This window comes from Hymenobacter miniatus, from assembly GCF_016427455.1.
GTDB classification, from domain to species: Bacteria; Bacteroidota; Bacteroidia; order Cytophagales; family Hymenobacteraceae; genus Hymenobacter; species Hymenobacter armeniacus.
The window spans coordinates 113,568-171,238 of sequence record NZ_JAELXR010000005.1 but is presented as its reverse complement, the minus strand read 5'-3'; the positions used below and the strand labels follow the sequence as shown (position 1 = coordinate 171,238).

The window sequence follows — 57,671 nt, the reverse complement described above, 5'->3', positions numbered from 1 at the left end:
CCTACGGTTGGGGCAGACCTTTGTTGCGCGAAAAGCGTTTCTTTCACCACCCCCTCACGTTTTTCGCCTTTTCTTATGCAAACCTCCATTTCGATAACCCGCGGCGAAGTCCTTCAGCAGATGGAAGGCTACCTCAAGGAAAACATGAGCACCTTCCTCAAAAGCGTGGAAGACAGCTGGCAGCCCGCCGACTACCTGCCCGACTCGCGCCGCGACACGTTTTTTGACGAGGTGAAGGAGCTGCGCGAAAAAGCCAGCGGCCTGAGCTACGACCTGCTGGCCGTGCTCATCGGCGACACCATCACCGAAGAAGCCCTGCCCAACTACGAGGCCTGGTTCCACGAGCTCGACAACATCAACCGCGACCGCAACAACGGCTGGGCCGAGTGGATTCGGGGCTGGACGGCCGAGGAAAACCGCCACGGCGACCTGCTGAACCGCTACCTCTACCTCTCGGGCCGCGTCAACATGCGCGAGTTTGAGGTGAGCACCCAGTACCTCATCAACGACGCCTTCGACCTGGGCACGGCCAACGACCCCTACCGCGCCTTCGTGTACACGAGCTATCAGGAGCAGGCCACCAACATCTCGCACCGCCGCGTGGGCCAGTTGGCCCGCAAGGCCGGCGACGACCAGCTTTCCAAAATCTGCGGCATGATTGCCGGCGACGAAACCCGTCACGCCCGCGTGTACAAGGCTTTCGTGAGCAAGATTTTCGAATTGGACCCCTCCGAAATGATGCTGGCCTTCGAAGACATGATGCGCAAGAAAATTGTGATGCCGGCCCACTACATGCGTGAAATGGGCGTGGAAATGGGCAAAACCTTCGGCCACTTCACCGACGCCGCCCAGCGCCTGGGCGTGTACACCAGCGCCGATTATACCGACATTCTCGACTCGCTCATCATGGATTGGAAGATTGAGCACATCGGCGGCCTGACCGGCGAGGCCGAAAAGGCCCGCGACTACATCATGGCCCTGCCCAACCGCCTGCGTCGTGTGGCCGACCGCATGCCGGTGCCCAAGCTGGAGTATAAGTTCAAGTGGATTGATTAGGGTAGGCTTTGCCTCGCGCCCTGCCCGCGCCCCATCCGGCTCTGCCGGATGGGGCGTTTTGCTTCTGTAGGCGTGGTTGTGCAGCCGCTTTGCCACGAGGCGGGTGTGTCGCGCAAAACCTGCATTCGCATAACTACCAGGGAGTCGCTAACGAAATGATGTAGCTTCTTCATTCGCAGCGTCGCCACGTTGGGCTCACGCTCTTCAACGCTCAACCACAGATTGAACACAACGGTCGCGCTAAGCCTAAATCCGAATGCGCCCGCCCGCCCGTAACTTGCCCCTATGTATGTGTGGCGGTTATTCGTTGTACTGTGGGGGTTGTTGCTGCCGCTGATGGGCCGGGCCCAGGCGGCCCCCACCAACGGCTGGCAGCCCGACGAAGCCCTTCGAAGGCTCATGCTCCGCACGCTGGCGCCCACGCCGGATGGGCTGCTCTGGGTGGGCACCGACGACGGCGCGTACCGCTACGATGGCAGCCGCCTCGTTTCCATCAATGCCCTGCGCCGGGGCGGCCCCGCCCTGCCCGCCGTGGCCTGCGACCATGTGTTGCCCTTGCCCAACGGCCAATTGTGGCTCGGCACCGAGGCCGGCCTCTACCGCTTCGGGCCCTCGGGCGTGCTGCAGGCGCTGCCGCTGCCGGTGTCGGGCAGCAGCAGTGGCCGCATCGGGTCGTTGACGATGGCGTCCGACGGCCAGCACGTCCTAGTAGTGCAAACTCACGTGGCTTTGCAAGTCTACAACCTCGCCGGTCAGCGCGTGGGGCCGCTGTTTCGGAACGATAAAATTGCCGAGGCCTGGCCCGCCCCCGACGGCAGCCTGTGGCTGAGCGGCGACGGCAGCACGCAGCACGTGAGCGCAGCTGGCCAGGTGCTGGGCGAGTGGAAAACCGGCCCTGCCAATAGCCTGCGCCCCGTGTTCGACCCCCAGGGCCGGCCATGGCTGTTGAGCAGCGCGGCTGCTTTCCGCCCGGGGCCCGGCGGCCGGCTCGCCGAGCAATACCGGTGGGCAGCCGAAGAACGGGAGGGTAAAGTAGAAGTGTTGCCCAGCCCACCGGGCCCCACCTTGCTGCTGCCCCGCCAGCTGCAACAATTGCAATGGACTGCCGGGCCCGACCCGCGCCTGCGCCTGCAATTCGAGCTGCCGCTGCCGGCCTGGCCCACCGCCGTGTGGCGAGGCCAGCTTCGGGCAGATGCCTTGGGCCAATGGTGGCTGTTCGATTCGGGCACCCGGAGCTGCTGGCGGCGGGCGGCGGCGCCGGCCTTCATTCACGCCTTGGCCGGGCCGGACGGCAGCCCCTACAGCGTGCGCGCCAGCATTCGCCTGCCCGATGGCCGCCTGCTGGTGAGCACTTACGAGGCCGGCGTCCTCACCCAGGCGGCCGACTCACCTCTGGCTCCGCTGCGGCGCTGGCCCGGCGCCACCTTGCCTGCCGGCAACGCTCCTGTGCTGATGGGGCTGGTGCCAGCCCCGCTGGGGCCGGGCGGCAGCTGGCTGGCGGCCGGGGCGTTTCCGCTGCTCCAATTCAATCCCCGCACCGGGCAGTTCGGCCGGCTGCCCATAGAGGGGCTGGAACCGGCGGAGCCGGGCGTGCGTGCCCTGACGCGCGACGAGGCCCCGGGCGGGCGGGTGTGGGCCGGCACCCAACAGGGCCTTTTCTATTACGACACCGCAACTCACGCTTACCGCCCGTACCGGGTGCCGGGCCAGGCAGCCACCTCGCGGCCGCCACTGGCCGGGCGCGTCATCGAAGACGTGTGCCCTGACGGGCGGGGCCGCCTCTGGCTGGCCACCCCCGAGGGCGTGGAGCGCCTAACCCTGGCCACCGGCCGCCGCGAGGTGTTCGGCCCCGGGGCGCCTGTGCCGCGCCGGGTGGCCGTCGATGGGGCCCGCTGCCTGTTCCTCGCGCCCGATAGCCGCCTCTGGGTGGGCACGCGCGACCACGGCCTGGCCGTGATAGACGCGGCTGGCCGCGCCCGCACCGCGCTGTCGCTGGGCCAGGGCTTGCCCAATGCCTCGGTGGCCACCATCACGCCCAGTGCCGGCGGCTACCTGTGGCTGGGTACCTACCAAGGCTTGGTGCGCTACCTGCCCGCGCGGGAGCAACTCGCCGTGTTCACGACCGCGCAGGGGTTGGCTTCGGACGAGTGCAATGCCCGGGCGGCCTACGCCGACCCTCTTGACGGTTCTCTACTGGTGGGGGGCGTGGCCGGGCTGCACCGCGTGTACCCCGACCAAGTGCCGGGCCCCAGCCGCCTGTTGCCGCGCCTGCTGCTCACCGGCTTCACCGCCCTCGGCACCACGGCGGAGGCCAGCCGCACGCACCAGCTCCTGGCCAGCGACGGCCTGCCCGCGCTGCACCTGGCGCCCAACACGCCGCTGGTGGACTTACACCTGGCCCTTACCAACAGCCCCGACCCCGGCCGCGCGCGCTACGCCTACCGGGTGCGCGGCTGGCTGGCCGACCGCTGGCTGGGCCTGGGCACTACCCCGCAGCTGCGCCTGCAAGGCCTCCCGCCGGGCCATTATACTGTCGAAATCCGGGCCGAAAGCAGCCAGGGCGTGCCCGCCGCCAACACCCTGCGCCTGCCCCTGACCGTGACGGCCGAGTGGTGGAACCGCCCCCTCACCTGGGTGCTGGCCGCCTTGGCCGCCAGCGCCGCTGTGTACGGTTGGCAGCGCGCCCGTCTGCGCCAGCTGCGCCGCGAAAATGCCCTCCGCGCCCGCCTGGCGGCCGATTTGCATGACGAGGTGGGCTCGCTGCTCACCCGCGTGACCATGCAGGCCGAACTGCTGCACGCTCTGGAACAGGGCCCGCCGGCCCGCCTTGCCACGCTGGTGGAAGACAGCCGCGCGGCGGCCAGCACCGTGCGCGACATCATCTGGAGCGTGGACGCCGGGGTGGACACCCTGGCGGCGCTGGTCGACCGCATGCGCGACCACCTCGACGCGACGGCCCGCGCCACCGGCCGCGAGCTGCTGCTGGAGGAGGATTTGCCGGCCATTGAGGAGCAGCCGCTGCCGCCTACGGTGCGGCAGCACACCTACCTCATTTTCAAGGAAGCGGTGAACAATGCCCTGAAATATTCGGCGCCGGGCACGCCCATTCGCGTGGGGCTGGGCTACACGCCGCTGCTGGAGCTGAGCATCCGCAGCACGGGCGGTGAAACAGGTGCGGTGGGCCGGGCCGGGCAGGGCCTGCGCAGCATGCGGCACCGCGCCGCCCTGCTACGCGCCGAGCTAAGCGCGGGCCCCGTGCCCGGCGGCTGGCTGGTGCGGCTGCGGCAGCTGCCGTAGGGGCTGGGGTTGAGCCGCGAGTGTAAAACCCGTCGGTCATGCGGAGCGCAGCGAAGCATCTCGCGTGCCGCCACTAATCAAAAACGATTGAGTTACTACCCCACGCGAGATGCTTCGCTGCGCTCTGCATGACGTTCTTTTCATTTTAAACAAAACCAACGCTACAAATCCCCCTTGGCGGCGCGGCTGAGCAGCTCGCCGCGCGATTTCACGCGCAGCTTTTCGTAGAGGCGCTTCACGTAGGTGTGCACGGTGTCGGGCGAGAGGGCGAGGCGGGCGGCGACTTGCTTTTCGCTAAGTCCTTCGGTCAGGCCTTGCAGCACTTCCTGTTCGCGGGCGGAAAGCAGGGCAGGCTGCTGGCTGGGGGCGGGCTGGAAGTGCTGCAGGGCCTTGCGGGCCACGGAAGGGGAGAGGGCGGCCCCGCCACTCAGCACGTCGAGGATGGCTTGCTTGTACTGGGGCAGGCTGGTGGCGTTTTTGATGACGTAGCCGGTGGCGCCGGCCCGCAGCGCCTGGAAGATGCGCTCGGGGTCGTCGTGCATGGTTTGCAGCACGATGTCGGTAGCGGGCAGGCGCTTTTTGAGCGCGGGCAGGGCCTGGATGCCGGTTTGGCCGGGCAGGCTCACGTCGAGCAGGATGACGCGGGGCGGCAGGCTCAGGTCCAGCTCTTCCCACAGCGCCTCAACGGAATCGACCACGATGGGACAGCGGAACTCGGGCTGGTAGCAGAGGTACTCGCGGAGCAGCTCGCGCACCCGGGCATCGTCCTCCACGATGGCCACGCTGATGGGAAAGGCAAGGGTTGTCATAACTACCGCAAAGGTGCGGGCGAATGGGGCTCCGGCCGGCAGCGGCCCTGTACCCTGTTTAGGGTACACGGGAAATGGGGCCACTGGCTGGGGCGCGGCGGAGTTTTGCCGCCGCAACCTTACTGCCTTTTTCATGCAACACTCTGTACCCTTCGCTTCTGTTCATCGGCACCCGGCGCGGCTGCTGGCGCTAGTCGTGGCCCTGCTGCTCCTGCTGATGGCGCCGGCGGCCTACGCTCAGACTGCCATCAGCGGCTTCTCGCCCAGCAGTGGGGCCATGGGCACCACCGTCGTCATCACGGGCAGCGGCTTTACGGGCGCGACCAGCGTGCGCTTTGGGGAAATTTCGGCCCGGTTCACCGTCAATTCCAGCAGCCAGATTACGGCCACGGTGCCGCGCGTGGCCTCTACCCAGCCGATAACCGTCATAAACGGCTTGGAATTCGACGTTAGCAGCACCGCCTTCACCGTGACGCGCGCCAGCAGCACCGCTTCGTACGGGCTGGTGACCAACAACTTTGCTGGGGTGAGCGGCAGCGCCAACGCCGCCCCGGCCGTGGCCGACCTCGACAACGACCAGCTGCTGGACCTGCTGGTGGGCCGCGCCGACGGCACCGTGGTGCGCTACGAGCAAACGACCATCAACGGCACCGCGTTCAACAACCTGGGCCCCCTCAAGAATGCCGCCAACGCCAGCATCAGCGCGGGCACTGAGGCCACGGTGGCCATCGTGGACGCGGACGGCAACGGCAAGTTCGACCTGCTGCTGGGGCGCGGCAACGGCACCGTGGACCTGTACGAGCAGACTGGCGTGGGGGCGGCCACCTTCGCGCTGACGCAGACCGGCGTGGGCGGCATCTCGACGCCCGCCAACACCGTGCCCGCCATGACCAACCTGGACGGCAACGCCACCCTGGAAATCATCGTGGGCAAGGGCGACGGCATCGTCAGCCATTTTGAGCAGTTCTTTCCGGCTAGCACCAGCTTTGGCCGCATTTCCAGCAATTTCAACAACCTGCAGCTGCAGGGAAACGACGCGCCGTTCTGCACGGACCTGGACGGCAACGGATTGATTGATATTCTGATAGGAGTGAGCACGGGTGCCATTTACCGGTACGAGCAGACGGCGCCCGGTAGCTACAGCGTGGCCCAGGTATCAAGCAGCTTCAACAACATTTCGGCCGGCACCAACGCCAAGCCCTGCGTGACGGACCTCGACGGCGACGGCCTGCTCGACCTGCTGGTGGGCCGGGGCGATGGCACCATCGACCGCTACGAACAGGGCGCCGGCGTCAACTCGGCCCCCACCGACCTCAGCCTGTTCCCGGCTCGCGTGGCCGAAAACTCGGCGATAGGCACCGGCATCGGCATCTTCAACACCACCGACCCCAACGCGAACAACACCTTCACCTACACCTTCGCTGCGGGCGGGGCCGACAACGCCGCGTTCAGCATCGTCGGCAGCTCGCTCTTCACGAATGCGGCAGTCGACTACGAAACCCAAAGCAGCTATAGCATCAAAGTCCGCACCACCGACCAGGGCGGGCTGTTTCATGAGGAAACGTTCAGCATCGTCGTGGACGACCGGAATGAAACGCCTACCATCACCAGCTTCAGCCCCACCAGCGGGTCGGTGGGCACCAGCGTGGTCATCACGGGCACCCATTTCAACGACGCGGGCGCGCCCACGGTGAAGTTTAACGGCACCACGGCCACGGCCGTGACGGTGAACAGCAACACCCAGATAACGGCCGCGGTGCCGGCGGGCGCCACCACGGGCACCATCTCGGTGGCCAATGCTGACGGCGTCGGCACCAGCACCGGCACCTTCACCATAAACGCGACGGCCGACCTCTCGGTGACGCTGAGCGCGTCGCCCAACCCCGTGAATGAAGACGCCGTCCTGACGTACACCCTCACGGTGAGCAACGCCGGCCCCAGCAGCGCCAGCGGCGTCACGGCCACGCTGGCGCTGCCGGCCGGGGCGGTATTCTATTTTGCCGGGGGCACCGGCTGGGCGGCCTCGCAGGCGGGCGGTACCGTGACGGCCACCCGCAGCACGCTGGCCATCGGGGCGGCGCCCGCCCTCATCGTGCAGGTTCAGGCGCCCGGCCAGGGCGGCACCATCACGGCCTCGGCCTCGGTGAGCAGCACGACTACTGACCCGAATTCGGCCAACAACTCCGTAAGCACCAACACCACCGTGAACGGCGTGAACGATGCCCCGGTACCCACGGTGCCCGCCACCCAAACCACCGCCGAAGACACGCCCAAAACCTTCAGCACGTCCAACAACAACTTGCTGAGCGTAGCCGACGTGGACGCGGGCTCGGGCAACCTCGAAATCACCCTGACGGCCGCCAACGGCACCTTTTCGCTCAGCCGCACCACGGGCCTGACGTTTACGACGGGCGACGGCACAGCCGACGCTGCGATGACGTTTCGGGGCAATCTGACCACTATCAACGCGGCCCTCAACGGGCTGGTGTTCACGCCCACGCTCAATTTCAACGGCACGGCCTCGCTGACGCTGGCCGCCAACGACCTGGGCAACACCGGCAGCGGCGGCGCCCTGTCCGATTCCGACCTCGTGAACATCACCGTGGGCTCGACGAACGATGCCCCGGTGGTCGTCGCCACCGGCGGCAACGCCACCTGGACCCAGGGCGCGGGCCCCGTGGCCGTGGACGCCGGCCTGACCGTGACCGACACCGACAACACCACCCTGGCTTCGGCCTCGGTGCGCCTGACCACCAACTTCCAAAGCACCCAGGACGTGCTGGCGTTCACGAATGCCAGCAGCACAACCTTCGGCAACATAACTGCCAGCTACGCCGCCGGCACGGGCATGCTCACGCTAACTTCGGCCGGGGCCACGGCTACTAAGGCCCAGTGGCAGGCCGCGCTGCGCGCCATTACCTACCACAACACGGCTGGCACGCCCAATACCAGCACCCGCACGGTGAGCTTTGTGGCCAACGACGGCAGCGCGGCCAGCGCCGTCGCCGCCAAAAACGTTGCCCTCACCCCCCGCACCGCCACGCCGCAGGTGGATACCCCCGACGAGAACAGCAGCATCAACGACAACACGCCCGCCTACACCGGCACCGCCCCCAACGGCAGCACCGTCACGGTGTACGTGGACGGCGTGAGCATCGGCACCGTGACGGCCAACAACAGCAACGGCAGCTGGAGCAAGACCCAGGCCACGGCCCTGAGCGAGGGCTCGCACGCGGTGTACGCCACGGCCCAGACCAGCGGCCAGCCCGTGAGCAACAACAGCGCCACCAACACCTTCACGGTGGATACCGTGGCGCCCACGGTGGTCATCAGCAGCTCGGCCGGGGCGTCGGGCAGCGGCACCAGCACCAGTCCCGTGCCGTTCACTATCACGTTTTCGGAAGGCGTGGCGAATTTTACCATTGCCGACGTGACGGTAACGGGCGGCACCAAAAGCGCTTTGACCATAGTCAACGCCGGCCAGTACACCTTCACCGTGACGCCGAGCGGCGTGCCGTCTACCATCACGGTCAACGTGGGGGCGGCTAAAGCCCAGGACACGGCCGGCAACGACAACACCGCCGCCGCGCCATTCACCATCACCTACGCGCTGCCGCCCACCATCACGGCCCTGAGCGTGAGCGCCGAGTTGCCGGGCATGCCCGTCACCATCACGGGGACGCGCTTTATTAATGGCAGCACCGTCACGTTTGGCGGGGTGGTGGCCAGCAGCGTGGTGTTCAATTCCGCTACCTCGCTCACGGCCACGGTGCCGGCGGGCGCGGCCGTAGGGAGCAGCGCCGTGGTGGTGACTTCCAATGGCGTGAGCAGCAGCAGCAGCCCGGCCTTCGCCGTGCTCAAGGTGTACGATGCCGTGGCCAGCTGCCTGAGCACCGTGCCCTACACCACTGTGGGCGACGGCAAATGGCACTACCTGCTGGCCAGCAACGGCCAGGTAATAGCCGCTCTGCAAGACACCCGCGACGAGCTGGGCGCCGTGAGCGTGCAGTTCCTCATTGCCGGCACAGCCAGCGCGGTGCGCCAGGACGGCCGCGCCCACAAGTACCTCGACCGCAACTGGCGCCTGACCGCCACCAACCCCACCTTCACCGGCAGCAGCGTCAACGTCCGCTTCTACGGGCTGGCTGCCGAGTTTGCCCGCCTGCAAGGCGCTGACCCTTCGGTAGCGACCTACGCCAGCCTGAAAAGCACCCAGTACAGCGGCCCCAACGAAGATTGCAGCCTGAGCAACAACGCCGCCACCGGCCAGTCGCGCACCCTGGCCCTGAGCGCCAGCACCCCCGGCAACGGCGTGGCCTGGTTTGTGGCCCAAGCTGCCGTGCCCGACCACTTCTCGGAGTTCTACCTCACCGGCAGCAGCGTCCCGCTGCCCGTCGAGCTCACCGCCTTCACCGCCGAAGCCGATGGCCCCGCCGCCAAACTGATTTGGCGCACCGCCACCGAGAAAAACAGCGCCCGCTTCGAAATCGAGCGCAGCCTGGACGGCAAAGCCTTCGCCCGTATCGGGGAAGTGGCGGCCCAGGGCGACAAAACCAGCCCGACGGAATACGCTTTCCGCGACAGCCAGACGCCCAGGTCTCAGGGGCTGGTTTACTACCGCCTGCGCCAGGTGGACCAGGATGGCACGTTCAGCTATTCGCCGGTGCGCGCCGTGACGGTGGGCGGCCCGGGCTCGCTCACGCTGTACCCCAACCCCGCCCGTTCGGCCGTGGCCGTGGGTGGCCTGGCTGCCGGCGCCGGGGTTGAAGTGCTGGATGCGCTGGGCCGCGCCGTGGCCCAGGCCACGGCTGAAGCCGATGGCACCGCCCGCCTTGCGCTGCCCACCGGGCTGGCGGCCGGCGTGTACGTGGTGCGCAGCGGCGCCCACACCCGCCGCCTGGTGGTGGAGTAAAGCGGGGCCGCTCATAGGTGCCCTGGCCAGCGGGGCTGTACCCTGTTTAGGGTACAGCCCCGCTAGGGCTTCCGCCGATGCGGCCGTGGAATTTTGCAGCTGTTGTTCAACCCCTCACTTTCCTTTCTCAACCCAATTCACGCAATGAAGCTTCATTTACCCGTACTGGCTGCCGTGGCGGCCGCTCTTCCGCTGGCCGCCCAGGCCCAAAACGTGGGCATCGGCACGCCCACGCCCAATGCCAAAGCCGCGCTCGAAATTTCGGCGGCTGACAAAGGCCTGCTGATTCCGCGCCTGACGGCCGCCCAGCGCACGGCCATCACCAGCCCGCCGCAGGGCCTGATGGTGTACCAAACCGACGGCACCGCTTCGGGCGGCACCCAAACGGGCTTCTGGTACTACGCCGGCAACCCCGCCGCCTGGGTGTACCTGAACCCGAGCGCCGGGCCCAGCGGCGCGGCCGGCGGCGACCTCACCGGCACCTATCCCAACCCCACGGTGGCCACCGGAGTCATCGGGACTGCCAAGCTGGCCGACGACGCGGTGACCATCCCAAAGCTGGCCGCCACCGGCACGCCCAGCGCCAGCACCTACCTGCGGGGCGACAACACCTGGGCCACCGTTGCGGCCAGCACGCCCGGCTGGAGCCTGACCGGCAACACACTGGACGGCAACCAATTCTTAGGCAGCAACAACAACGAAGACCTGATTTTCAAGCGCAACGGCGCGGAGGCCTTCCGGGTATACAGCAACGGGCGGGTGACGTTGGGTAATAATTCACCTAGCTCCTTGTCGGTGATGCTAGGCTTCAACGCCGGTACCGCCGTGACTACTGGCCAGAACAATACCCTTGTGGGGGCCAGGGCGGGGCAGGACTTCAACGCCGGCAACGCCACCTTCATCGGCGCCGCGGCGGGGCAGAGCACAACCGGCAGCGACAATACCCTGCTGGGCTCCTTCGCCGGCAACCGGCTGACCACCGGTACCAACAACGTATTCATCGGCACCCAGGCGGCCTATAATAGCGGCACGACCATTACCGGTAGTAGCAACGTCGTGGTGGGGGGCAGCGCTGGGAACGGGCTGACCACCAACACCAACAACATCCTGCTAGGCAGCAGCGCCAATGCCAGCGCCGGCCTCTACGATGCCTACGCCATCGGCAGCAGCGCCGGCGTCACGCAGAGCTATTCCCTGGTGCTGGGGGCCGCACCTGGCAACAACGACGCCATCCGGGTAGGGGTCGGCGTGTCGGCGCCCCACAGCAGCCTGCAGGTAAACGGCACCTTTGCCGTGGGCGTGCAAACGGGCTACGGCGGCGGCGCCAGCCCCGGCAGCGGCGCTAACAGTTTGGACCAGGGCGCGCCCAACCTGACGGACCTGGGCGCCGGCTACTACGGCCTGGCCCCCACCGGCACCAACAACCAGCACTACCTGCTGCCGGGTGCCGGCACCTGCAGGGGGCGCATCTACTACCTGCGCAACGGCGGCACCACCGTGGCCAAGCTCTCCAGCAACAGCTCCATCTTCGACGGCACGAACACCATCAGCAGCGGCAATACTTTCGACATGAACACCACCGGCTCGTCCAAGGTCGTCACAGCCATCTCCGACGGCACAAACTGGATTATCATCCGCACCGGTATTTAAGCGTTGACCTTTTTCATACCGCTCATGCGAAAATTACTAACCCTTCTGGCCGGCGGCCTGCTGCCCGCGCTGCCGGCCGCCGCGCAGGACCTGACTAATAACGGCGCGACCATTACGCTCACCGGCGGGGCCATCCTCGCCACCGGCGGCACGCTCAACAACAGCAGCGGCACGCTCGACCTGAGCAGCGGTGCCAACCAGCTCTACGTGGGCGGCAACCTGGTGAACGCCAGCGGGGCCGCCCTCGCGCCGGGCACCACCAGCACCGTCACCCTAAACGGTGCCGCGGCCCAGCAGCTCAACCTCAACGGTGCCTCGCTGGCCAACCTCACGGTGAACAATATCAGCGGCGGCGTGGCCTTGCCGGCCGGTAGCAACGCCGACGTGGCCGGGGCCCTCGCGCTCACGAGCGGCATGGTGACCACCAATGCTTCGTCGACCCTGCGGCTGCTAAACGGGGCCACCCTCACCGGCGAAACCAGCACCCGCTACGTGGCCGGCAACCTGGCCGCCGTGAAAGCCAACGTGCCGGCCGGAGCCGCCACCACGTTCCCCAACGGCCTCACCGTCACCCCGGCCACCCCGCTCACCAACCTGACCGTGACCCGCACGGCCGGCCTCAACACCGCCCAGCTCAGCTACGGCACCAACGTCAGCGGCAGCAACCAGGGCATCGACCAAATCTGGCGCACCTCGGCCCCGCTGACCGACGCCGCGGTGCAGCTCATCTGGCTGGCGGCTAATGATAATGGCCTCAGCAATTTGAACAACAGCCAGGTGTGGGCGCGTGCGGCTGCGCCGGTGGCGGGTTCGGGCTGGACCCGCATCAGCGCTTCGCAGAATGCGAACGGCACCCGGACCGTCACGGGTACGGTGCCGGCCACGGCCAGCTTTTCCTTCTTCACGGTAAGCATTGCGGCGGAACCCCTGCCCGTGACCTTGGTTGATTTCACCGCGCAAGCCGAAGGCCCGGCCGGGGTGCGCCTGCGCTGGGCTACCGCCTCCGAGCTGAACAACGCCGGCTTCACCGTGGAGCGCAGCCTTGATGGCCACGCGTTTGCCGCCATTGGCACGGTAGCGGGCGCGGGCAGCAGCACCGTCCGCCACGAGTATTCGCTGCTGGATGGCACGCTGCCCGCCGGTGCTGCGCTACTCTACTACCGCCTCCGCCAAACCGATGCCGACGGCACTGCCAGCTACTCAGCCGTTCGCACAGTGGGCTTGGCCGGGCCAAATCAGGCCGGCTTCGTGCTTTACCCCAACCCGGCCCGGCGCTCCGCCGCAGCCATTGGCCTCCCAGCCAATGCCCTCGTCGAAGTGCTGGACGCCACCGGTCGCCGCGTGGCCCGGGCCACGACGGATGCCACCGGCACCGCCCGCCTCGCCCTGCCCGACTACCTGCCCGCCGGCGTGTACGTGGTGCGCACCCGCACCGAGGCGCGCCGGCTGCTGGTGGAGTAGCGTGTGAAGCTGTCGCGTGCAGAAAAGGCCGCTTTCCAATGTCTGGAAAGCGGCCTTTTGGCGAGCAGTGCAAATGTTCGCGGCGTTAAGCCGCTTCCGGAGTGAACGATACCGCCGCTTCCACGCCGGTGCGGGCCGCTTCCCAGCCCAGCATCACGGCTTTGCGGTGCGCGCCCCAGCGGTATTGGCCAAACTCGCCCGTGCCGCGAATCACGCGGTGGCAGGGGATGAGGTAACCCACTGGGTTGGCCCCGATGGCGGTGCCGGCGGCGCGCACGGCCGCCCCGTTTTCAGCCGCGGCCGCCAGCTGCGAGTAGGTGCGCAATTCTCCTTCCGGAATGCGCAGCAGCGATTCCCAGATTTTGAGCTGAAACGGCGTGCCCTTGAGGTGCAGGTGCAGCCGCTCGGAGGGAGGGAAGTCGCGGGCAAAAAAACGCGCAACCCTTGCGTGACTGCCGGAGGTGGCCGCCGCCAGCACGGCGTTCGGCCATTCCTGCCGAAGCTCGGCCACCGCTGCGGGCGCGCCATCGGTGAATACCAATTTGCAGATGCCTTTGGGCGTGGAAGCCACCAGGTAGGTGCCAAACGGACTTTCGCCGAAGCTGTACTGAATGACCAAGGCAGCCCCGCCGTGGCGGTATTCGCCGGGCGTCATGGCCTCCAGGGTCACGAACAAATCGTGCAGGCGACCGGTGCTCGACAGGCCGGTTTCGTGGGCGGCTTCGGCCACGGAGGCCTGCTCGCGCAGCAGGCGCTTGGCGTGGTCGAGGCTGAGATATTGCAGAAATTTCTTGGGCGACACGCCGGCCCACTCCTGAAACTTGCGCTGGAAATGGAACGGGCTCCAATGAGCCCGCTCCGCTACTTCTTCCAGACTGGGTTGGGTTTGAAAATTGGCGCGCAAGTGGGCCAGCGCGGCGGCGATGCGTTGATAGTCAGTCATAAGTTGAATGGCGCTGATTGACTACAAAATTCACGTTTCCAGCCCAGGCCCGAAACCCGGTTCTTGCGCACTTTGGGCGTACTTACTTTTCGATTTTGACCCCTTTCCAGAATGCCACGCGGCCTTTGATTTCCTTGGCAGCGTCTTTGGGCTCGGGGTAGTACCAGGCCGCGTCCTTGTTTTTTTCGCCGTTCACGTTGAGGGAATAGTAGCTGGCGCGGCCTTTCCAGGGGCAGGTGGTTTGGGCAATGCTGTCCTCAAAAAACTCTTTTTTGATGGCGTCGGCGGGGAAATAGTGGTTGTTTTCAACCACGACGGTGTCGTCGCTTTCGGCCACGACTGTGTTGTTCCAGATGGCTTTCATGGGTGGGGTAGGCCCGCCTGGGGCCCGCAATGGGGGTGAGGGTGTAAAATAGAACAAGTGCCCGGCCGTAGCTTGGCCGTAGGAAATGAACATTGGCCGCGCCGTCGTTGTTTTCTGAGCCTATCCTGAAAGAAGAATATTATGGCCGTTGGCTTCCGCTTCCGCGATTTTGTGCCCGAAGACCAGCCCGAAAAGGGCTTCGAGTCGTTGTTTAAGCTGTTCATGCAGCTCGTTACCATCACCTCCGGCGACGTGGGCGAAGCCCTGTCCTGGCTCAACGAGCTCGACAAGCAGTACGGCCTCACCGACGACAATTACGGCATGGGCAATTTCATTGATGACCTGAAGAAAAAGGGGTACATCGATGAGAATGAGCAGGAAAAAGGCGAATTCAAGATTACGCCCAAAACCGAGCAGGGCATCCGCAAGAGTGCGTTGGAGGAGATTTTCGGCAAGCTGAAAAAGAGCAGCACCGGCAACCACCGCACGCCCCACACCGGCCAGGGCGATGAGCAGAGCACCGACCTGCGCGAATTCCGCTTCGGCGACTCGCTGGAGCAGATTCAGATGTCCGAGTCCATCCGCAACGCCCAGCTCAACCACGGCATGGACGGCGACGAGTTCATGCTGACCGAGGGCGACCTGGAAGTGCGCGAAAACGAGCACAAGTCCCAGACCAGCACCGTGCTGATGATTGACATCTCGCACTCGATGATACTCTACGGCGAGGACCGCATCACGCCGGCCAAGAAAGTGGCCATGGCCCTGGCCGAGCTGGTGAAGCAGAAGTACCCCAAGGATTTCCTCGACGTCATCGTGTTCGGCAACGACGCGTGGCAGATTGAAATCAAGGACTTGCCTTACCTGCAAGTGGGGCCGTACCACACCAACACGGTGGCCGGCCTGGAGCTGGCCATGGACCTGCTGCGCAAGCGCAAGACGCCCAACAAGCAGATTTTCATGATTACCGACGGCAAGCCCACCTGCCTGAAAGAAGGCAACGGCTACTACAAAAACGCCTTCGGCCTCGACCGCAAAGTGGTGAACAAGACCTTGAACCTGGCCGCCGCCGCCCGCCGCGTCAAGATTCCCATTACCACGTTCATGATTACCTCCGACCCGTATCTGCAGAAATTCGTGGAGGAATTTACGGAGGTGAACCAAGGCAAGGCGTACTACTCGGGCCTGAAAGGGCTGGGGCACCTGGTGTTCGAAGACTACAAGAAGAACCGGCGCAAGACGCTGTAAACATGATATTTTGCTGATACAAAAGCGCCGCCGTAGCAACAAGGCTATGGCGGCGCTTTCGCGTTTAAGCAGACTAGCAAACAGCGCTTCTATTTGCTGCTACGGCTATTGGCGCCGGCAGTAACAGCCGGAACGGGCACGGCGCTGGCCAGCCTCACGGCCTCATACAAATTGACAATTCCGCCCGTGCGCGAAAGCGTGGCAAAATCGACCAACTGCTTGGTGCCGGGCTTGACGACTTGCGTGTGAACCGGCGCGGCCGAAGCCAGAATAATGCGCTTGAGGTCGGCAGGAGTGAGGTTGGGGAAATTGACTTTGAGCACCGCGGCCACGCCGGCCACCACCGGACACGCCATGCTGGTGCCGCTGCCGGGGTGGTATTGGTTGTTGGGGTAAGTCGAGACGACATCGACGCCGGGCGCAAACACATCCACCAGCTGCTGGCTGTAGTTGGAGAAGGAGGCCACGAGGTGTTCGTCGTTGGTGCGGGCGCTAGCGCCTACGGTAATCAGGTTCGGAATGGTCTGGCCGTTGAGGAAGCGGCCCGCGGGGTATTGGGTGGTGGACTCAACGTTGAGGTGGTCGTTGCCGGCGGCGTGCACCAGCAGCACGCCCTTGGCATTGGCGTAGCGCATGGCTTCGTCCACCACGGCTTTTTCGGGCGAGAAGTACTTCCCGAAGCTCATACTGATGATGGTGGCGCCGTTGTCGACGGCATAGCGAATGGCGTTGGCCACGTCTTTGTCGCGCTCGTCGCCGTTGGGGATGGCCCGCACGCTCAGGATTCGCACCTGTTCGGCAATGCCGCGCACGCCGAGGTTGTTGGCGCAGTCGGCCGCGATGATGCCGGCGCAGTGCGTGCCGTGCTCCACGCCGTGGTCGCGCAGGTCGGTTTCCACGTTGGGGTTGCCGTAATGGCGCTCAGCGAGGTCGGCGGGATGGTCGCCCACCAGGGGCTGTGGGTTGTAGCTGAGGTTGTAGTCGCAGTCCAGGGCCCGTTTCAGCTTGGCGTGGTAGCGGCCGTACTGGTTGGTGAGGGAGTCGAGGTTGGCGAATTTGTTGCGCACGGCTTGGTAATAGTGAGCGGCCAAGCGCGGCAGCGCCGTGTCGGGCGCGGTGGGCGGCTGTCGCAACCGGCCGGAATCGACCACGGCCACGCCGTAGGCCTGGCGGAGGGTGGCCACGTTGGCCAGGTCTTTGGCTAGCTCCCGCGCATCGTCCTGGTAATCGGCTTCGGCGGCGGCCCGTTTGGTGGCATAGGCTTTCTTCGCCTGCTCGTAGAGGCGAAACTCGGCCTGCTTGGCCGGGGGCACCGTGGCCAGGGTTTTGTGCTCGTAGAGCGGTTTCAGGCGGGCGTAGATTCGGGTTTCCTCTTTCTGGTTGTCGAAGACGTTGCGGCCGTCGGCCCCGCCGGTGAAATTCCAGCCGTACACGTCGTCGGCGTAGCCGTTGTGGTCGTCGTCGCGGCCGTTGGCGGCAATTTCCTTGGGGTTGTGCCACAGCACCCGGCGCAGGTCGACGTGGGCCGTGTCGAAGCCGCCATCAATCACGGCCACAATGATGGGCCGGGGAGCGGGCTTGTTCGGCAACGTGCGCAGTAGCTCGTAGGCCCGGTCGGTGCTGATGCCCATGGCCTTGTCGGCCGAGGGGTCGAGGTGGTGCCACTGGGCGAGAGATTCCTGGGCGTGGCTGGCAAAGGACAGCAGGCAAAGACCGAAAATGGAACGTAACGTGCGAGCCATGAAGAGATGAGTTGGGTCCTGATTTCATCTGCAAAGCACGGCGGCCGACGTTTGCAACGGTTTCGCAGATGTTGCAATCAGTTGCTGATTTATAGCCAACGACTGCTTTATTGCCCAAGCTGATGTGAAAAAGCGAGTTTACGACCTTTCAAAGCCCAAGGCCGCACAGCTTTTCGTAATCCCCACCAGCCCCAGCGCCTACATCTGCCACGGCCTGAACCTCAGCCCGCCTTTCACGGTTAAAGAGCTTGGGAAGCCAGTTTCCCGTCAACGCCCTTTATGAAGCACGAAACCATCCGCACCCTGGGCCAGCTCCGCACCAGTGGTTACCAGCCCCGCAGCGTGAAAGCCGAGCTCCGGGACAACCTGATTCAAAAACTCAAAAACAAAGAAGAAGTATTCCCCGGCATTTTCGGCTACGACGAAACCGTGATTCCGGAGTTGCAGCGCGCCATTCTGGCCGGGCACCACATCAACCTGCTGGGCCTGCGCGGGCAGGCCAAAACCCGCATCGCGCGCCTGCTCATCAACCTGCTGGACGAGTACATGCCCGTGGTGGCCGGTTCCGAGCTCAACGATGACCCGCTGCAGCCGCTGTCGGTGTTCGCCAAAAACCTGATTGCGGAGAAAGGCGACGACACGCCCGTGACCTGGCTGCACCGCAACGAGCGATACACCGAGAAGCTGGCCACGCCCGACGTGTCGGTGGCCGACCTCATCGGCGATGCCGACCCCATCAAAGCCGCCACGCTGAAACTGCCGTACTCCGACGAGCGGGTGATTCACTTTGGCCTGATTCCGCGGGCGCACCGGGGCATTTTCGTGATTAACGAATTGCCCGATTTGCAGGCGCGCATCCAAGTGTCGCTGTTCAACATTCTGCAGGAAGGCGACATTCAGATTCGGGGTTTCAAGGTGCGGCTGCCGCTCGATATTCAGTTCGTCTTCACCGCCAACCCGGAGGATTACACCAACCGCGGCAGCATCGTGACGCCGCTCAAGGACCGGATTGACGCCCAGATTATCACGCACTACCCGAAATCCATCGAAATCGGCAAGCGCATCACCAAGCAGGAAGCTCGCATCAAAGACGAGCAGAAGGGCATGGTGACGAGCAACGAAGTCATTCACGACCTGGTGGAGCAGGTGGCCGTGGAGGCCCGCGGCTCCGAGTTCGTGGACGCCAAGTCGGGCGTATCGGCCCGCCTCACCATCTCGGCCTACGAGCAGGTGATTGCGGGCGCCGAGCGCCGGGCGCTGGTGAACGGCGAAAAGAACACCTACGTGCGCCTGGGCGACTTTATTTCGGCCGTGCCCGCCGTGACGGGCAAGGTGGAGCTGGTATACGAGGGCGAGCAGGAGGGCGCCGGCATCGTGGCCGAGAAGCTGATGGGCAAGGCCATCCGCACGCTGTTCCTGAACTACTTCCCCGACCCCGACAAGAGCAAGAAGCTCAAAAACCGCCCCTCGCCCTACAAAACGGTGCAGGAGTGGTTCGGCAACGGCCACACGCTGGATTTGCTGCACGACGCCAGCACGGAGGACTATAAGAAGGCCCTCGACCAGGTGCCCGGCCTGCGCGACATCGTGGCCGAGCTGCACCCCAACGAAACGCCCGAGCACACCTACTTCCTGATGGAATTCCTGCTGCACGGCCTGAGTGAGCACAGCCTGATTTCGCGCAACCGCCTCACCTCGGGCGCGCAGTTCAAGGACCTGCTGTCGTCGATGTTCACCATGCCGAGCTTCGGGGACGACGAGGACGAGGACGAAGAAGAGGAAAAGCCGCGTCGGCGGCGCTAGCCGCGGTGGCGGGGTACCGTCAGGCAATTCCGCTTCCTAAAAGCTGGCCCGCACAGAACCCAAAGGCCCGCGCTCCCATAAGGGGCGTGGGCCTTTTTGCGTGTTGATGCCGGGACTTTACTGGCCGGCCGCTCCTTCCTCGGCCACTCGTTCGTGGTAGGCTGCGAACAGAAACTCCAGTCGCTCTTGCTCCGTGGCAAAGGGCTCGGGGCGGAAGCACCGCTCCACGGCCGCATCGAGGTGGGCCACGGCGGCCGCCAGCTCCGGCGTAAGGTCGTCGTGCCAATACCCATGCACGGGGATTTGGGCGGCGTGCGACTTGGGCGCCGCGAGCACGGCGGCCACGGCGGCTTCCACGGCGGCTACCTGCGCGGAGGTGGGGGCCACGGGAAAGGGGAAGTGGTAGTAGGTAAGTGCGCCGTCGTTGCGGTAGCCATACTTCCAGGTATCGCACAGCTGGCGCACCCAGGCACCAAACATGGCCGAGATAATCAGCCCGAACAGATAGGGCGTGGCCGGAGCAATGTATGCTACTCCGCTCGCCACCATCGTGCCCGATGGCAGTAAGGCGGCCGCCAAATGCTCTACCTCGGGGCGAATGCCCGGCGCCAGGGCAATGAAACCGGTGGCCACTGGCGCTTCGTTTTCCGACCAGTCGTGAGTCGATGCATCGGCCGTTCCGAAAGAAAAAGCGCTGTTCTGCCGGTACGCAAGCACGGCATCGCGCATCTTACGCAGCCGCGGCAGCTCCGGCAAAGCGTGGGCGGGCACTTCGGCCAGCCGCACGCACCAGAGCCGCATGGGGTGGCGGTAAAAGATGGACGACAGAAACGGGTGGACGTAGGGCGCCGCGGCCGGCTCCCGGGCCAACAGCGCGTGCCGTTGCTCTTCCGACAGCATCGTGTGCCCGCCATCAAATGGCGAGTGGCCTTCGGCAAGCCGCGGCACCGGCGCCAAGGGCTCGGGCCGGGGGCCGAACCAGGCATCGGGAGCAGCCAGCAGGTAGTGATTGATGTGGGGCACCAACTGCAGGCGGGGTTCGCTCAGCGGAGTGTCGTAGGCAAACAACTGCCGGGGCTGGCCGGTGGCCTTGCCCAGGCCCACCACTACGTTGCTGCCGTGGCCGTGCCCGCCGGGCAACACTTTCCAGGCGAACGAGCGGTGCGCAAACAGGATGCTGAGGTTGTAGTCCTGCTGTAGCTCCCGCCACTCCGCGGCGCGGTAGGGGCCCTGCAGGTCTTTTTTGGCCAGCACAAAGGCCGCGCGCACGTGGGGCGCGTGCTGCAGGTAGCGGGCCAGTTGCTGGAAATTGGTGCCGCCCACATAGCGCGGTTCCGCCGAGGTGGGGCGGTCGGGGTGCCAGTATTTCGGGCTGACATCGCCACTGTGCAGCAAGTTGCTCAAGATGTAATCAAGGCCCGGAAACGTCGTTTCCCACCCCGCCGTGAGCTCAAAGTGGCACAGGATGTGCGCGGACTCTGCCAACGGCCGGCGCACGGGCGGCTGCCCCAGCGCGGCTGCAAACTGCCGGTTCAATAAGTGGTCGGCCATCCAAAGGGCCAGCGCGGCCACCCGGGACGGGAAGGTTTCAAGCGCCAGGCCGGCGCATTGGCTCAGTGTCACCCGCGGCACCACTTCCGGGCGCGACTGTTTCTCCCCGGGCGCTTTACCGAAGCGTGCCTGCAGCACGGCCAACTCCAGCAGGCGCAGCTCGCGGTAAGCCACCACCAGCACGTTGCCGCCGCTGCAGGCGGGGTCGAACAGCTTGATGGTACTAAGGCGCTGATGCAGGGCATCCAGGCGGGCCGCGTCGTGGCCGGCCCGGGCCAGTTCTTGGTGCAACTCGTCAAGAAACAACGGCCCAATGAGCTTGAAAATGTGCACGTCGGGCGTGTAGCGCGCATCGAGCCATTGCCGCTTGTTGGGGTCATCCACGGTCAGAAACAGGGAGCCAAAAACGGTGGGGGAAATGCGTTCCCAGGCGCAGCGCGTGCAGGCCAGCAGCCGCTCGCGCAGCTCGGCCGTGAAAGCTGGCAGCGGCAGCGCTTCGCCAAACAGCGCTTCGCCCAGGCAGGGCAGCGTGGCCAGCCAGGGCGGCAGTTGGGCCGGGCGCTGAGCCACCGGAAGGCTCAGCACCTGGAATAGCTCATGCAGCAGCGCGGCGGTGTCGGCGCCGTCGGGGCGGGTGTGCGCTTCCAGCAGGTGCCGAAACTGGTTGTTCTCGAAAAGGCCGTTGTCTTCGGCAAAACAGCAGAAGGCCACGCGCACCAGCAACTCTTCGAAGGCCCGTTCCTGGGCGGGCAACTCGCCGAAACCCGTGGCGCGCAGGCCATCGTGCAGCTGCCCGAGTCGCTCGGCTGCTTCAAAGCTGGCGGGGTCGTCGGGCAGGTAGGGTGGAGCCGGGAAAGGGAGGGGCATGGCGATGAAGGTAGGCAAAACGGGCGGAGGTTGCTCAAGTCCCTGGGCTGCCTTGTTCATGGGCTAAGTCCTGCTCGGCTGTTTCCGGCTGCTGCTTCCCCGACCATTGTGGCCGCAGTTGCGTACCATGCCCAAAACCCCACGCTCATGCTTCCCCGCCCGCAACCCGCTACCCCCGCCACCTTCGACGCCGATGAGCGCCTGCGCTGGGTAGAGCGCATTGCCCGGCTCATGGACAGCCAGTTTGCGCTGCCCGGCACCCGCTTCCGCTTCGGCCTCGACCCGCTGCTGGGCCTGCTGCCCGTGGTGGGCGACCTGTCCACCACCGTGGTATCGGTGGCCTTGCTCATGACCATGTTCCGGCACGGCGCCAGCGGGGCCGTGGTGGTGCGCATGGCCTTCAATATCCTGCTCGACACGGTGGTGGGCGGCATTCCCATCCTCGGTAACTTGTTCGATTTCGCCTACAAAAGCAACGAGCGCAACGTGGCCCTGCTGCGCCGCCACTACGCCGAAGGCCGGCACACCGGCAGCGGCAAGGGCCTGGTGCTGCTCCTGCTGCTTTTCCTCGCCGCAGTGGTGGCGCTGGTCGGGTGGGGCAGCTACGAGCTGCTGCGCTGGGGCTGGCATTTCTTCAACCAGTAGCCACCTGAATCTTATGATGTCCTACGAAAAGCAAAAAAGGCTGACCCGGAAGGTCAGCCTTTTTTGTTGTCAAAAGAGCGAAAGCTTCTTGCCGCTACTGCCAGGTATCGTTGCGCACTTGGCTGGTGCCGGTGGGGGTGAACACGCGGTTTGAGCCGCCTTCGTAAAGCACGTTGCCGGCCGCGTCCTTGCGGATGTATTTAAACTGCACGCTCGTGCCGCTGGTCAGGTTGATGGTGCCGCTCCACTTGGGGTAGGCCGCGCCGCTGAGCTTGATGGCGTTGGCCGTGTTCCAGGCGCCGAGCTGCGCGCTGTTGCCCAGCACGTACACGTCCTGGCCGGTCACGGTGTTGCTGTAGGTCACGTTGAACTGCACGGCCGTGGTGCCGGTAGCAGGCGGCGTGGTGGTGCCGCCGGGCACCCACACGGCGTAGGAGCGGGCCCCCACCGGGAACACGGCGTAGCCGCTGGCGTTGGTGGTGATGCTGCCGGCGTTGTTGCCGGTGGCGTCGGTGAGGGTGGCGTTGGCGAAGGGCGTGGTGATGCCCTTGCTGGCGGCCGTGCTGCCGTCGTTCAGCAGCAGGAGCAGGCCTTTGTGGGTGGCGTCGCCGGCGCGGGAGTAGGCATACACGTTGGCGTCGTTCACGCTGGTGTATTCGTTGGCCGCGCCGTAGGCGTTGGCTTTGCGAATGGCGATGAGCTTCTTAATCTGCGCGCCCAGGCCGTATTCGTAAAAGTCGCGGTAGAACACGCAGGGGTAGCCTTTTTCACGGGTCAGGATGTAGGCGTAGGCCAGCATCTTCAGGTTCACCACCGGCGAGTAGAGCGCGCCGCCCTGCTGGTCGGTGTCGTGGTTGTCGACGAACGAAACCGACAGCGGCCCGTTGGCCTCGGTGAAGCCCGCAAACTGCAGGCCGCGCATGTCCCAGGCGCCGTTGCCGTTGCTCATGTCCTGAAAGGTGTAGTGCAGCGGCACGTCGAACAGGCTGGTGCGGCCCCCGGTGGCGGCGGCGTAGTTGTTCAGGTCCGTGAGGTTGCGGAACCAGGCTTCGCTCACGGCAAAGCGGCCGCTGGTGCCCTTCACCGCGTCCAGCCACTGGTTCAGGAAAGGCGTGTAGATGTGCTTGGTGGCGTCGAGGCGGTAGCCGTCCAGCCCAAGCTTGGTCGTAATCCAGTTGCCCCAGCTGATGGTTTCGTTCACGTTGGCCGTGTTGCCGTTGTATTGGATTTCCGAGCCGAGCAGGTTGTCGTAGGCGTCGCCGTTGGCGTAGGGCTGGAAGTCGTAGGCCTTCCACTGGTACCAGCCGTTGTTGGGCGCCTGCTGGGTGGCCGTGAAGTTGCCCCAGTGCCACTGGTAGCTGCTGTAGGTGTTGCCCCGGCCGGGGTAGGTGAAGCTCGTGTACACGTTGTATTGCCCGTTGGCCAGCTCCTGCGCATCGGCCGAGGTGAAGTGGTTCATCACCATGTCTTCGTACACCTGCACGCCCTGGCCGTGCAGCGCCCCGATGGCGCTTTGCAGCTGGGCCAGCGTGCCGTAGCGGGTGGCCACGGTGCCTTTCTGGTTGAACTCGCCCAGGTCATACCGGTCATACACGCCGTAGCCCACGTCGAGGGCGCCCGAGCCTTTGTAGGCCGGCGGCAGCCACACGGCCGTGATGCCGGCCTGGCCGAGCTCGGTGGCTTTGCTGCCCAGGTTTTGCCACCAGGTGCCGGCGGGGGTGGTGGTAGGCACGTCCCAGTAGAAGCCCTGCATCATCACGCCGTTGGTCACGGTGGCGTTGGCGGCGGTGGGGGCCACGGCTACGGGCAGGCCCGCGTTGGGCTGGGTAGCCTCCTTGGCGCAGCCGGCTAGCAGCAGGCTGGCAGCGAACGAAATGCGGGTGACCCCGCGCAAAAAGTTTGTCATGAAGTGGTGGGAATGGTGAATGTTGGCCACCAAGGTAGAGGGCCACTCCCAAGCCACTGACGTGCAGAATTCTGGCTTTTTAGAAATTAATAAAAGTCAGTGCAAACGATTGCATCATTATTAGTTTTCGTCTGGACGAATCGATGGGTATTGCGATTTTAATAAAATCAACCGCAAAATATTTTCTGTATGCCAAGCATTGGTGTGAAATGATTGCAAAAATTATGGTTTTATTGCTGGAAGAAATTGCACGCCTGTTTACCATTGGTCAAAGCTGGCATCAACGTGCCGCTTCTACGCGGCCTTGGCCCAGCCAACGCACCACCGGGTAGCGGTTGTGGCCCGGCTCGTGGTAGGCCGAGTTCAGGTACACCCATTCGAGCTGGGCAGGGCCGTTGGCAGCAAAGGCGGGGTTGTCCTTTTTGAGCTTCTCCAGCCGGTCGCGCAACGGGGCATCGCGGCGCAGCAGGTCGGCGGCCAGGTCCTCAAATACGTAGTCGGAGAAATGCTCTTTTTGCTGCAGCACGCTGTCGAAGAAGCCCCAGGCAAAGAACGAGTCGGTGGCCTGCGGCTCCAGGGTTTCCATCAGGTAGCGAATGGGGGCCGCGTTGTTGAGGTACACCACAAAGTCGCCGGGCTGGAAGCTGGCGGTTTCGCGCACCGTGCGCAGCCGCACTTGGCTGTGCACGTAGTGGCCTTCGAAGGGCTTGGAAGTGGTTTTGAAATCTTCGAAATAGTAGGTTTCAACGGGCACCGTCACCTCGGTGGCCAGCGGCTCCAGCGTGGCCCCGTTGCGCCGCAAAAGGTCCACCACTTCGGCCCAGGCTCTGGGAATGAGGTAGGCGGTGGGCCGGGTGGCCGCCACCGTTGGCGTGAAAGTGTTGAAGTATTTCACCGGCCGGGTGAAGGGCGCGGCGCGGTCGTAGTAGAGGCGAGGCTGGCCGCTCACTTCGCTGGGCTTCATCTTGCCCTCGTAGCCGCGGAACTGCACCGTTTCGTATTGGCTGTCGTCCAGCTCCCAGCCCAGAGGGAACCGGGTTTGGGCCGCCATGTCGGCGGCGGCCTGGGCGCGGGCCGCCGCCAGCGCGGGCGCCTGCTGCCCCACGGTTTCGAGCATGGTTTTCAGGAAGTCATAGGTCGAACGCACGCGGGGCGCGAAGGCCTTGAGCATGTGCGTCTCGGGCATGAAGCCAATGGTGTTGAACAGGGCCGCGTAGCCCGTCGAGTACCGGGGCGTTTCCAGAAATGCCTGCAAGCCGCTTTCCGGCGTTTTGCCCTCAAAGTCCACGTAGGGCGTCATGGGCCACTTCTTTTGCTCCATGCCCTTGTAGAGAGCCGGCAGCAGCTGGCCCTGCAGGTAGGTGCTCAGCGCCGGGGCCAGCTTGCTGTGCTGGGTGGCAATGAGCGTCATGGTGTACTGGTAGTCGGCGCCGTTGGAGGTGTGCGTTTCCACAAATACATCGGGCTGCCATTTCTGAAACAGGGCCGCAAACGAGCGGGCGTTGCGCGATTCCTGCTTGATGTAGTCGCGGTTCAGGTCCAGGTGCCGGGCATTGCCGCGGAAGCCGTACTCGGCCGGGCCGTTCTGGTTCACGCGGGTGGTGGCGTTGCGGTTCAGCATGCCGTCGATGTTGTACACGGGCACGATGACCACCGTCACGTTGCCCAACAGCTTCTGCAGGCTTTTCTGCTGCATCAGGTCGCGGGCCAGCATCATGCTGGCGTCGATGCCCTCGGGCTCGCCGGGGTGAATGCCGTTCTGGATGAACAGAATGCGCCGGTTTTTGCGGCGCGTGCTGGCCGGGTCGGCGTCGCCGTCGGGGCTGAGCACCACCTCGTGCAAGGGCAAGCCGGCGTCGGTGGGGCCGGCCTCGGCCACGTGCAGGTGCTGCGGGTAGGCGGCGGCCAGCTTCTGGTAGTAGCCGATGCACTCCGCATAGGTGGCCGTGGTGTTGCCGGCGGGGTCGTTTTCGAAGGGCGTGCGCCACGCGGCGGCCGGCGGAGTGGGGGAAAGGGACATCAGCGAAGCGAGAAGGAGAGCAAACATGGCCGCAAATTCACTCCAAAACCCGAACCACGCCCTACGCGCGCCGTACCTTTGGCCGCATCACCCATTTGCTGCTTCATGTCCGACGCCCCCGCTCGCCCCCTGATTCTGGTTTCCAACGACGACGGCATTACCGCCCCCGGCATTCGCCACCTGGTCGAAATCGTGCAGGCGCTGGGCGCCGAAGTAGTGGTGGTGGCCCCCGACGCCCCGCAGTCGGGCATGGGGCATGCCATCACCATCGGCCACGCCCTGCGCCTCACCAAAAACCCGGTCTTCGGGCCCGACGTGGAGGCCTACGAGTGCTCCGGCACCCCGGCCGACTGCGTGAAAATCGCCAAACATTACGTGCTCAAAGACCGCACGCCCGACCTCGTGGTGTCCGGCATCAACCACGGCTCCAACGCTTCCGTGAATGTGCTGTATTCGGGCACCATGTCGGCGGCCATCGAAGCCGCCATTGAGGGCCTGCCCGCCGTGGGCTTTTCGCTGTGCGAATACGGCCCCAACGCCGACTTTTCGCACGTGGCCGAGTGGGTGAGCCAGGTGTGCCGCCATGCCCTCACGCACGGCATTCCCACCGGCACGGCCCTGAACGTGAACATTCCCAAAAACTCCGACACGCCCATTGCCGGCCTGCGCCTGGCCCGGCAGGCCCGCGCCAAGTGGCAGGAGGAGTTCGACCGCCGCCTCGACCCCTACCAGCGGCCCTACTACTGGCTCATCGGCTCGTTCGTCAACCTCGACCACGGCACCGATACTGACGAGTGGGCGCTGGCGCACAACTACGTGTCGGTGGTGCCGTGCCAGTTCGACCTCACCGCCGCCCACGGCTTGGCCCACCTCAGCCAGCAGTGGCAGCTGCCGCTGCCCATGGCCACCGAGGACGCCTCGGCACCCCAGCCCATTGCGGCCCAGGACTACGGCGTAGCCGCACCGGAGTAGCCACGGGTGGTCCGCCCGGGTCCGTCAGGAGCCGGCGTGGTGGCGGGCAAGGCGCTTCGGGGCCGGCAGGGGCCGCACCAGCTTGGTGGGCATGGGCACGTGAGCCGCTTTGCGCACCACCACGGGGTGGGCGGTGGCCGTAGCCGCGGTGCCGGCACCCAGCCGGTGCACGGCCACCAGCTCGACGGTCACGGCGATGGCGACCACGAGCAACAGGCCCGAAATCAGGAGTTTCAGCAGAATTTGCACGGGGAATTCCATAACTCCCCGAAGTTACGTTCACCCCTATGAAGAGGGCATGAACCCGGCCGCCGACCCGGCTTCGGGCCCGAACTCCAGCACAAACGCCGTGCCCTGGCCCAGCTCCGACTCGGCCCGAAGCGTGGCCCCGTGAAAGCTGGCAATGGTTTTGGCAATGGGCAAGCCCAGGCCGTAGCCCTCGGGCGAGCCCGGCGCATTGGCGTGGAAGCGCCGAAACCGGTCGAACAGGTAAGGGAGGTGGTCGGCCGCAATGCCCGGGCCGGTGTCTTCCACCCGCAAGGTGTAGCTGCCTTCGGGCCCCGGCCGCCCCACCACCCGGATGTGGCCGCCCTCGCGGTTGTATTTAATGGCGTTCGAGAGCAGGTTGCGCAGCAGCGTGTGCATCAGGCTGGCGTTGGCCCGCGGGCGCACGTCGTTGCCGGTCAGGTCCACTTCCAGGGTGATGTCGCGCTGCTGGCGGCGGTCGTCCAGCTCCTCGGCCACGTCGGCCACCACGGTGCCCAGGGCCACGGGCTCTTCGCGCAGGTACTGTTCGTTTTCGATGTTGGCGATGAGCAGCAGCGTGCGCACGGTGTTGCGCAGGCGGTAGAGCGTGCGCTGCGATTCCACAATCTGCTGGGCGTGCACCTCGGGCAGGGTGGGGTCTTGCAGCATGTTCTCGAAACGCGACTGCAGGATGCTGGCCGGGGTGAGCAGCTCGTGGCTCACGTTGCTCATAAACTCCCGTTCCTTGGCGAAAGCCGACTGCACCTGCCGCATCAAGGAGTTCAACCGGTCGTCGAGCCGGCGGAAGTCAGTGGTATCAGTTTCAACGGGTTCAAAGTTAAAATCCGACGGCTGGCGAATGCCCCGCAGCTTGCGCACGATGAGCTCGCGCAGGGGCGCCAGCAGGTAGTGCGCCACGGCGGCGTCGGACACCACCGTGAGCAGCGTGGCGGCAATGAGCACCCACAGCGCCAGCTGCCGCAGGGTGGCCGTGAGCAGCTCCACGGTTTCGAGCGAAGAGCCGATTTCGAGGCGAAACGCCCGCCGGGCGGCCCCGCCGGGCGGGCGGGCAAAGCTCAGGATGCGGAAGTCTTCCACCTGCTCGTCCACCTGCCGGGGCTCCTCGAAAATGCGCTCGGGTGGCAGCGGCGCGCCGGCCGGCAGCGGCGTCACGGTGATGTATTCCTGCTTAAAAATGTTGTAGTCGGCGTAGGTTTCGGCGCGCTCGCCCCGCTCAAACGCCACCAGGCCGTCGCGGGCAATGAGGGCCAGCACCCGCCGCTGCTGGTCGCGCAGGCGGTAGTCGGTGTGGGCCACGGCCACGCGCTGCACAATGGGCGGAATGACCAGCACCCCCAGCAGCACCAGCAGCAGCTTGGAAACGGCATTCGAAATGGCCAGCTTGGCTTCGAGGCGCATCTTTGGGCAATGGGTGAATGGGTGAATGGGCGAATGGGCGAATGGGCGAAGAAAACAGCGGTAGTGCTAAAGCCCATCCGCCCATTTACTCATTCGCCCATTCACCCATTGCCAACTATTCCGCCGCGCGGTAGCCGATGCCGCGCACCGTTTCGAGGAAGTCGGCCGGGCCGAACTGGGCCAGCTTCTTGCGCACGTTCTTGATGTGCACGTCGATGTAATTGGAATCGGAATCGTCTTCCAGCACGTTGCCCCAGAGGTGCTCGCCCAATTGCAGGCGGGTGAGCACGCGGCCGCGGTGCAGCAGCAGGTAGTGCAGCAGGTCGAACTCCTTTTTGGTAAGGGGCACTTCCTGGCCGCCGTGGCGCACCAGGCGGGCGTTGGGGTCCATGCTGAAGCCGTTGCCGAAGGTGATTTCGGGCCGCTTCAGGTTGAATTTGCGGCGCGTGATGGCCTGCATGCGGCTGGTGAGCTCCAGCAGCGAAAAGGGTTTGGGCAGGTAGTCGTCGGCCCCGAGGTCGAGGCCGCGAATGCGGTCGTCGAGCGCGCCCCGGGCGGTGAGGATGATGAAGGAGGCCTCCTGGTTTTCGTTGAGGCGGGCCTCCTTGAGCAGGTCGAGGCCATCGCCGCCGGGCAGGCCCAGGTCGAGGAGCACAAAGTCGTAGCTGCTCACGTACAGTTTCTCCGAGGCTTCGGCGTAGGTGTAGGCCGAGTCGACCAAATACTGGGCCTGGAGCAGGAATTGACGCATTTCCTGGTGCAGGCTTTTTTCGTCTTCGATGAGCAGGACGTGCATGGCGTGGGGCGGGTAAGGGTCGGAATGAGGTTAACGGGTGCAACATACGCCACGGCGGCCTGAAGGGCACATGAAGCAAATTCGCGCTCCGGCAGAAAACCATTCGGGATTGTGGCGTAATTTGCTCGGGCAACCCGTAGCCCATTCTTCTCCCATGACTGCACGTTTTCCTTTCCGTTTTCTCGTTCTGCTGGCCGTATTGGCCGGTTTTGCCAGCCGCCCGGTGGCCGCCCAAACCAAAGCCGCCCCCAAAACCAAGGCGAAGCCCATCGTAACGACGATTTACATCGTGCGGCACGCCGAAAAGGATTCTACCTCCAACCCCGCCGACCCCACGCTGTCGGCCGTGGGTCAGGTGCGGGCCCAGGCCCTGCGCCAAACCCTGGAGCGCCGCCACCCCGCCGCGCTCTTCACCACCAACACCGTGCGCACCCGCGCCACCCTGGCCCCGCTGGCCGCCGCCACCAAGCTGGAACCCAAGGAGTATGACCCGCGCCGGGGCCGCGACCTCGCCGACCTCATTCTGAAAGAGTACGCCGGCAAGTCGGTGGTCATCGTGGGCCATTCCAACAACGTGCTGTCGCTTGTCGATGACTTCGGGGCCGTGCCGCCGGTCGACGAAATCGGCGAAAATGAGTACGACTACCTGTTCACCGTGCGCGTGGCCGAGGGCGTGTCGCCCACGGCCGAAGTGCGCGGCTACGGCGCCGAGCGCAAGCCCGCCGGCAAGGGCAAAGCGCCCCAAGCGGCCATGGCCCCCGCGCCGTTGGCGGCCCCCGCCGCCGCGCCCGTAAAGTAGCCTGTAGCGTAGTCATTGCCCTGCCTTATGCGCTTTCGTCGGTTGCTTTCGATGCTGGTTGTCGTCGCTTTGGGCGGCCTAGCCAGCTGTTCCTCTCACGAAACGGGGCCGCTTTATCCGCCGGTGGCGGCCGCGCCCACCACCGTGTACTTGGTGCGGCACGCTGAAAAAGACAACACCTCGTCTTCGGCCGACCCCGCGCTTTCGGCCGCGGGCGAAGCGCGGGCCCAGGAGCTGAGCAAAGTGCTGGCCGGTTTAGGGCCGGTGGCGCTGTTCACCACCGACACCCGGCGCACGCGCGCCACCCTGGCTCCGCTGGCTGCCACCACGGGCTTGGTGCCCAAAGTGTATGATGCGCTGCAGCCAGCCGTGCTGGCGGCACTCATCAAAACGCAGTATGTGGGCAGCACCGTGGTGGTGGTGGGGCATTCCAACACCGTGCTGCCGCAGATAGAAGCGCTGGGCGCCGTGCGGCCGGTGGCCGACATTGCCGACAGCGAATACAATTACCTGTTTAAAGTGAGTCTCATCGAAGGCGCGGCCCCGACCGTGACGGTGAGCAAATACGGGCAGTAGCCGGCCGGCGTCGGCCCGCCGCCGTACTTTCGCCCGGCCCGGCGCTACTGGCGGGCGCGTTTTGGTTGTTGCCTTATGCTGTATTCCGTTCCCAAAGTTCTGGTCAGCGCCGCCGTGCTGCTGGCGTTGAGTGTGCCCGCCACGCAGGCCCAGGTGCGCCGCAAGGCCAAACCCGCGCCGGCCGCGGCCCCGCCTTCCAAGACCGATAAAACCGACTCGGTGGCCCTGCGCAAAATCTTCGACGAAGCCTTGCTGCGCGGCGAGAGTTACGAAAACCTGCGCTACCTCACCGGCAACATCGGGCCGCGCCTGTCGGGCTCGCCACAGGCCCAAATGGCCGTGGACTGGGGCAAGGCCACCATGGAAAAAGCTGGTTTCGACCGCGTGTACCTGCAGGAGGTGATGGTGCCGCACTGGGTGCGCGGCGGCAAGGAAAAGGGCGAAATCGTGGGCAACAAAGGCAAGGAAATCAAGGTGCCGGTATGCGCGCTGGGCGGCTCGGTGGGCACCGGCGGCAAGCTCAAGGCCGGCGTGGTGGAAGTGCACAGCTTCGACGAGCTGAAAAAGTTGCCCGATGCCGCCGTGAAAGGCAAATTCGTGTTCTACAACCGGCCGTTCGACGACGCCCTGATTGAGCCGGGCGCCGCCTACGGCCGCGCCGGCGACCAGCGCCGCAGCGGCGCCATTGAGGCAGCCAAGCGCGGCGCCGTGGGTGCCCTGGTGCGCTCCCTCACCAGCGCCCGCGATGACAACCCGCACACGGGCACCATGCAGTACGACCCGGCCGTGGCCAAGGTGCCCGGCGCCGCCCTCAGCACCAATGCCGCCGACCAGCTCAGCCAGCTGCTGAAAGCCAACCCCGAGCTGCAGTTTGAGCTGGAAATGGAGTGCACCACCCTGCCCGACGAGAAAAGCTACAATGTGGTGGGCGAAATCCGGGGCAGCAAGTTCCCGCAGGAAATTATCACCGTGGGCGGCCACCTCGACTCTTGGGACCTGGCCCAAGGCGCCCACGACGACGGCACCGGCTGCGTGCAAAGCATCGAGGCGCTGCGCCTGCTGCGCGCCGCCGGCTACAAGCCCGAGCGCACCGTGCGGGCGGTGCTGTTTATGAACGAGGAAAACGGCGCCCGCGGCGGCAATGAATACGCCCGCCTGGCCGCTCAGAACAAGGAAGTTCACGTGGCCGCCATCGAGTCGGACGGCGGGGGCTTCACGCCGCGCGGGTTCGGGCTGGAGTCGGACGCCGCCACCCTGGCCAAAGTGGCCAGCTGGGCGCCACTGCTCAAGCCCTACAATGTCGACGACATCACCGCCGGCCACGGCGGCACCGACATCGAGCCCCTGAAAGCTGCCGTGCAGCCCAAGGCCCTCATCGGCTATAAGTGCGACTCGCAGCGCTATTTCGACATTCACCACACGGCCGCCGATACCTTCGACAAGGTGAACCGCCGCGAGCTGGAATTGGGCGGCGCCAGCATGGCCTCCCTGATTTACCTGCTGAGCAAATACGGGCTGTAGCCGGCGGCCAACACCAGCAAACAAACCGGCCAGCGGATGGGTCAGGAGCTAGGAAACGTGAGAACCCGACTGTGAACAAAAGGTCTTTTAACAAGCTGTGGCGATGCCTGGGCGCGGGCGTGCTGCTGCTCCCGGCGCTGGCCCGGCCCGCCGCCGGGCAGGGGAGAAGCGCCGAGCCCGTGGCCCGGTACTGGGTGACGCTGCGCGACAAAAACGGAGTGCGGTTCGATGCCAGCCAGTACTTCTCGGCCGAAGCCCTGGCCCGCCGCGTCCGCCAGCACTTGCCCGCCTTCGATGCCACCGACCTGCCCGTGCGGGCCGATTACGTGGCCGCCGTGGCCGCTGGCGTCGACACCGTGACGCTGGTGAGCCGCTGGTTTAATGCCGTGGCGTGCCGGGCCACGCCGACGCAGGCGCGGGCCCTGACGGCGTTGCCGGGTGTGCGGGCCGTGATGCCTTGGCCACTGCGGGAAGCACAAACTGCCAGGTTTTCGGCGGCGAAGCCTCCTAAGCATGCTGACCAAATCCCGCATTCTCCCAAGCCATTGTCGGCCAACGACTACCTGCTGGCCCGACGCCAAACCGCCCACCTCGACGGCCCGGCCCTGCGCGCCGCCGGCCTCGATGGGCGCGGGATGCGCATTGCGGTGTTTGACGTGGGCTTTCGGGGGCTGCCCGACCATCCGGCGTTTCAGCAGCTGGTGGCCGACAAGCGCATTGTGGCCACCCACGACTTTCTGCGCCACAGCGACAACGTGTTTTTGGGCGGCAGCCACGGCACCGAGGTAATGGGCTGCTTGGCCGGCCGCCTGCCCGGCCGGCCCGAGGGCCCGGTAGGCCCCGCCCTGGGCCTAGCACCGGCCGCCGACTACCTGCTGGCGCGCACCGAGCAGCTGCACCGCGAGCGCTACGCCGAAGAAGAAGCTTGGCTGGCCGCCGTGGAGTGGGCCGACCGCCTCGGGGCCGACATCATCAACTCGTCGTTGGCCTACACGGAGCAGCGCTATTTTCCTGAGCACATGGACGGCCGCCGCAGCCTGATAGCGCGGGCCGCCAACCTGGCCGCCCGCAAAGGCATGCTGGTAGTCAGCGCCGCCGGCAACGACGGCGACAACGACTGGGTGCGCATCGGCACGCCGGCCGACGCCGACTCGGTGCTGGCCGTGGGCGGGCTCGACCCCGAAACCGGCCTGCACGTCGACTTCAGTTCCTACGGCCCCACCGCCGACCGCCGGCCCAAGCCCAACGTGGCGGCCTTCGGCATTGTGCTCACCACCACCACCGACGATTACGAGCGGCTGGAAGGCACCTCGTTCTCGTCGCCGCTGCTGGCCGGGCTGGCGGCCTGCCTGTGGCAGCAGCAGCGCCAGCTCACGGCCATGCAGTTGTTTCGGGCCCTGGAGCAGGCGGCGGAGCTGTATCCGTACTTCGACTACGCGCACGGCTACGGCCGGCCGCGGTTTGCGCGCTTCAGCCCGGGCAAGGGCCTGCCGGCCGCCGCACCTTCTTTCGATTTTGTGCCGCACGACAGCCTGGTGGCTGTGGTCATCCGGGCCGAGGCGGCCGTGCGGCCCGCCGAGGTGCTGCCGCTCATGGCCGACCAAAACGGCGCGGTGCTGGCGGCCGAGCTGCTGGCCGATGACAAGGCCCCGGCCGATGGCAACACGCCCCGCGTGGGCCGCGAGCAGCCCGTGCCCGGCGGCAGCACCCCGCTGGCGCCCCTGCCCGAGCCCAACTACCCGGCCTACCTGTACTGGAACCTGGCCGACCGCCGCGGCGTGCTGCACCGCTACGAAGCCCGCGCCGTGACCCAGCGCCTGGTGCTGCAGGTGCCGCGCCGGCTGCTGCGCGGCGGGGAAGTGCTGCGGGTGCACTTTAAAGGCTATACCGGAAGCTATTCAGAATGAGCAAGGCAATGGCATCCTACTTTCAACGCAAGGCCGTTGCGTCAAGGCACCAGATGGTGATGCTGACGGGCTTGCTGCTGGCCCTGCTGGCGCGGCCCGAGGTGCGGGCCCAGCAAGTGCTGGTGCAGGCCAACGTGGCCGACGATACCATCAAAACCACGTTCGGGCCCAACCGGCGCTACTTCGCGCACGGCTACTTCGGCTACGGGCTGCTGGCGGGCGGCGCGGGCACGCCGGTGCGCTACGGGCTGGGCTCGGCCGAGCTGCGGGCGGGCGGGCGCCTCAAGGTGCGCTTCTCCCAAAGCCTGGCCCTGAATTTCGACCTTGGCTACGCCTACCAGCACCTCGACCTGGACCAAACGCCCGGCAAAACCGTGCCCACGCCCACGCTGCACCGCCGCGAAAGCCTGGGCCTGCACCAGGTGTACGCCGAAACCAGCCTGCGCTTCAATGCGGGCCGGCGCGGCAATTCGGTGGGCCGCTACCTCGACCTGCTGGCGGGCGGCGGCTGGGTGGCCGGCACCAGCCACACCACCGAAGACGAGCCCGGCCCCGGCATCGGCTCCGTCGAGACCACCGAGCGCGGCTTGCCCTACCTGCGCCGCTGGACCGGCACCGCGGGCGCCCGCCTCGGCATCGACCGCTACGCCTTTGTGGTGCGGCGCCGCTTCACGCCCGCGTTTGCGCCGGCCTACGCTGCCTGGCCCGAGCTGCCCCGCTGGGTGCTGGGCCTGGAAATCGGCCTGTTTTAGCGGCGATGTGCGGCCCGCTAAATCTTCGGGCTGGGGTTTGTCGTAAAAAGTGCGCTGGCCGCGTGGCGGCTGGTGGCGCGTATAGCCATAGCGCCATTTTCCTCCCTTACCTTCGTGCATCCGGCCACTTCGAGCGCCGGTATTTCTACATGAAAACTCATTCCTTTAAAGCCGCGGCCGTGTTAGCGCTGGCCGCGGGCCTCGTTCAACTTTCTTCCTGCGTCAGCACCGAACGGGAAGTGAGCTCCTCGTCTGCCGACCCGCGCACCACCTACACGCCGCCGCCGGCTGGCTCCCGCGCGCGCGTGAGCAACAAGACCGTACTCAACACGGTGAGCACCACCCACGCTTTCTCGAACCCGGCCGCGCCCGATAATTTCATTTTGGAGCTGCGCGGGCCCCGCGTCATTACGGCCCAGGCCCACCTCATCGTGACCAACAGCAAGGGCGACACCCTGCGCCACGAAGTGCTGCCGGCCCGCGCCCTGCTCAGCGAAAAGGCACTGGCCGACCCGCGGGCCGCCAGCGTGCGCGACCAGGAAATTGCCATTCTGCAGGGCATGAATAATTTCTTTGCGGATGGCCACTTCATTCAGCCGGCCGTGGCGCCCGGGGCCGAGCAGCCCGCCGAGATGGACACCAAAACCTGGGCCGCCCTGCGCGAAGACCCCGCCACCGTGGGCTTCGATTTTGTGGGCGCCGGCGGAGCCGAGCACCGCATCGCCTTTGCCCGCAAGCTGGGCAAAGCCGTCATCATCAGTCAATAACAGGCTTGAAAAAGCTTGCTTTCCTGAAAATCCACCGTTTCTCTATTGCTTTTCCCCATGAAGTTCTTTCTTTCGTTCGTTGCCGTTTTAGTGGCCATCCTGCTGTACATCCGGTTTGTGCCTTCGGCCCCCATCAACCCCGTGCTGCCCGTGGAGCAGGGCCAGGAAGAAGTGAATGGCCATAACTCCGAAGTGCCCAAGGGTTCGGGCGAGGAGGAAGAAGCCGGCGAAGAAAACCACAGCAGCACCAGCATCGCGCCCGTGGCCCCCGGCCAGACCTACGGCGCCGCCATCAGCCCCGACGGCGCCCTGCCCATGACGGCCCTGAACACCGCCCTCGGCGCCCGCGACTCGGCCCAAGTGAAGCTGGTGGGCAAGGCCTCGGCCGTGTGCCAGGCCAAAGGCTGCTGGATGACGCTGCCCACCGCCGACGGCAAGCAGATGCGCGTCCGCTTCAAGGACTACGGCTTTTTTGTGCCCAAAGACCTGAGCGGCCACGACGTGGTGGTGAGCGGCTGGGCCTACCGCAGCACGGTGCCCAAGTCGGATCTGCAGCACTACGCCAAGGACGCGGGCAAGTCGGAAAAAGAAGTTGCCGCCATCACGCAGGACGAGCAGCAGCTCACTTTTATGGCCGACGGCGTGCGCGTGGTGAACTAACATTAGCCCCTGAGCTTGAAAGAAGTAGAAAGGCCACCCGCGGAGGTGGCCTTTTTCGTTGCGTAACGCAAGTAAAAACGCTGGCGTAGCTTGCGCCAGTAGAATCCCTGACCTCTTTTGCCCCCGTCTGGCGCCCCACTCATGCCCGATACCCCCGACGTTCAGCAGCGCATCCTGGCCCTCACCGAGCGCCTGCACCACCTCAACCACCAGTATTACCAAAACGACACTTCGGAAGTGTCGGACCAGGAATTTGACCAGCTGCTGGCCGAACTGCAGCAGCTCGAAGCCGCGCACCCGGACCTGGCCCAGCCCAACTCGCCCACGCGCCGGGTGGGCGGCACCATCACCAAGCAATTTCCGACGGCGGTGCACCGCTTTCCGATGCTCAGCCTGGGCAATACGTATTCGGAAGACGACCTGCGCGAGTTCGACGAGCGGGTGCAGCGCGGGCTGGAAGGCGCGCCCTACAGCTACGTGTGCGAGTTGAAGTTTGACGGCGTGGCCATGAGTTTGAGCTACGAGCAAGGCCAGCTCACGCAGGGCGTGACGCGCGGCGACGGCACCCGCGGCGACGTGGTGACGCCCAACGTGCGCACCATCAAAACGCTGCCGCTGGCCCTGCGCCCCGGCCCCGACCAGCCCCAGGATTTCGAAGTGCGCGGCGAGGTGTTTATGCCCCTGCCCGTGTTTGCGGAGCTGAACGCCGAGCGCGAGCAAAACGGCGAAGCCCTGCTGGCCAACCCGCGCAACGCCGCCAGCGGCACCCTCAAGCTCCAAGATTCCAGCCAAGTAGCCGCCCGCAAGCTGCGCTTCTACGCCTACGCCTTGCTCACGCCGGGCCGCCATTTCAGCAGCCACAGCGCCGCCCTGGAAGCCCTGAGCCGCTACGGCCTGCCCGTATCGGATACTTGGCGCCGCGCTTCCGGCATTGAAGAAGTGCTTGACTTTGTGCACCACTGGGCCAAAAAACGCTTTGAGCTGCCCGTGGCCACCGACGGCATTGTTATTAAGGTAGACAACCTGCGCCAGCAGGACCAGCTGGGCTACACCGCCAAAAGCCCGCGCTGGGCCATTGCGTACAAGTACCCGGCCGAGGCCGCCCGCACCCGCCTCAACGAAGTAATTTACAACGTGGGCCGCACCGGCGCCGTGACGCCCGTGGCCATGCTCACACCCGTGCCGCTGGCCGGCACCGTGGTGAAACGTGCCACCCTGCACAACGCCAACCAGATTGAGCTGCTCGACCTTCGCCTTGGCGATACCGTGTACGTGGAGAAGGGCGGCGAAATTATCCCCAAAATCACGGGCGTTGACCTCTCGGCGCGTCCTGCGGAGGCTGTTCCCATCCAATACCCCACCGAGTGCCCGGCCTGTGGCACGCCGCTGGTGCGGCCCGAGGGCGAAGCCCATTTCCGCTGCCCCAACGAGCGGGGCTGCCCGCCGCAGCTGAAGGCGCGGCTGGAGCACTACGTGTCGCGCAAGGCGCTGAACATCGACGGCCTGGGCGCCGAAACGGTGGGCCGCTTTTTTGAGCTGGGCATGGTGAAAACGGTGGCCGACATCTACGACCTGCCGGCCCGCCGTGCCGAGCTGGTGACGCTGGAACGCCTCGGCGATAAGAGCATCGACAACCTCATTGCCGGCATCGAGGCCAGCAAGCAGGTGCCGTTTCCGCGGGTATTGTTTGGGCTGGGCATCCGCTACGTGGGCGAAACCGTGGCCCAGAAGCTGGCCGCGCACTACCGCAGCATCGACGCCATGATGGCGGCCTCGGCCGAAGAAATGGCCGCCGTGCCCGAAGTGGGCGGCGTGATTGCCGCACAGGCGGCGCACTGGTTTCAGCAGCCCGAAAACCGCGAGCTGATTGAGCGCCTGCGCACCGCCGGCGTGCAGCTGGCCGTGACCGGCGAGGCGCCCGTGCCGGCCTCCGACCGGCTGGCGGGCCTCACCTTCGTGATTTCCGGCGTGTTCGAAAACCACAGCCGCGACGAGCTGCAGCAGCTCATCATCTCCAACGGCGGCAAAATCACGGGCTCCATCAGCAAGAAGCTGAGCTACTTGGTGGCCGGCGACAACATGGGGCCCGCCAAGCGAGAGAAGGCGCTGGGTTTCAAAGTGCCCATCATTTCGGAAAGTGAGCTGATGGCGCTGCTGCCCAATCCGGACGAGGCCCCGGCCGCTGATGAAGCCATTGATGCACCGGCTGCTTCGGGGCCGGGCGTGCAAGGGTCGTTGTTTTGATGCAGATTAGTCACAAAAAAAGCCCGTACAGAAACTGTACGGGCTTTTTTTGTGCGACGGTTTTAATGGATTGAATGCGCAAACCAAAAAAGCAAACCGGCCAGCAGCACCGTCAGCAGCGCAAAAATGATGACGACAAGTCTGTCATTAAGCCGGCCTAACGCCATTCGAATGCCGGTTACCAGCGAGGCTTCCAGCAGGAAAAAGGGCAGCGGTATCAGAGCCCCGGGTACGATGAAGTAGGTGTTATGCATCTGGATTTCCAGCGTGGGCTGCAACAACTGCTTGAACCCGAGCAACCACGCCATAAAAAAGAAGGAGGACCCCCAGCAAGCCAGCAACCACGCTGCCTCCACGGCGATTCTCCTTCCCACAGGCTGAGGTGGCTTGGCCACTTAGAAGCTCTGCACGATGTTGTTGCGCAGCGTCTTGGGCGACCAGTAGCCGCTGGCGATGATGCGGCGGATGGTGAACAGCGGGTCGTTCTGGTCGCGCTTCTCGGCCAGCGAGAAGGCAGCCACGAAGCCGCGCTTCTTCAGCTCTGGAAAAGCCTGCGGGTTCCAGAGGCCGAAGGGGTAGGCGAAGTAGGTGATTTTCTTGCCCGTGATTTCTTCCAGGGTTTTGGTGGGCTTGTCGATTTGGGTTTCCCAGTCTTTGCCCTGGTACTTCTTCACGTTGTGGTGGTCCCAGGTGTGCGAGCCGATGACGTTGCCCTCGTCGGACAGCTGCTTCACCATGGCCTTGGTCATGTAGTGGGGGCGGCCCAGGCTCACGGTCATCACGAAGTACATGGCCTTATAGCCGTACTGGTCCAGCGTGGGCCGGGCGATGGTGAACTGGTCCAAATCCGTGTCGTCGAACGTGAGCATGATGGGCTTGCTCGGCAGCTTGGCGCCGGTGGTCATGTAGGCGTAGAGCTGGTCGGGCGAAACGGTATGGTAGCCCGAGTCGGCCAGCATCTTAATCTGGGCCTTGAAGGCTGCGATGGGCACGATGTAGTCCTTGGCGCCTTTGGAGTCACGCGCGGTCCAGTCCCGAATCTGGTGGTAGCACAGGATGGGCACCTGCGGCCGGGCCAGGATGGCGGCGGCATTGCCGGCGCTGGCGGCCGGAATGGTGGAGGGGTCGGGCGCGGGCACGGCGTTGGCCTCGTCGGCCGCGGTGGCTTTGGTGCCGGAGGTTTCGGCGGCGGCCGGGTCCACGGCCTCCACGGTGGCGGAGCTGGTGGCGGTTTCGCCGGTGGTGGCAACTTTGGAGTCGCAGGCAGCCAGCGACAGCGCCGCTAGCAGGAGGGAAGCAGAGGGAAATTTCATGGCAACGGGGCCGCGTCGCACGCGTCCGCCCACGCGGGCGGCAGGAAAAACGAGAGTAGTCGCCGGCAATGGCGCGCCGGGTGCGTGCGACGCACCCCTACCTTTGCACAAAACTACTTCCCAAAGCCCGGCATGACCAACACAAATTCCCGCCTTCCGCTCTTTCATGGCACCGGCGTGGCCCTCATCACCCCGTTCACTTCCGACTTTACGGTGGACTACGCGGGGTGGCGCCGCCTGCTCGATTTCTGCATCGAAGGCGGCGTGGACTACCTCGTGGTGAACGGCACCACCGGCGAGTCGCCCACCACCACGGCCGACGAAAAAACCGAGCTCCTGCGCATCGCCAAAGAGCACGTGGCCGGCCGCGTGCCGCTGGTGTACGGCATCGGCAGCAACGACACGACCGCCGCCGTGGAAGCCCTGCGCACCACCGACCTCGACGGCATCGCCGCCGTGCTGTCGGCCAGCCCGGCCTACAACAAGCCCAGCCAGGCCGGCCTGGTGGCACACTACCACCGCCTGGCCGACGCCAGCCCCGTGCCCATCATTCTCTACAACGTGCCCGGCCGCACGGCCTCCAACATCACCGCCGAAACCACGCTGCGCCTCGCGCACCACCCCAACATCATCGGCATCAAAGAAGCGAGCGGGCTGATGGAGCAGTGCCTGACCATTGCCGCGCGCAAGCCTAAGGACTTCCTGCTGCTCTCCGGCGACGATGTGCTGACGCCGGCGCTCATTGCCTGCGGGGGCGAAGGCATCATCTCGGTGCTGGCCAACGCCTTCCCCAAGCGCTTTGCCGACCTGACCCGCGCCGCCCTGGCTGGCGATTTTGCCACGGCCCGCGAAGGCCTGTTCCGCCTGCTGCCCCTCAACCCGCTGATGTATGAGGAGAGCAACCCCGTGGGCGTAAAAGCCGCCCTCGAGGCCTTGGGCGTGTGCGGTGCCGCCGTGCGCCTGCCGCTGCTCGAAGCCACGGAAGGCCTCAAGGAGCGGATTCGGAAGGCCCTGTAAGGATGGGATAAGTTCAAACAGAAAGCCCCGGTGCTGCGCAGCGCCGGGGCTTTCTGGGAAAGGAGGTGTCTGGTATTGACAGGACGTATTGCTGCGCTGCGCTCGCAATGACCAGATTATCTACCAACCGCTGGCCAGCACGTCCGCCACGTGCAGGCACTTGAGCGGCAGCTTTTCGCGCTTGATGTAGGATTCCAGGTGCATGAGGCAGCTCACGTCGGTGCTCACAATGAAGTTGGCGCCCGTGTCGAGGGCGTGTTCCACTTTCTGCTGAGCCATGGCCACCGAAATGGCCTCAAACTTCACCGCAAACGTGCCGCCGAAGCCGCAGCAGGTGCTGGTTTCGGCCATTTCAATGCGCTCCAGGCCGGCCACGCCATCGAGCAGCTGTCGCGGCTGCGGCCGGATGTCGCACTCGCGCAGGGCCGAGCAGGAGTCGTGGTAGGTGTATTTGCCTTCCAGCCGGGCCCCGGGTATGGCGGTAATGCCCAACACATCTACCAAGAACTCGGTGAGCTCGTGGGTACGGCGCTGCACGGCGCCACAGGCGGGCTGCTGGGCGGTGCCAGCAAATAGCTCGTTGTAGCTGTTGCGGACCATGCCCACGCAAGAAGCCGAAGGACTGACAATGAAGCGCTGCTGGTCCTGCGCGGGCGCGGCGAAATCCTGGAGAAATTTCCCGGCCACGGCGCGGCTTTGGTCTTGGTAGCCGGCATTGTAGGCCGGCTGGCCGCAACAGGTTTGGTCGGGGTTGTAGTTGACCTGCACACCCACGCGTTCGAGCACCTTCACCATGTTCAGCGCAGTGGCGGGGTAGAGCTGGTCGACGAAGCAGGGAATGAAGATGTCGGCGGTAGTAGGCATGGCCGGGGCTTGTCTTAGTGAAACGCAAACACGCCGGTTGCGGCCTCCCGGGCCCGGGCAAACGCCGCCAAATCCAATCTGGAGTCAACGCCCCGTTCCGCCAGAAACGTCAGCAGGTTCTCGGTGGCCATGTTGCCGGTCAGTTCATCGGCGGCCATGGGGCAGCCGCCGATGCCGCCGATGGCGCCATCGAAGCGGCGGCACCCGGCGTCGTAGGCGGCCGTCACTTTTTCGCGCCAGGTGCCGGGCGTGGTGTGCAGGTGCGCCCCAAACTCGATGGCCGGAAACGCGGGAATGAGGGCCGAAAACAACGGCGCAATAGTAGCGGCGTTGGAGGCCCCGATGGTATCGGACAGCGCCACGATGGGCACACCCAGCGCCGCCAGCTTTTCGGTAAAATCCGTCACGATTTCCGGGCTCCAGGCGTCGCCGTAGGGGTTGCCGAAGCCCATCGACAGGTAGGCCACCAGCTGCTTGCCGCTGCGCTCGCAGAGGTTGTGCATGGCGGCCACGTCGGCCAGCGCCTGTTCGGTAGTCTGATTGGTATTGCGCCGCTGGAAGGTTTCCGACACCGACAGCGGGAAGCCCAGGTAGGCAATTTCAGGATATTGGGCCGCGGTTTCGGCGCCGCGCTGGTTGGCCACAATGGCCAGCAGCTTGGTTTTGGTAGTGCTTAGGTCGAGGCCGGCCAGCACTTCGGCCGTGTCGCGCAGCTGCGGAATGGCTTTGGGCGACACAAACGAGCCAAAGTCCAGCGTATCAAAACCGACCTGCAGCAAGGCGTTGAGGTAGGCCGTTTTGGTGGCCGTGGGGATAAAGTCGGGGAGGCCCTGCATGGCGTCGCGCGGGCATTCGATGAGCTTCATGGGCGGGGTGAGGGGAGCCGAAATGGGAGCGTAAAGGTAGTAGCCCGGTCGTGCCGTGGAAGGGCTGTTGGCCGAACTACCACGGGGTGCCCGGTGTTTGGAGGGATGCTATTCAAGATGGATGAAGTAACTCCGCAGCCGACGCCCCGGTTGCTCGCCGGATTTTTATGGGCCGTGCTATTTGCCGGAATGCTGGCGTTGGCCGGCTGCAGCAAGCAGCAAACCCTGCAGGCGCTGTTTCAGAAAGCCACCCCGCACGAGACCTACGCTCGCCAGCTGCACCAGGCGGGGCTCGACCGGCGCCCGGCCGGCCGCAGCTGGCTGGCCGCGGCTGACAACGCCCTGCGCGACTCCCTGGTGGTGACGCTGCCCTTTGCCGAAACCGGCTATTTCCGCCCCGAGCGGCCCCTGGCGGCCAGCTACCGCTACGCTGTGCGCGCCGGCGAGCAGGTGCACGTAAGCCTGGCGGTGGCTCCCGGCGCCAGCGCCCGCGTGTTTCTGGACGCTTTTGAGATGGAGCCGGGCCGCGTGCCCCTGCCCGTTGCTAGCGCCGACACCTTGGTGCTCGATTTCCGCTACCGGGCCGAAAACGATGCCCAGCACCTGCTGCGCCTGCAGCCCGAATTGCTGGCCGCCGGCCGCTACACCCTCAAAGTAAGCCGCGAGCCCAGCCTGAGCGTGTTCCCCGTGCAGGGGCGCACCGATGTGGCCGTGGGGAGCTTCTGGGGTTCGGACCGCGACGGGGGCGCCCGCCGACACGAGGGCATCGATATTTTTGCGCCAAGAGGCACGGCCGCTGTGGCCGCCGTGGCGGGCTACGTGACGCGCACCGGCGAAACCCCGCTGGGCGGCCGCGTGGTGTGGCTCACCGATGCCGAGCACAACGAACACCTCTACTACGCCCACCTCGACCGGCAGCTGGTGAGCCCGGGGCAGCGCGTGCAGCCCGGCGACACGCTGGGCTTAGTGGGCAACACGGGCAATGCCCGTACCACGGTGCCGCACCTGCACTTTGGCATCTACCGCGGCGGCCGCGGCGCCGTCGACCCGTTTCCCTTCGTGCGCCGCGCCGAAAGCCCCGCCCCGGCCACGCCGGGCCCCGACCGCCGGGGCGACTTTGTGCGCCTGCGCGAAGCGGCCTGGCTGCAGCCTACCTCGGCCCCAGCCAAGGGAGCCGGCCGCGTGCCTGTAGCCCGCCTCACCCCGCAGGAGCCGCTGCTGGTGGTGGGCCAGCAGGGCACGGCCCTGCGGGTGCTCACGCCCGGCGGACAGGCCGGCTACGTGCTTGCCAAAGCCGTGGTGAGCGCCAAAGACGCACCCTTGCGGCGCCTGAACCTGGCCGCCAGCAAAGAGCTATTGACCGGCCCGGCGAGTGAAGCGCCGGCCGTGGGGGCCCTGGCTGCGCATGCGCCGGTGGCGGTTCTGGGCCAGTCTAAAGCTTACAGCCTGGTTCGCGGGCCTCAGAATGAAATTGGCTGGATGATTCTATAAGAAATTGAAGTCCAGCTATAAGTTATGGGCTGGCTAATGCTTGAGTAGAACCTTCGAATAGGTTAGCTTGCCGCCTTTGTCGTAGTACTCTGTCTTGACCAGGCCCACTGTCGGGTCATAATAATCGACCTGACGGCCTGCGCTTTTGAGGACGAGGTCGGCGCGAGCGGCGGTGGCCAGCTCGCGCTGGCTTTCCACCACGTAGCAGCGGAAGGTGCCAGCCGGCACGGTAACGGGGGTGGGGGCGGCTTTCACCTTGCGGTCGCGCACGGTGGTGCTCACCTTGGCAATGGCCACGGAGGGGCTGCTCACCTGCACCACCACGCCGCCCTCGGGCAGGCTGCTGCCCACGGTGGGGTTGTTGGGCCAAGCCAGGGGAGTGCCGGTGTAATTTTTAAGGCGCTCGCGAAACGACTTCAACCCATCGTAGTTGATTTCGGCCAGGCCGTCTGTGAAGGTCGTGTCGCGGCGGCAGAAGAAGGTTACGTCCTGCTGTTGCTGCACGTGGTTGGACAGGTCGTAAAGCCCGCTTTTCAGGCGCACGGTGGTGCTCAACAGCGTTTTTTTCTTCTTCACGGTCGAATCAGTGCTAATCTTTACCACGCGGTACCGCCAGGTGCCAGTGGGCTTGCCCTTGGCGTCGAGTAGCTGGTATTCAAGGTTCTGGCCCTCGCGCAGCCCGAAGGGGGGGTGGGCGCAGGATGCGGCCGAAACCTTTTGAAAGGAGAGCAGTGACAAATCGGCCGAAGAAGGAGCCTGAAGGCTGTCGTGCGAGGGTTGGGCCGGGCCCGGCACGGCCAATAGGTTGAGAAGCAGGCAGGCTACGACGCGAGGTGCGCGGGAAATAAGGTAGTGCATTGCGAAAGAGTTGGTAGGGTGAAAGTAGGCAGCAGCTTTCGATTGGGAGGGGCCCCGCCTACGGCAACCCGTTTTGGCGCGTTGCGTTAGCGGAAGCGGGCCCGTACTTTGCGGCCCTGCTGCACCCGCAGGTGCACACTGCTACACCACTTATCCCACAATCATGCCCGAAACCTCATCTTCTAACTGGGCCGACATGGCCGCTTCCTTGCTGGGCAAGCTGTCGGGCGGCGTCGAACTCAGCTGCGCCTTCGAACAAATGGAGCTTCAGGTGCCCAACCCCCAGAACCCCAGCGCCCCCGCCGCCACCTGGAAGCTGAACGGCTCGGTGCGCATCCGCACGCGCGGCGAGCAGCCCTCAGGCGGCGCTCCCCAATTACCGGCCAGCCCCTCCGAACCCGGTGCCTAGCGCCCTCGAAATCGACGCCCAGCTCGTCATTACCTGGAACGGGCACCCGCTGCAGCTGGCCGCGGCGGGCACCTACCTCATTCTCAACATTCCAAGCCAACAGGTGCTCGACCTGCTCACGGCCGGCCCGCCCAAGGCGCCAGGGGCTCCCAAAGCCCCCAAGCCGCCCGGCCCCGACCCGCTGCAGCAAATCAACGACCTGGCCCGGCAGTTGGGCTGGGTGCTCGACCTGCGCGTGGGCGGCAAAACCTACGTGACGTTTGGCGTGCAGCGCAGCCCCAAAATCACGCTAAATGCGGTGCTGGGCAAAATCGGCTCTTTCTTTAAATAGCCTGGTTTTGAGGGAGGCTAAATTCGGGCTTTTTGCAACTAATTTTTTTCCGAATAGTTTGGAGAGTGTACCCCCTGGCCCGCCTCCATGAGCTCCGAACTAAACCCTAAAAACCGGGTAGATGCCCGCCAACGGTCCTCGCCGTTTGGGCGCATCGAACGCATGCCGCCCCTGGTCATGGCGCTGTACCTGGCGCTGATGGCCATCAGCGTCATGTTTGTGGTGCTGGTGGCGGCCTACGTGGTGGCCCGCCTGCAAAGCGGGGTGCCCACGGGCCTGCACCCGCTGCCGCGCTACTTCTCGCTGAGTACCATCGTGCTGGTGCTCAGCAGCTACACCATGGCGCAGGCGCCGCGGCTGTATGCGCAGGACGACCTGGCCAGCCTGGGCCGCTGCCTGGGCGCCACGCTGCTGCTGGGCTGCGTGTTTGCGGGGCTGCAGGGGCTGGGCTGGCGCGAACTGCTGGCGCACGGCGTGCCGTTTGGCGGCCCGGGTGGCAAGAGCAGTGGGCAGTTTATCTACCTGATTTCGGCCCTGCACGTGGCGCACCTGCTGGGCGGCATGCTGTTTCTGCTGGCTTTTTTGCTGCGCGTGCTGCACAACGGGCGCGACGCCGTGCGCACGCTGGTGTTCATTCGCAACCCATACTATCGGCGGCAGCTGCAGCTGCTGGGCACCTACTGGCACTTCATTGATGTGCTGTGGGTGCTGCTGTTTGCGGTGTTCCTGTTCCTCTACTAGCCCGGCTGCTACGCTAAGGAATGACTTCGAGCCAGCCCCGGAAGCGGCGGCCGTCGGTGTAGGTGATGTAGTAGTAATAGATGCCTGCACTGCCCTGGCCGGGCCAGCGGAACTCCCGGTCGGCCGACTCGAACACCTGCTGGCCCCAGCGCGAGAAAATCTTGATGCCGATGAACTGCGAGTCGCAGAAGTTGGGCGGCAGTTCGGGCAGGCGGAACTCGTCGTTTTGCCGGTCGTTGTTGGGCGTGATGATGTTGTAGAGTTTCACGGCCACCGTGTCGGGGCTGCGCACCCGCAGGCGCACGCGCTGCTGCTGCGGCAGCGGGCGGCAGGTGGCATCAATGAGCTGGAACGTGACCACGAGGTCGCGGTGCAGGTTGGCGGCCGCGCAGCTCACGTCCCAGTGAAAGGTGCCCGTGGCTACGCCGCTGCCGTTCTGAGCTTCAAAGCGCATGCCGGCATTGCTCAGGTCGAAGCCTTCCTTGCCTTCGAGGGTGTTGCCGGTGGCTATCAGGGTGAGGCCGTCGCGGTCCGGGTCGACGCCCGTGAAGTGCGCCGTGTATTGCCGGCCCAGGGGCAGTTCCACCAGCGGCAGGTCTTCGCCAGGCTTAGTCGCGGGCAGGTCGGAGGTAAGAGTGGGCGCCCGGTTGCTGTACTTCACCACAAACGGCACGCTTTGCGTCACGGCCTGGCGGCCGTTGCAGGGCTGGGTAGCGGCGGCAAACTGAAACGTAAAGACCGAGTCGGGCCCCACCGCCCGGCAGTCGACCCGCCAAGTGAAGCGCCCGCGCTGCTCGCGTCCCGAAGTGCCTTGCGACAGGGTGGCGCCCAGGCCGGTGGGGCTAAAGCCCGCGCCGGTCATTTCCAGTTGCACGGGGTCGTTGTCGGGGTCGGTGCCGGTAAGGTCAAAGCTCACCAAATCGCCGATGCGCACCCGGATGGGCCGCGTAGGGCTGGCCGTAGTGGTGAGCTGCGGCGGGGAGTTGGGCGGCGGCACGGCCGTGAAAGCCACGCGTACGGTGTCGCGCTTGGGTAGGCTGCAGCCGTCGTCGCCCACCACCACATCCAGCAAAAACACCTTGCCCTGCGAGTTCAGGCATTCCGGGAAGCACAGCGTGGCCGTGAGGGTGTCGGGCGAGCCGGGGCTGCGCACTGCCCCGCTCGAGGCAGTGGAAAAGCTGGGCAGCAGGCCCGTAAAGTTGACCGGGCTGAGCGACAGCGTCAGGCGAGAGTTGGGGTCGGGGTCGGTGAAGCGCAGGCGAACGCAGTGGTTGCCGCCGGGCACCAGCCGCAGTGTGTCGCGCTTGGAGCGGTAGGGGGTTGGGTTGCCGGGGCTGGGAAACAACACCAAGTTAGGCTTGGTGTTGGGCGAGCAGTTGAGCACCATGAGCTGAAAGTCGCGGCGCGACTCCCCGATTTTTTCACCCTTACGGTACTCGGAGCAGCGCACGCCAAACACGAACAAGCCCAGGTCGGTGGGCCGCACGGTGAGGCGGCCGGTGGCCCGGTTGATGCTCAGCGTAGGACTGCCCGGAATCTGGTTGAGGGTGCTCAGGCCACCGCTCCAGGCAATGGGCGCGTAGGGCGCGGGCTCGGCCGAAGCCGGCTTGGGCGTGTTGGTATTGGAGTGGCCGTTGAGGGGCGTCACCATGTCGTAGACCAGCGAGTCGCCGTCGGCGTCCTGGCCGCCAAAGTCGTAGTAAAACAGCTCGTTGCGGCAGGCGTAGTCGGCCAGGGGCGGGAAAATGCGCGGCGTCGAGTCGATGAACGGCTGGCCGCGGCGCACCACCGCCGGAAACTCCAGGTAGAAGGTCTGGGCCGCATTGCCGGGGGCCACAATGTTGCTGATGCTGTTGTTGCGGCAGCAGCGCTCCACCGCCACGTAGTAGCCCTGCACGCTGCTGTAGGTGCCCGGCGGCAGCGTGATGACCTTGCTGTATACCAGCCGCCGGGTGCTGAGCGTGGGCTTGGCACAGGCCGGGTTGGTGTAGTTCACGAAGGTGTTGCTGGTGAGGGGCAGCACCACGTTGGCCATGCGTTGGTTGGTGGCTTTCTCGAAGATGCTGGCGGTCAGGTCGGCGTCGAGGGCGCTGGCGCTGCCGTTGGCCGCGTCAAAATACAGGTTGAGCAGCAACGTGTACGTTTCGCCGCTGTTGTGCACCAGCTCCATCTCGCCGCCCACGATGTGCGTGGCCTGCGCCGGGCGGGCCATCCCCAGCAACCCACTCAGCAGCACCAAAAGCAGCCGCGCCGCGCCCGGCAGACGAAGGGGGATGGACATGGGTAGCGGAAAAAGCGTAGAAAATCCTGAATTAAGCCGAAATATACGCCCGATGCGGCCAACTTCCGGCATGCTGGCCCGTTTGCCAACGGGTTGAACCGCCGTACCTTGGCCCAGGCAAAGCCCGGCTCACCAACCGCCTCCTTTTCCTTGTCACTGCTATTCAATTTTTTATATGCGTCGCTTCTTCTACGCTTTTCTCGCCCCGTGTTTGTTGTGGGCTGCGGCCCCGCTGGCGGCCCAAACCGTGCCCGCCGCCACCGGGACTAGCATGCTTCCCCGGCCCGACCAGGATGCCGGTTTGCTGTGCGCCAAAGCGCACGTGAACGCCGCGGCGCGCACGGCCACGTCGTCGGTGCGGCACCGCACCAAAATGGAGCGCTACGACGTGAAGTACTACAAGCTGGACCTGGCCATGGAAAACAACTCGCGGAACGTGGCCGGTTCGGTGTGGATGCGCGTGCGAGTGCGCGGCACACAAGCCCTCGATTCGCTGGCGTTTGAGCTTTATCAGGCCCCGGCCGGCTCGCCTGCCGGCACGGCCACGCTGCTCATCGACTCGGTGGTGGTGAACGGGCGGCGCTCGCCCGGCCTCCGGCGCAGCGGCAACGACGCCACGGCCGCGCTGGCCCAGCCGGCCGCCGTGGGCACCCTGGCCGATGCCCGCATCTACTACCACGGCACGGCCCCGAGCGGCAACTCGGCCGCCATCGGCAACGGCTTGAGCACGGCCAGTACCGTGCAATTGGACGGCAGCCTCGGCACCGCTTTTCCCTACAACGTCACGTGGTCGTTGTCGGAGCCGTTTTCGGCCCACGAGTGGTTTCCTTGTAAGCAGGTGCTCACCGACAAGGCCGATTCTTCCGACGTGTGGGTGACCACTACCTTGCCCAACAAAGTGGGCTCCAACGGCGTGCTGAACCGCACCGTGCCGCTGCCCAACAACAAGGTGCGCTATGAGTGGAAGTCGCGCAACCCCATCGCCTACTACCTCATTTCGGTGTCGGTGGCGCCCTACGTGGAATACGTCACGACGGCGCAGCCCGCAGGCGGGCCCGCCATTCCCATTGTCAACTACGTCTACAACCAGAACTACTTAAACTATTGGAGGGCAGGAATTGATAAAACAGCTGGCTTCATCGAAAATTACTCGGCGCTGGTGGGGCTCTATCCTTTCGCCAACGAGAAGTACGGCCACACCACGGTGCCCATCTACGGCGGCATGGAGCATCAGACCATGACCTCGCAGGACGGCTTTGAATTCACGCTTACGGCCCACGAGCTATTTCACCAATGGTTTGGCGACAACGTAACCTGCGCCACTTGGGAGGACATCTGGCTGAACGAAAGCTTCGCCTCTTACGGCGAGTACCTGTCGTTACAGGCTTTTGGGCAGCCCGGCGATGCGCTCAGATGGATGGAGAACGCCCACGCATATGCGCAGTCCTCGTCGGGCACCATCTACGTGCCTGATACTACCAACGTAAACCGCATTTTCGACTACTACCTCACCTATAAAAAGGGCGCGGGCGTGGTGCACATGCTGCGCTACCTGCTGAACGACGACGCCAAGTTTTTCCGGGCGCTGCGCACGTACCAGACCCAGTATCGTGGCTCGACGGCGCGTACGGCCGACCTGCAGCGCATTTTCGAGGCCGAAGCCGGGCGTCCGCTGGGCTACTTCTTTCAGCAGTGGTTTAGGGGGCGCGGCTACCCCACGTTCAACGGGCGCTGGAACCAAGGCGGCAGCAACTTCGTGCTGCGCGTCACCGAAACGGCGTCGGTGCCGGGTACCACGCCTTTCTTCGAGACTGACGTGGACTACCGCCTTACGTTCTCCAACGGAACCACCCAAACCGTGCGCCTGCACCAAGCCAACCCCACCGAAACTTACCTGCTCACCGTGAACGGCACCGTGACGAGCGTAGCCGTCGACCCCAACGATTGGATAATGGATTTGCTTAGTTCGTCGGCCGTGCGCGACAATACCCTGCTCGCCACGCAGTCGGCCTCGAAAGCACCCGTGCTGGCCCTGTTCCCCAACCCGTGCCGCGAGGAACTGCAGCTGCCCGGGGCGCCGGCAACCTCGGCCCTGGTGCTCGACGCCACGGGCCGCGTGGTGATGCGCGAGCGAATTCTGGCCGGCCAGCCCCGGCTCAACACCCGCGCCCTGGCGCCGGGCCTCTACCACCTGCGGCTGCTCGGTGGCAGCGGCGAGTTGCTGGGGCAAGGCCGTTTCGTGCGCGAGTAGCTTTCGCTTAAACAAAAAAAGGACGCCGGGGCATGGGGCCGGCGTCCTTTTTTTATGCGCTGACGGCGCCTCAAAACGTGTCGTGGTATTCGCGGATGCGGGCCTGGGTGGCCGGGTCGGGCATCGGGGCGTCGAGCAGGCTTTTGAGCAGCTCCTCAAACGAGCCGGCCGGCGTGAAGCAGGGCTCCAGCATGGCGTTGGTGGCGAGGCGGATGAAGAAGGGTTCGCCGTTGAGGGCCACCAGGTCGATGGTGATGAGGCCGAAACGCTGGTTGCAGTGGCCGGTGGTGGGGCAGTCGGTGGGGTTGGGCTTGAAGAGCTGCTTGAGGGTGGTTTCGGTGTGGCCGGCGCGCTGCTTCACGCCGCGGTCGGCGCAGGCGCGGTGGTAGCCCAGGGCCAGTACTCGTTCGCCCAGGTGCTCATAGAAGTGGCGGAAGTTGCCCGGCCCGATGCTGTCGTCGAAGAACAGCAGCACGCCCTGGCGGCCGCTTTCGCGCAGCGGCTCCACGCGCAGGCCGCGGCTGCCGCCGGCCCCGCCTTTGTGCAGATGGTAGGCCTTGTAATACGGTCCGAGCCAGTTCAGAAACACGCGTTGCTCCACCCAGCGGGCGTGCCGGGCCGCCTGGCCCGGCGACAGCTTCACCGAGCGCCACGCGGGGCGAGCGGTGCCGTGCGGCCGAAATAATTTCTGGAGAAAATCGAACAAGAGCGGAGGCGTTAATGGAGTCGAAACACCGGCTGGGGCAAATAGTTTAGCGGGCTTGGGTGGGCACGGCGCCGGTTTGGGCGTGTGCGGGGCCGGTTTTGTTCGGCGCTTGCCGATATCGTGCCACATGCAAAAGCCGGCCCCCGAACGGGAGCCGGCTTTGCGGTATTTCCGGCACTGGTGTGGCGGCCGGGCTTACTTCACGCGGGTCCAGGTCTGCGACTTGCCGATGAGCGAAAAGCCGATGTAGCCCTTCACTTCCATGGTGTTGGCGTTTTCCATCTTCATGTAGCAGGAGTAGGTCTTGCCGCTTTCGGGGTCGTAGATTTTGCCGTCGTCCCACTTGTTGTCGTCGTCGTACTTAAAGCCTTGCATAAACACCAGACCCAGACGGGGGCGGTTGCGCAGCTTGGGGTCGGGGTTTTGCGAGTCGGTTTTGGGCTTGCCGGTGGCCGGGTCGTTGGGCACGGTCAGGGTCACGATTTTGCCGCACAGCTTGTCGCCGCACTTGTAAATCTCAAACGTGGCCTTTTTCTCTGCATTCGTCCAGATGCCCAGCGGCGACATGGTTTGGGCGGAAGCCATGCGGGCGACGCCCAACACGAGAGCAACGAGCAGGAGCAGTGTTTTTTTCATTGTTGAAATGAGCAAGAGGTGGGTTTGAAGGGAAAAGGTAAGCAAAAAAAATCCGGAGGGCCCGCCGGCAACGTTTCCACCGTTAAGGCAAGTTTACGGCCAAGTTCTGAAAGCCCAGCCGGTAATTATGAAAACAGGGTGGAGGCTAAAATAAATAGCACTGTTAATCAGGCCTAAAGCCCTGCTGAGGCCAGATTTCTGCAAAATTTAGCCGGCAAATTTTGAACCTTACCGCCCGCTATTAACTTTACCGCTTAGTAGTGAGTGCTACGGCCTTGCTTAAGCAGCCCTAAGGTGCTGGGCCGCGCGAGCAAGTGTTATGTCGAACGTAAAGAAAGGAGGTACAAAATGTCTAGTAGTCCCAACCAAATCCTGCCAAGCCTGTCGAATGTCGTACGCTTCACCGCAGTACGCGCCTAACAACAGCTTCGTGGGGTAGCTCCTAAGGCTTCCCACATTCGGCCAGGTCTTATCTTGAAAGACGCCGGAACTGTACCCCAGTTTCGCCGCTTGGTAAGATTTGAAGGATTAGATGCCCGGTTTGTCCAGTCGCCCTTCAGTGGGACGGCAGAGACAGGCCGGGCATCGCTGCGTTTAGGCGGGTAGGGGACGCTTGGGCGAACTCATTTCCGGGAACCGGGCTTAACCGGGGTTTTGCGCTTGGCGGCGGGGGATATTTTCTTATTAGGCGCCGCTTTTTTGGCCACTACTTTCTTTGCGGCGGGCTTTGGGATTGCCGAATGCGCCACCGGCTTGCGGGCCAGCGTTTGGGGCAGCTTCGGCGCCGTGGCGGGCAAAGCGTCGACGGCCACCTTGCGCGCGGGGAGCGCCGCTACGGGCGGCGCCTTGGCCGCCGGTGTGGGGGGCGCGGGCCGGGCGGCCGCCAGGTTTTGCTGGCCCAGCACGCGGCGCACTTGCATGAAGCGCCGCTCGTAGTCAGAATTCTCTACCTGGCTGACTTTCACGAAGGGCTCGCGGCGCGAGGAGGAGGCGTGCACAAAGCGCAAGGGCGTTTCGCCCCGCCGCGAGATGACGATGCCCGCGTGGCCCGGCGTGGTGCTCGGGTTGGCGGTGCCCGTAAACACCACGATGTCGCCGGGCTGGGCTTCGGCGCGGGGCACGGGCCGGCCCACGTCGATGAGCAGGGCGGTGGAGTGCGGCACGGACACGCCAAAATGCGCAAACGTGTACATGATGAACCCCGAGCAGTCGAACCCCGTGAGCGGCGACACGCCGGCATACACATAAGGCGTGCCGCGCTGGGCCAGGCCAAAGGCCACCACGCTGTCGGCGGTGGCCGCCAGGCCGGAAGCGGGGGCTTCGCGCAGGGCCGCAAAGGAAGACGTGAGGGGAGCCGTGCCGGAGCTGCCCTCGGCCGGGGCCGGGGTAGGCGTGGTGTGGGGGGCAGGCGTGCGGCTCAGGCGGGGCAGCACCAGCGCCATGGCCACAAGCAGCCCCACAAAAACCAACCAAACAATGCGCATATATCCGTCGTCAACAAATGGTGAAAGGCACGATAAGCGCCACCATGGAGCCTAACGGCGCGGCCGCCCCATAGGTTGAACGGTTTCGACCGGCGTACGTTTGTGCTTGTCTTTCCAATCAAACATCATACATGCTCAGAAATTCAACCTTGATGCTTTGCCAGGCCGCTGCGGGCCTGCTGTTGGCCGGGCCCGCCCTGGCCGCCACACCGCCCGCAGCCGCGGTGCCCACCCTCCGCTACAGCCTTTCGATGCCCGCGCCTCAAACCCATTACTTTGAAGTGAAGATGGATTTGGGGGGCTTTCCGGCCGAGTACACCGACGTAAAAATGCCCGTGTGGGCGCCGGGCTCGTACCTGGTGCGCGAGTATTCCAAAAACGTGGAGGGCTTTCAGGCCCGCACGGCTGGCGGGCAGGCCCTGGCCGTAGAAAAGCTCAATAAAAACACCTGGCGGGTGCGCCACCCCAAGCAAGCCAGCTTCCAGGTGAGCTACCGGGTGTATGCGTTCGAGCTGTCGGTTCGGACTTCGTTCATTGACGCCGACCACGGCTACCTCAACGGCAGCAGCGTGTTCATGTACCCGGCCGATAACAAGATGCTGGGCAGCACCGTGACCGTGCAGCCCGCCACCGGCTGGACGCAGGTGAGCACGGCCCTGCGCTCCGGCCCGGGCAAGTTCACCTACAAAGCCGCGAGCTACGACGAACTGGCCGACTCGCCGATGGAAATCGGCACCCACAAAGTGTTGGAGTTTACGGCCAACGGCACGCCGCACCAGGTGGCCATGTACGGCACCTACCAGGCCGATGACGCCAAAATAGTGGCCGAAATGAAGAAAGTGTGCGAAGAAGCGCACCGCGTGGTGGGCCAAAACCCCCTGGACCATTACCTGTTCATCGTGCACAACCTGGAGCGCGGCGGCGGCGGCCTGGAGCACCTGTACTCCACCACGCTGGAGGTGGGCCGCACCGTGTACGGCACCGACGCCGGCATGAAGTCTTTCCTCGGGCTGGTGGCGCACGAGTACTTCCACCTCTGGAACGTGAAGCGCATCCGGCCCAAAGCGTTGGGGCCCTTCAACTACGACGAGGAGAACTATACCCACATGCTGTGGGTGAGCGAGGGCATGACGGAGTACTACTCCAAGCAAATCCTGGCGCGGGCGGGCGTGCTCACCCGCGACGAGTACCTGGGCCGGCTGGCCAACGGCATTGCGGAAGTAGAAAACACGCCCGGCAACCGCATTCAGTCGGCCGCGGAATCAAGCTTCGATGCCTGGATTAAGTACTACCGCCCCAACGAGAATGCCAACAACACCCAAATCAGCTACTACTCCAAGGGCGACCTGATTGGTACCTGGCTCGACCTCAATATTGCCGAAGCCACCAAGGGCCAGAAGCACCTCGACGACGTGTTCCGGCTGCTCTACGACACGTATTACAAGAAAGCCGGCCGGGGCTTCACCGACCAGGAGTACCAGGACGCCGTGGCCACGGTGGCCGGCCGCCGCTTCGATGACTTCTTCAAAAACAGCGTGTACGGCACCAAGCCGATTGACTACGCCACGGCCTTGGGCTACGCGGGCCTCTCGCTGACCAAGGCACCCCTTACCACCACCGGCACGCTGGGCGCCAATTTCTCCAACCGCTCGGGCAAGCTGCTCGTGACCAGCGTGCTGCGCGACGGCGCCGCCTGGAACACCGGCCTGAACGTGAACGACGAAATCCTACTCATCAACGGCGCCGCGCCCAGCGAGGAAACCGTGAAGTCGCTGGTGAGCGGCTCGGTGGGCAACGAAGTGGCCCTGCAGGTGCGCCGCGACGGTTTGCCGCGCGACTTGAAAATCAAGATGCTGGCCAACCCGGACGTGAAGTACCAGATTCAACCCGCGGCCAGCCCCACCGAGGGGCAGCAGAAAGTGCTGGCCAAATGGCTGGGTAAGTAAAAACGGACCCGACTCTGTTAGGGTAAGTGGCACAAAAAAAGGCCGGCAATGCGAAAGCGTTGCCGGCCTTTTTTTGTGCCTTATCGAACCACTTCCACCCAGCCTTTCCGGGCCGGGCCGCCGTCGGCTGGCTGAAGCAGGTAGAAGTAGGTGCCGCCCGGGCTGTCGGCGCCCCAGTCATTCTGATAGTTGGGGCTGTGGTATACGCGCTGGCCCCAGCGCGTATACACCGTCAGCGCCCACGGGCCGCGGTCGGGCTCATTGATGACAAAAAGGTCGTTGTGACGGTCGTTATTGGGGGTGATGATGTTGGGCAGCAGACTAGCCAGTGCCGGGTTGGTGCCGGTACCGGTGCCGGCACTGCTGTTCTTATTCAATCGAATGCTCACATTATTGTCGTTGCTGTTGGCCGACAGGATGTCCAGGTCGCCATCGCCATCCACGTCGCCCACGGCCACGCCTTGCGTGGCCCGGCCCACGCTCACGCTTTGGCCCGCACCGAAGACTCCTTTGCCGTTGTTGAGCCCAATCAGCACGCTGCCGGGACCGCCGCCGTTGGCGTTCGAAGCCAGGAAGTCCAGGTCGCCATCGCCGTCCACATCCCCCAGGGCCACGCTGAATGCGCCGTAACCGGATGTATTGTTGGTGGCCACGTCCTGGCCGCCGCCGAAAATGCCGGTGCCGTTGTTCAGGCGGATGCTAATGGCCCCGTTGGCGTTCGGGCTCGACGATAGCAGGTCCAGGTCGCCGTCGCCGTCCACGTCGCCCACGGCCAAGCCAAAGGGATTGGCGGCAACGCTCACAAACGAGCCGGTACTGAAGTTGCCGCGGCCATCATTTAAGCCGATGCTTACGGTGCTGCTGTTGCTGTTGGCCACGAGATAGTCCAGGTCACCGTCGGCGTCCACATCGCCTACCAGCACGTTGTGCGGGTTGCTACCGGCGGCCACGTTCTGGCTGCCACCGAAGCTCCCTTGTCCATCGTTGAAGCGGATGCTCACGCTGTTGGAGCGGCCGTTGGCGGTTAGCAGGTCAAGGTCGCCATCGCCGTCTACGTCGCCCAGCGCCAAGCCGTAGGAACCAGTATTCACAAACACGCTTTGGGTCCCACTGAATACCCCCTGACCGTTGTTGAAACGCACGCTCACCGAGGTGCCGGTGTCGTCGCTGTAGTCGGGAGCCAGCAGGTCGAGGTCGCCATCCCCGTCCACGTCGCCGAGCGTCACCGAGCGCACGTTGCCGCTCACGCTCACGTCGCGGCCGGGGCCGAAGGTGCCGCTGCCGTTGTTCAGGCGCACGCTGATGGGGCCGCGAAAGTTGGCCGTAACAAAATCCAGGTCGCCGTCGCCGTCCACGTCGCCCACGGCCACGGTGATGGGCTGAAACCCAGAAGCCGGGTCAGACCCGGACGTAAAGGTGCCGTTGCCGCCGCTGACGGCCACGGTGAACTGGCCCACCCGCGGCTGGGCCAGCGCGCCGTTGCTGCTGCTGGCGCCCTGCGTGACGGTATAGCTCACGGTTTCGCCCGGCGAGAAAGGGGCGCT

General features: G+C 65.0%; 44 protein-coding genes (1 of these 44 only partly in view). 24 read left to right on the top strand and 20 right to left on the bottom strand.

Annotated features, from left to right (window positions below; all coding sequences use genetic code 11):
* The first annotated feature begins 75 nt into the window (after window positions 1–75).
* Both JAO73_RS09670 and JAO73_RS23360 read left to right on the top strand, forming a co-directional pair.
* Window positions 76–1,056, top strand: a complete 981-nt coding sequence (locus JAO73_RS09670; RefSeq protein ID WP_198976858.1) for an acyl-ACP desaturase — start codon at window positions 76–78, stop codon at window positions 1,054–1,056.
* 291 nt (window positions 1,057–1,347) lie between these two features.
* On the top strand, window positions 1,348–4,353 hold the full coding sequence (locus JAO73_RS23360) for a sensor histidine kinase (RefSeq protein ID WP_198976857.1): 3,006 nt from the start codon (window positions 1,348–1,350) through the stop codon (window positions 4,351–4,353).
* A 161-nt stretch (window positions 4,354–4,514) separates the two neighbouring features.
* Here the strand turns inward: JAO73_RS23360 and JAO73_RS09660 are convergent, their stop codons facing one another.
* On the bottom strand, window positions 4,515–5,162 hold the full coding sequence (locus JAO73_RS09660) for a response regulator transcription factor (RefSeq protein ID WP_198976856.1): 648 nt from the start codon (window positions 5,160–5,162) through the stop codon (window positions 4,515–4,517).
* 133 nt (window positions 5,163–5,295) lie between these two features.
* Here JAO73_RS09660 and JAO73_RS09655 point away from each other — a divergent pair, with 133 nt between their 5' ends.
* The 3 genes from JAO73_RS09655 to JAO73_RS09645 all read left to right on the top strand — a co-directional run bounded on the left by JAO73_RS09655 (window position 5,296) and on the right by JAO73_RS09645 (window position 13,185).
* Window positions 5,296–10,074, top strand: coding sequence for an IPT/TIG domain-containing protein (locus JAO73_RS09655; RefSeq protein WP_198976855.1), 4,779 nt, complete (start codon window positions 5,296–5,298; stop codon window positions 10,072–10,074).
* 144 nt (window positions 10,075–10,218) lie between these two features.
* Entirely contained in the window at window positions 10,219–11,724 is a 1,506-nt protein-coding gene (locus JAO73_RS09650) for a phage tail-like protein (protein WP_198976854.1), read from the top strand.
* Window positions 11,725–11,748: 24 nt separating this feature from the next.
* Window positions 11,749–13,185 carry a T9SS type A sorting domain-containing protein gene (locus JAO73_RS09645; RefSeq protein WP_198976853.1) on the top strand — a complete coding sequence of 479 codons (1,437 nt, stop codon included), beginning with the start codon at window positions 11,749–11,751 and terminating at the stop codon, window positions 13,183–13,185.
* Between the two features lie 85 nt (window positions 13,186–13,270).
* Here the strand turns inward: JAO73_RS09645 and JAO73_RS09640 are convergent, their stop codons facing one another.
* Both JAO73_RS09640 and JAO73_RS09635 read right to left on the bottom strand, forming a co-directional pair.
* On the bottom strand, window positions 13,271–14,128 hold the full coding sequence (locus tag JAO73_RS09640; protein ID WP_198976852.1) for a bifunctional transcriptional activator/DNA repair enzyme AdaA: 858 nt from the start codon (window positions 14,126–14,128) through the stop codon (window positions 13,271–13,273).
* 82 nt (window positions 14,129–14,210) lie between these two features.
* Window positions 14,211–14,492 carry a DUF427 domain-containing protein gene (locus JAO73_RS09635; RefSeq protein WP_190922381.1) on the bottom strand — a complete coding sequence of 94 codons (282 nt, stop codon included), beginning with the start codon at window positions 14,490–14,492 and terminating at the stop codon, window positions 14,211–14,213.
* 141 nt (window positions 14,493–14,633) lie between these two features.
* On the opposite strand from JAO73_RS09635, the gene JAO73_RS09630 reads away from it, so the two are divergent.
* The gene (locus JAO73_RS09630) at window positions 14,634–15,740 is read left to right on the top strand and encodes a vWA domain-containing protein (RefSeq protein ID WP_198976851.1); all 1,107 of its coding nucleotides are present in this window, start codon (window positions 14,634–14,636) and stop codon (window positions 15,738–15,740) included.
* 89 nt (window positions 15,741–15,829) lie between these two features.
* Here JAO73_RS09630 and JAO73_RS09625 read toward each other — a convergent pair whose 3' ends face one another.
* The gene (locus tag JAO73_RS09625) at window positions 15,830–17,482 is read right to left on the bottom strand and encodes a S8 family serine peptidase (protein WP_198976850.1); all 1,653 of its coding nucleotides are present in this window, start codon (window positions 17,480–17,482) and stop codon (window positions 15,830–15,832) included.
* Between the two features lie 279 nt (window positions 17,483–17,761).
* On the opposite strand from JAO73_RS09625, the gene JAO73_RS09620 reads away from it, so the two are divergent.
* Complete coding sequence (locus JAO73_RS09620) at window positions 17,762–19,285, top strand: sigma 54-interacting transcriptional regulator (RefSeq protein WP_198976849.1); 1,524 nt, start codon at window positions 17,762–17,764, stop codon at window positions 19,283–19,285.
* A 117-nt stretch (window positions 19,286–19,402) separates the two neighbouring features.
* Here the strand turns inward: JAO73_RS09620 and JAO73_RS09615 are convergent, their stop codons facing one another.
* The gene (locus JAO73_RS09615; protein ID WP_198976848.1) at window positions 19,403–21,703 is read right to left on the bottom strand and encodes a DNA methyltransferase; all 2,301 of its coding nucleotides are present in this window, start codon (window positions 21,701–21,703) and stop codon (window positions 19,403–19,405) included.
* A 147-nt stretch (window positions 21,704–21,850) separates the two neighbouring features.
* Between JAO73_RS09615 and JAO73_RS09610 the strand changes: the two genes are divergently transcribed.
* Complete coding sequence (locus tag JAO73_RS09610) at window positions 21,851–22,348, top strand: DUF4112 domain-containing protein (protein WP_198976847.1); 498 nt, start codon at window positions 21,851–21,853, stop codon at window positions 22,346–22,348.
* A gap of 94 nt (window positions 22,349–22,442) precedes the next feature.
* Here JAO73_RS09610 and JAO73_RS09605 read toward each other — a convergent pair whose 3' ends face one another.
* On the bottom strand, window positions 22,443–24,254 hold the full coding sequence (locus tag JAO73_RS09605; protein WP_198976846.1) for an alpha-amylase domain-containing protein: 1,812 nt from the start codon (window positions 24,252–24,254) through the stop codon (window positions 22,443–22,445).
* A gap of 280 nt (window positions 24,255–24,534) precedes the next feature.
* The gene (locus JAO73_RS09600) at window positions 24,535–26,274 is read right to left on the bottom strand and encodes a M14 family metallopeptidase (protein ID WP_233169069.1); all 1,740 of its coding nucleotides are present in this window, start codon (window positions 26,272–26,274) and stop codon (window positions 24,535–24,537) included.
* 105 nt (window positions 26,275–26,379) lie between these two features.
* On the opposite strand from JAO73_RS09600, the gene surE reads away from it, so the two are divergent.
* A complete protein-coding gene (surE, locus tag JAO73_RS09595; protein ID WP_190922388.1) occupies window positions 26,380–27,246 on the top strand; it encodes a 5'/3'-nucleotidase SurE in 867 nt (288 codons plus the stop codon).
* 24 nt (window positions 27,247–27,270) lie between these two features.
* On the opposite strand, the gene JAO73_RS09590 is transcribed toward surE, so the two are convergent.
* From JAO73_RS09590 to JAO73_RS09580, 3 genes are all read right to left on the bottom strand, one after another.
* Window positions 27,271–27,507 carry a hypothetical protein gene (locus JAO73_RS09590; RefSeq protein ID WP_198976844.1) on the bottom strand — a complete coding sequence of 79 codons (237 nt, stop codon included), beginning with the start codon at window positions 27,505–27,507 and terminating at the stop codon, window positions 27,271–27,273.
* A gap of 24 nt (window positions 27,508–27,531) precedes the next feature.
* Window positions 27,532–28,911 (bottom strand): sensor histidine kinase, encoded by a 1,380-nt coding sequence (locus tag JAO73_RS09585; RefSeq protein ID WP_198976843.1) that lies wholly within the window; start codon window positions 28,909–28,911, stop codon window positions 27,532–27,534.
* 115 nt (window positions 28,912–29,026) lie between these two features.
* Window positions 29,027–29,707, bottom strand: coding sequence for a response regulator transcription factor (locus tag JAO73_RS09580; protein ID WP_198976842.1), 681 nt, complete (start codon window positions 29,705–29,707; stop codon window positions 29,027–29,029).
* A gap of 154 nt (window positions 29,708–29,861) precedes the next feature.
* On the opposite strand from JAO73_RS09580, the gene JAO73_RS09575 reads away from it, so the two are divergent.
* From JAO73_RS09575 to ligA, 8 genes are all read left to right on the top strand, one after another.
* Window positions 29,862–30,506, top strand: a complete 645-nt coding sequence (locus tag JAO73_RS09575; RefSeq protein ID WP_198976841.1) for a phosphoglycerate mutase family protein — start codon at window positions 29,862–29,864, stop codon at window positions 30,504–30,506.
* Between the two features lie 51 nt (window positions 30,507–30,557).
* Entirely contained in the window at window positions 30,558–31,082 is a 525-nt protein-coding gene (locus JAO73_RS09570) for a histidine phosphatase family protein (RefSeq protein WP_198976840.1), read from the top strand.
* Window positions 31,083–31,157: 75 nt separating this feature from the next.
* Complete coding sequence (locus tag JAO73_RS09565) at window positions 31,158–32,603, top strand: M20/M25/M40 family metallo-hydrolase (RefSeq protein ID WP_198976839.1); 1,446 nt, start codon at window positions 31,158–31,160, stop codon at window positions 32,601–32,603.
* Window positions 32,604–32,674: 71 nt separating this feature from the next.
* Window positions 32,675–34,510, top strand: coding sequence for a S8 family serine peptidase (locus JAO73_RS09560; protein WP_198976838.1), 1,836 nt, complete (start codon window positions 32,675–32,677; stop codon window positions 34,508–34,510).
* 8 nt (window positions 34,511–34,518) lie between these two features.
* Window positions 34,519–35,262: a hypothetical protein gene (locus tag JAO73_RS09555; RefSeq protein ID WP_198976837.1), complete on the top strand. Its 744-nt coding sequence runs from the start codon at window positions 34,519–34,521 to the stop codon at window positions 35,260–35,262.
* A 149-nt stretch (window positions 35,263–35,411) separates the two neighbouring features.
* Window positions 35,412–36,029 carry a hypothetical protein gene (locus tag JAO73_RS09550; protein WP_198976836.1) on the top strand — a complete coding sequence of 206 codons (618 nt, stop codon included), beginning with the start codon at window positions 35,412–35,414 and terminating at the stop codon, window positions 36,027–36,029.
* Between the two features lie 57 nt (window positions 36,030–36,086).
* The gene (locus tag JAO73_RS09545) at window positions 36,087–36,689 is read left to right on the top strand and encodes a DUF4920 domain-containing protein (RefSeq protein WP_198976835.1); all 603 of its coding nucleotides are present in this window, start codon (window positions 36,087–36,089) and stop codon (window positions 36,687–36,689) included.
* 141 nt (window positions 36,690–36,830) lie between these two features.
* Complete coding sequence (gene ligA, locus JAO73_RS09540; protein WP_198976834.1) at window positions 36,831–38,933, top strand: NAD-dependent DNA ligase LigA; 2,103 nt, start codon at window positions 36,831–36,833, stop codon at window positions 38,931–38,933.
* A 62-nt stretch (window positions 38,934–38,995) separates the two neighbouring features.
* Here ligA and JAO73_RS09535 read toward each other — a convergent pair whose 3' ends face one another.
* Both JAO73_RS09535 and JAO73_RS09530 read right to left on the bottom strand, forming a co-directional pair.
* Entirely contained in the window at window positions 38,996–39,241 is a 246-nt protein-coding gene (locus tag JAO73_RS09535) for a hypothetical protein (protein ID WP_198976833.1), read from the bottom strand.
* An 87-nt stretch (window positions 39,242–39,328) separates the two neighbouring features.
* The gene (locus tag JAO73_RS09530; protein WP_190922400.1) at window positions 39,329–40,246 is read right to left on the bottom strand and encodes a polysaccharide deacetylase family protein; all 918 of its coding nucleotides are present in this window, start codon (window positions 40,244–40,246) and stop codon (window positions 39,329–39,331) included.
* A gap of 132 nt (window positions 40,247–40,378) precedes the next feature.
* On the opposite strand from JAO73_RS09530, the gene dapA reads away from it, so the two are divergent.
* Complete coding sequence (dapA, locus tag JAO73_RS09525) at window positions 40,379–41,263, top strand: 4-hydroxy-tetrahydrodipicolinate synthase (RefSeq protein WP_198976832.1); 885 nt, start codon at window positions 40,379–40,381, stop codon at window positions 41,261–41,263.
* Window positions 41,264–41,383: 120 nt separating this feature from the next.
* On the opposite strand, the gene JAO73_RS09520 is transcribed toward dapA, so the two are convergent.
* Together JAO73_RS09520 and JAO73_RS09515 are read right to left on the bottom strand one after the other, a co-directional pair.
* The gene (locus JAO73_RS09520; protein ID WP_198976831.1) at window positions 41,384–42,127 is read right to left on the bottom strand and encodes a (Fe-S)-binding protein; all 744 of its coding nucleotides are present in this window, start codon (window positions 42,125–42,127) and stop codon (window positions 41,384–41,386) included.
* 14 nt (window positions 42,128–42,141) lie between these two features.
* Window positions 42,142–42,993 (bottom strand): hydroxymethylglutaryl-CoA lyase, encoded by an 852-nt coding sequence (locus tag JAO73_RS09515; protein ID WP_198976830.1) that lies wholly within the window; start codon window positions 42,991–42,993, stop codon window positions 42,142–42,144.
* A 174-nt stretch (window positions 42,994–43,167) separates the two neighbouring features.
* Here JAO73_RS09515 and JAO73_RS09510 point away from each other — a divergent pair, with 174 nt between their 5' ends.
* Window positions 43,168–44,484, top strand: coding sequence for a peptidoglycan DD-metalloendopeptidase family protein (locus tag JAO73_RS09510; protein ID WP_198976829.1), 1,317 nt, complete (start codon window positions 43,168–43,170; stop codon window positions 44,482–44,484).
* A 33-nt stretch (window positions 44,485–44,517) separates the two neighbouring features.
* Here the strand turns inward: JAO73_RS09510 and JAO73_RS09505 are convergent, their stop codons facing one another.
* Complete coding sequence (locus JAO73_RS09505; RefSeq protein WP_198976828.1) at window positions 44,518–45,222, bottom strand: TapB family protein; 705 nt, start codon at window positions 45,220–45,222, stop codon at window positions 44,518–44,520.
* A gap of 283 nt (window positions 45,223–45,505) precedes the next feature.
* Between JAO73_RS09505 and JAO73_RS09500 the strand changes: the two genes are divergently transcribed.
* From JAO73_RS09500 to JAO73_RS09490, 3 genes are all read left to right on the top strand, one after another.
* The gene (locus JAO73_RS09500) at window positions 45,506–45,751 is read left to right on the top strand and encodes a hypothetical protein (protein WP_190922406.1); all 246 of its coding nucleotides are present in this window, start codon (window positions 45,506–45,508) and stop codon (window positions 45,749–45,751) included.
* Window positions 45,744–46,082: a hypothetical protein gene (locus JAO73_RS09495; RefSeq protein WP_198976827.1), complete on the top strand. Its 339-nt coding sequence runs from the start codon at window positions 45,744–45,746 to the stop codon at window positions 46,080–46,082. Before JAO73_RS09500 ends, JAO73_RS09495 begins: the two co-directional genes overlap by 8 nt.
* An 87-nt stretch (window positions 46,083–46,169) precedes the next feature.
* Complete coding sequence (locus JAO73_RS09490; RefSeq protein WP_198976826.1) at window positions 46,170–46,823, top strand: cytochrome c oxidase subunit 3; 654 nt, start codon at window positions 46,170–46,172, stop codon at window positions 46,821–46,823.
* Between the two features lie 13 nt (window positions 46,824–46,836).
* Here the strand turns inward: JAO73_RS09490 and JAO73_RS09485 are convergent, their stop codons facing one another.
* On the bottom strand, window positions 46,837–49,104 hold the full coding sequence (locus tag JAO73_RS09485) for a T9SS type B sorting domain-containing protein (protein WP_198976825.1): 2,268 nt from the start codon (window positions 49,102–49,104) through the stop codon (window positions 46,837–46,839).
* Window positions 49,105–49,279: 175 nt separating this feature from the next.
* Here JAO73_RS09485 and JAO73_RS09480 point away from each other — a divergent pair, with 175 nt between their 5' ends.
* Window positions 49,280–51,355, top strand: coding sequence for a M1 family metallopeptidase (locus JAO73_RS09480; RefSeq protein WP_198976824.1), 2,076 nt, complete (start codon window positions 49,280–49,282; stop codon window positions 51,353–51,355).
* A 70-nt stretch (window positions 51,356–51,425) separates the two neighbouring features.
* Here the strand turns inward: JAO73_RS09480 and JAO73_RS09475 are convergent, their stop codons facing one another.
* The 3 genes from JAO73_RS09475 to JAO73_RS09465 all read right to left on the bottom strand — a co-directional run bounded on the left by JAO73_RS09475 (window position 51,426) and on the right by JAO73_RS09465 (window position 54,181).
* Complete coding sequence (locus JAO73_RS09475; protein ID WP_198976823.1) at window positions 51,426–52,061, bottom strand: hypothetical protein; 636 nt, start codon at window positions 52,059–52,061, stop codon at window positions 51,426–51,428.
* 195 nt (window positions 52,062–52,256) lie between these two features.
* A complete protein-coding gene (locus JAO73_RS09470; RefSeq protein WP_198976822.1) occupies window positions 52,257–52,697 on the bottom strand; it encodes a DUF2147 domain-containing protein in 441 nt (146 codons plus the stop codon).
* 623 nt (window positions 52,698–53,320) lie between these two features.
* Window positions 53,321–54,181, bottom strand: coding sequence for a C40 family peptidase (locus tag JAO73_RS09465; protein WP_198976821.1), 861 nt, complete (start codon window positions 54,179–54,181; stop codon window positions 53,321–53,323).
* A gap of 131 nt (window positions 54,182–54,312) precedes the next feature.
* Here JAO73_RS09465 and JAO73_RS09460 point away from each other — a divergent pair, with 131 nt between their 5' ends.
* Window positions 54,313–56,127 (top strand): M61 family metallopeptidase, encoded by a 1,815-nt coding sequence (locus tag JAO73_RS09460; RefSeq protein ID WP_233169067.1) that lies wholly within the window; start codon window positions 54,313–54,315, stop codon window positions 56,125–56,127.
* A gap of 80 nt (window positions 56,128–56,207) precedes the next feature.
* Here the strand turns inward: JAO73_RS09460 and JAO73_RS09455 are convergent, their stop codons facing one another.
* Window positions 56,208–57,671, bottom strand: partial view of an FG-GAP-like repeat-containing protein gene (locus JAO73_RS09455; RefSeq protein WP_198976820.1) — the 3' portion only. Its footprint extends 234 nt past the window's final position; only the last 1,464 of its 1,698 coding nucleotides appear in the window; its start codon lies beyond the right edge, outside the window; the stop codon is at window positions 56,208–56,210.

Bases quoted from the DNA above. Each gene is read 5' to 3' on its own strand.
- JAO73_RS09465 (WP_198976821.1), bottom strand. From the start codon at position 54,181: ATGCGCATTGTTTGGTTGGTTTTTGTGGGGCTGCTTGTGGCCATGGCG.
- JAO73_RS09575 (WP_198976841.1), top strand. From the start codon at position 29,862: ATGACTGCACGTTTTCCTTTCCGTTTTCTCGTTCTGCTGGCCGTATTG.
- JAO73_RS09625 (WP_198976850.1), bottom strand. From the start codon at position 17,482: ATGGCTCGCACGTTACGTTCCATTTTCGGTCTTTGCCTGCTGTCCTTT.
- JAO73_RS09460 (WP_233169067.1), top strand. From the start codon at position 54,313: ATGCTCAGAAATTCAACCTTGATGCTTTGCCAGGCCGCTGCGGGCCTG.
- JAO73_RS09515 (WP_198976830.1), bottom strand. From the start codon at position 42,993: ATGAAGCTCATCGAATGCCCGCGCGACGCCATGCAGGGCCTCCCCGAC.
- JAO73_RS09645 (WP_198976853.1), top strand. From the start codon at position 11,749: ATGCGAAAATTACTAACCCTTCTGGCCGGCGGCCTGCTGCCCGCGCTG.
- JAO73_RS09650 (WP_198976854.1), top strand. From the start codon at position 10,219: ATGAAGCTTCATTTACCCGTACTGGCTGCCGTGGCGGCCGCTCTTCCG.
- JAO73_RS09600 (WP_233169069.1), bottom strand. From the start codon at position 26,274: ATGTCCCTTTCCCCCACTCCGCCGGCCGCCGCGTGGCGCACGCCCTTC.
- JAO73_RS09550 (WP_198976836.1), top strand. From the start codon at position 35,412: ATGAAAACTCATTCCTTTAAAGCCGCGGCCGTGTTAGCGCTGGCCGCG.
- JAO73_RS09485 (WP_198976825.1), bottom strand. From the start codon at position 49,104: ATGTCCATCCCCCTTCGTCTGCCGGGCGCGGCGCGGCTGCTTTTGGTG.
- surE (WP_190922388.1), top strand. From the start codon at position 26,380: ATGTCCGACGCCCCCGCTCGCCCCCTGATTCTGGTTTCCAACGACGAC.
- JAO73_RS09535 (WP_198976833.1), bottom strand. From the start codon at position 39,241: ATGGCGTGGTTGCTCGGGTTCAAGCAGTTGTTGCAGCCCACGCTGGAA.
- JAO73_RS09470 (WP_198976822.1), bottom strand. From the start codon at position 52,697: ATGAAAAAAACACTGCTCCTGCTCGTTGCTCTCGTGTTGGGCGTCGCC.
- JAO73_RS09620 (WP_198976849.1), top strand. From the start codon at position 17,762: ATGAAGCACGAAACCATCCGCACCCTGGGCCAGCTCCGCACCAGTGGT.
- JAO73_RS09630 (WP_198976851.1), top strand. From the start codon at position 14,634: ATGGCCGTTGGCTTCCGCTTCCGCGATTTTGTGCCCGAAGACCAGCCC.
- JAO73_RS09610 (WP_198976847.1), top strand. From the start codon at position 21,851: ATGCTTCCCCGCCCGCAACCCGCTACCCCCGCCACCTTCGACGCCGAT.
- JAO73_RS09545 (WP_198976835.1), top strand. From the start codon at position 36,087: ATGAAGTTCTTTCTTTCGTTCGTTGCCGTTTTAGTGGCCATCCTGCTG.
- JAO73_RS09570 (WP_198976840.1), top strand. From the start codon at position 30,558: ATGCTGGTTGTCGTCGCTTTGGGCGGCCTAGCCAGCTGTTCCTCTCAC.
- JAO73_RS09660 (WP_198976856.1), bottom strand. From the start codon at position 5,162: ATGACAACCCTTGCCTTTCCCATCAGCGTGGCCATCGTGGAGGACGAT.
- ligA (WP_198976834.1), top strand. From the start codon at position 36,831: ATGCCCGATACCCCCGACGTTCAGCAGCGCATCCTGGCCCTCACCGAG.
- JAO73_RS09670 (WP_198976858.1), top strand. From the start codon at position 76: ATGCAAACCTCCATTTCGATAACCCGCGGCGAAGTCCTTCAGCAGATG.
- JAO73_RS09565 (WP_198976839.1), top strand. From the start codon at position 31,158: ATGCTGTATTCCGTTCCCAAAGTTCTGGTCAGCGCCGCCGTGCTGCTG.
- JAO73_RS09480 (WP_198976824.1), top strand. From the start codon at position 49,280: ATGCGTCGCTTCTTCTACGCTTTTCTCGCCCCGTGTTTGTTGTGGGCT.
- JAO73_RS09590 (WP_198976844.1), bottom strand. From the start codon at position 27,507: ATGGAATTCCCCGTGCAAATTCTGCTGAAACTCCTGATTTCGGGCCTG.
- JAO73_RS09490 (WP_198976826.1), top strand. From the start codon at position 46,170: ATGAGCTCCGAACTAAACCCTAAAAACCGGGTAGATGCCCGCCAACGG.
- JAO73_RS09500 (WP_190922406.1), top strand. From the start codon at position 45,506: ATGCCCGAAACCTCATCTTCTAACTGGGCCGACATGGCCGCTTCCTTG.
- dapA (WP_198976832.1), top strand. From the start codon at position 40,379: ATGACCAACACAAATTCCCGCCTTCCGCTCTTTCATGGCACCGGCGTG.
- JAO73_RS09585 (WP_198976843.1), bottom strand. From the start codon at position 28,911: ATGCGCCTCGAAGCCAAGCTGGCCATTTCGAATGCCGTTTCCAAGCTG.
- JAO73_RS09655 (WP_198976855.1), top strand. From the start codon at position 5,296: ATGCAACACTCTGTACCCTTCGCTTCTGTTCATCGGCACCCGGCGCGG.
- JAO73_RS09530 (WP_190922400.1), bottom strand. From the start codon at position 40,246: ATGAAATTTCCCTCTGCTTCCCTCCTGCTAGCGGCGCTGTCGCTGGCT.
- JAO73_RS09520 (WP_198976831.1), bottom strand. From the start codon at position 42,127: ATGCCTACTACCGCCGACATCTTCATTCCCTGCTTCGTCGACCAGCTC.
- JAO73_RS09555 (WP_198976837.1), top strand. From the start codon at position 34,519: ATGGCATCCTACTTTCAACGCAAGGCCGTTGCGTCAAGGCACCAGATG.
- JAO73_RS09635 (WP_190922381.1), bottom strand. From the start codon at position 14,492: ATGAAAGCCATCTGGAACAACACAGTCGTGGCCGAAAGCGACGACACC.
- JAO73_RS09605 (WP_198976846.1), bottom strand. From the start codon at position 24,254: ATGACAAACTTTTTGCGCGGGGTCACCCGCATTTCGTTCGCTGCCAGC.
- JAO73_RS09640 (WP_198976852.1), bottom strand. From the start codon at position 14,128: ATGACTGACTATCAACGCATCGCCGCCGCGCTGGCCCACTTGCGCGCC.
- JAO73_RS09580 (WP_198976842.1), bottom strand. From the start codon at position 29,707: ATGCACGTCCTGCTCATCGAAGACGAAAAAAGCCTGCACCAGGAAATG.
- JAO73_RS09615 (WP_198976848.1), bottom strand. From the start codon at position 21,703: ATGCCCCTCCCTTTCCCGGCTCCACCCTACCTGCCCGACGACCCCGCC.